66 protein-coding genes (2 of these 66 running past the window's edge) are annotated in these 54286 nt (G+C 63.7%); 31 read left to right on the top strand and 35 right to left on the bottom strand.

Annotated features, from left to right (window positions below; genetic code table 11):
- Positions 1-466 carry the 5' end (the start) of a sensor domain-containing diguanylate cyclase gene (locus CH296_RS06785; RefSeq protein ID WP_256980356.1) on the bottom strand. The gene continues 635 nt to the left of window position 1, outside the view, so only the first 466 of its 1101 coding nucleotides appear in the window; it begins with the start codon at positions 464-466; its stop codon lies off the left edge, out of view.
- On the opposite strand from CH296_RS06785, the gene CH296_RS06780 reads away from it, so the two are divergent.
- The 3 genes from CH296_RS06780 (at position 435) to CH296_RS06770 (ending at position 2580) form a co-directional block, all read left to right on the top strand.
- Positions 435-869, top strand: a complete 435-nt coding sequence (locus tag CH296_RS06780) for a hypothetical protein (protein ID WP_094684348.1) — start codon at positions 435-437, stop codon at positions 867-869. The two genes, CH296_RS06785 and CH296_RS06780, sit on opposite strands and share 32 nt — an antisense overlap.
- 191 nt (positions 870-1060) lie before the next feature.
- Positions 1061-1387, top strand: coding sequence for a hypothetical protein (locus tag CH296_RS28550; protein ID WP_143546331.1), 327 nt, complete (start codon positions 1061-1063; stop codon positions 1385-1387).
- Between the two features lie 224 nt (positions 1388-1611).
- Positions 1612-2580: a diiron oxygenase gene (locus CH296_RS06770; protein WP_032396180.1), complete on the top strand. Its 969-nt coding sequence runs from the start codon at positions 1612-1614 to the stop codon at positions 2578-2580.
- On the opposite strand, the gene CH296_RS06765 is transcribed toward CH296_RS06770, so the two are convergent.
- From CH296_RS06765 to CH296_RS06750, 4 genes are read right to left on the bottom strand one after another with little or no spacing between them, the layout of a single operon-like run.
- Entirely contained in the window at positions 2553-3284 is a 732-nt protein-coding gene (locus CH296_RS06765; RefSeq protein ID WP_094645938.1) for a TetR/AcrR family transcriptional regulator, read from the bottom strand. The two genes, CH296_RS06770 and CH296_RS06765, sit on opposite strands and share 28 nt — an antisense overlap.
- Before the next feature lie 35 nt (positions 3285-3319).
- Complete coding sequence (locus tag CH296_RS06760; RefSeq protein WP_094684315.1) at positions 3320-3859, bottom strand: copper resistance CopC family protein; 540 nt, start codon at positions 3857-3859, stop codon at positions 3320-3322.
- Positions 3860-3886: 27 nt separating this feature from the next.
- Entirely contained in the window at positions 3887-4243 is a 357-nt protein-coding gene (locus tag CH296_RS06755; protein ID WP_032396178.1) for a metalloregulator ArsR/SmtB family transcription factor, read from the bottom strand.
- Positions 4244-4257: 14 nt separating this feature from the next.
- Complete coding sequence (locus CH296_RS06750) at positions 4258-5463, bottom strand: MFS transporter (RefSeq protein WP_094684347.1); 1206 nt, start codon at positions 5461-5463, stop codon at positions 4258-4260.
- A 119-nt stretch (positions 5464-5582) separates the two neighbouring features.
- Here CH296_RS06750 and CH296_RS06745 point away from each other — a divergent pair, with 119 nt between their 5' ends.
- The gene (locus tag CH296_RS06745; protein WP_143546330.1) at positions 5583-6809 is read left to right on the top strand and encodes a GGDEF domain-containing protein; all 1227 of its coding nucleotides are present in this window, start codon (positions 5583-5585) and stop codon (positions 6807-6809) included.
- A 69-nt stretch (positions 6810-6878) separates the two neighbouring features.
- Here CH296_RS06745 and CH296_RS06740 read toward each other — a convergent pair whose 3' ends face one another.
- The 6 genes from CH296_RS06740 to CH296_RS06715 form a co-directional block, all read right to left on the bottom strand.
- Positions 6879-7643, bottom strand: a complete 765-nt coding sequence (locus tag CH296_RS06740; protein ID WP_032396176.1) for a DeoR/GlpR family DNA-binding transcription regulator — start codon at positions 7641-7643, stop codon at positions 6879-6881.
- 9 nt (positions 7644-7652) lie between these two features.
- On the bottom strand, positions 7653-8666 hold the full coding sequence (gene pdxA, locus CH296_RS29480) for a 4-hydroxythreonine-4-phosphate dehydrogenase PdxA (protein ID WP_032396175.1): 1014 nt from the start codon (positions 8664-8666) through the stop codon (positions 7653-7655).
- Entirely contained in the window at positions 8663-9844 is a 1182-nt protein-coding gene (locus tag CH296_RS29475) for a four-carbon acid sugar kinase family protein (protein ID WP_094684313.1), read from the bottom strand. Before CH296_RS29475 ends, pdxA begins: the two co-directional genes overlap by 4 nt.
- Positions 9845-9918: 74 nt before the next feature.
- On the bottom strand, positions 9919-10611 hold the full coding sequence (locus tag CH296_RS06725; RefSeq protein ID WP_094684312.1) for an SDR family NAD(P)-dependent oxidoreductase: 693 nt from the start codon (positions 10609-10611) through the stop codon (positions 9919-9921).
- The gene (locus tag CH296_RS06720; RefSeq protein WP_094684311.1) at positions 10608-11819 is read right to left on the bottom strand and encodes an exo-alpha-sialidase; all 1212 of its coding nucleotides are present in this window, start codon (positions 11817-11819) and stop codon (positions 10608-10610) included. The genes CH296_RS06725 and CH296_RS06720 overlap by 4 nt, the downstream gene beginning before the upstream one ends.
- 20 nt (positions 11820-11839) lie before the next feature.
- Positions 11840-13417 (bottom strand): ABC transporter substrate-binding protein, encoded by a 1578-nt coding sequence (locus CH296_RS06715; protein ID WP_094684346.1) that lies wholly within the window; start codon positions 13415-13417, stop codon positions 11840-11842.
- Between the two features lie 328 nt (positions 13418-13745).
- Between CH296_RS06715 and CH296_RS06710 the strand changes: the two genes are divergently transcribed.
- The 6 genes from CH296_RS06710 to CH296_RS06685 are packed head-to-tail and all read left to right on the top strand — an operon-like array spanning position 13746 to position 19004.
- Positions 13746-14678: an ABC transporter permease gene (locus tag CH296_RS06710; RefSeq protein WP_032396405.1), complete on the top strand. Its 933-nt coding sequence runs from the start codon at positions 13746-13748 to the stop codon at positions 14676-14678.
- Entirely contained in the window at positions 14678-15616 is a 939-nt protein-coding gene (locus CH296_RS06705) for an ABC transporter permease (protein WP_094684310.1), read from the top strand. Before CH296_RS06710 ends, CH296_RS06705 begins: the two co-directional genes overlap by 1 nt.
- 3 nt (positions 15617-15619) lie before the next feature.
- A complete protein-coding gene (locus tag CH296_RS06700; protein ID WP_094684309.1) occupies positions 15620-16444 on the top strand; it encodes an ABC transporter ATP-binding protein in 825 nt (274 codons plus the stop codon).
- Positions 16441-17280, top strand: coding sequence for an ATP-binding cassette domain-containing protein (locus CH296_RS06695; protein WP_094684308.1), 840 nt, complete (start codon positions 16441-16443; stop codon positions 17278-17280). The genes CH296_RS06700 and CH296_RS06695 overlap by 4 nt, the downstream gene beginning before the upstream one ends.
- A complete protein-coding gene (locus CH296_RS06690; RefSeq protein WP_094684307.1) occupies positions 17277-18233 on the top strand; it encodes an aldo/keto reductase in 957 nt (318 codons plus the stop codon). Before CH296_RS06695 ends, CH296_RS06690 begins: the two co-directional genes overlap by 4 nt.
- A gap of 9 nt (positions 18234-18242) precedes the next feature.
- Positions 18243-19004, top strand: coding sequence for an HpcH/HpaI aldolase/citrate lyase family protein (locus CH296_RS06685; protein ID WP_032396170.1), 762 nt, complete (start codon positions 18243-18245; stop codon positions 19002-19004).
- 221 nt (positions 19005-19225) lie between these two features.
- Here CH296_RS06685 and CH296_RS06680 read toward each other — a convergent pair whose 3' ends face one another.
- From CH296_RS06680 to CH296_RS06660, 5 genes are all read right to left on the bottom strand, one after another.
- Positions 19226-19477 carry a hypothetical protein gene (locus CH296_RS06680; RefSeq protein WP_094684306.1) on the bottom strand — a complete coding sequence of 84 codons (252 nt, stop codon included), beginning with the start codon at positions 19475-19477 and terminating at the stop codon, positions 19226-19228.
- 363 nt (positions 19478-19840) lie between these two features.
- On the bottom strand, positions 19841-20722 hold the full coding sequence (locus tag CH296_RS06675) for an SMI1/KNR4 family protein (RefSeq protein ID WP_094684305.1): 882 nt from the start codon (positions 20720-20722) through the stop codon (positions 19841-19843).
- 32 nt (positions 20723-20754) lie between these two features.
- Positions 20755-21126 (bottom strand): PLD nuclease N-terminal domain-containing protein, encoded by a 372-nt coding sequence (locus CH296_RS06670; RefSeq protein WP_094684345.1) that lies wholly within the window; start codon positions 21124-21126, stop codon positions 20755-20757.
- Positions 21127-21239: 113 nt separating this feature from the next.
- A complete protein-coding gene (locus CH296_RS06665; protein ID WP_094684304.1) occupies positions 21240-21698 on the bottom strand; it encodes a hypothetical protein in 459 nt (152 codons plus the stop codon).
- Positions 21699-21901: 203 nt separating this feature from the next.
- Positions 21902-22819, bottom strand: coding sequence for an EamA family transporter (locus tag CH296_RS06660; RefSeq protein WP_094684303.1), 918 nt, complete (start codon positions 22817-22819; stop codon positions 21902-21904).
- Positions 22820-22924: 105 nt separating this feature from the next.
- On the opposite strand from CH296_RS06660, the gene CH296_RS06655 reads away from it, so the two are divergent.
- The 3 genes from CH296_RS06655 to CH296_RS06645 are packed head-to-tail and all read left to right on the top strand — an operon-like array spanning position 22925 to position 24360.
- Positions 22925-23425 (top strand): MarR family winged helix-turn-helix transcriptional regulator, encoded by a 501-nt coding sequence (locus CH296_RS06655; protein WP_094684302.1) that lies wholly within the window; start codon positions 22925-22927, stop codon positions 23423-23425.
- Between the two features lie 24 nt (positions 23426-23449).
- Positions 23450-24028: a cysteine hydrolase family protein gene (locus tag CH296_RS06650; protein WP_094684301.1), complete on the top strand. Its 579-nt coding sequence runs from the start codon at positions 23450-23452 to the stop codon at positions 24026-24028.
- Complete coding sequence (locus CH296_RS06645) at positions 24025-24360, top strand: hypothetical protein (RefSeq protein WP_094684300.1); 336 nt, start codon at positions 24025-24027, stop codon at positions 24358-24360. Before CH296_RS06650 ends, CH296_RS06645 begins: the two co-directional genes overlap by 4 nt.
- A gap of 19 nt (positions 24361-24379) precedes the next feature.
- Here CH296_RS06645 and CH296_RS06640 read toward each other — a convergent pair whose 3' ends face one another.
- On the bottom strand, positions 24380-25525 hold the full coding sequence (locus CH296_RS06640; protein ID WP_094684299.1) for a citrate/2-methylcitrate synthase: 1146 nt from the start codon (positions 25523-25525) through the stop codon (positions 24380-24382).
- A gap of 89 nt (positions 25526-25614) precedes the next feature.
- Between CH296_RS06640 and CH296_RS06635 the strand changes: the two genes are divergently transcribed.
- On the top strand, positions 25615-26823 hold the full coding sequence (locus CH296_RS06635) for a citrate synthase (protein ID WP_256980355.1): 1209 nt from the start codon (positions 25615-25617) through the stop codon (positions 26821-26823).
- On the opposite strand, the gene CH296_RS06630 is transcribed toward CH296_RS06635, so the two are convergent.
- The gene (locus CH296_RS06630) at positions 26817-27455 is read right to left on the bottom strand and encodes a TetR/AcrR family transcriptional regulator (RefSeq protein ID WP_094684297.1); all 639 of its coding nucleotides are present in this window, start codon (positions 27453-27455) and stop codon (positions 26817-26819) included. The two genes, CH296_RS06635 and CH296_RS06630, sit on opposite strands and share 7 nt — an antisense overlap.
- Positions 27456-27700: 245 nt before the next feature.
- On the opposite strand from CH296_RS06630, the gene CH296_RS06625 reads away from it, so the two are divergent.
- From CH296_RS06625 to CH296_RS06615, 3 genes are read left to right on the top strand one after another with little or no spacing between them, the layout of a single operon-like run.
- Entirely contained in the window at positions 27701-28825 is a 1125-nt protein-coding gene (locus CH296_RS06625; protein ID WP_032396157.1) for a DUF5938 domain-containing protein, read from the top strand.
- A gap of 11 nt (positions 28826-28836) precedes the next feature.
- Positions 28837-30393, top strand: coding sequence for a long-chain fatty acid--CoA ligase (locus CH296_RS06620; RefSeq protein ID WP_094684296.1), 1557 nt, complete (start codon positions 28837-28839; stop codon positions 30391-30393).
- Positions 30390-31145, top strand: coding sequence for an SDR family NAD(P)-dependent oxidoreductase (locus CH296_RS06615; RefSeq protein WP_094684295.1), 756 nt, complete (start codon positions 30390-30392; stop codon positions 31143-31145). Before CH296_RS06620 ends, CH296_RS06615 begins: the two co-directional genes overlap by 4 nt.
- A gap of 19 nt (positions 31146-31164) precedes the next feature.
- Here the strand turns inward: CH296_RS06615 and CH296_RS06610 are convergent, their stop codons facing one another.
- Both CH296_RS06610 and CH296_RS06605 read right to left on the bottom strand, forming a co-directional pair.
- Positions 31165-32097 (bottom strand): TIGR01777 family oxidoreductase, encoded by a 933-nt coding sequence (locus CH296_RS06610; protein WP_094684294.1) that lies wholly within the window; start codon positions 32095-32097, stop codon positions 31165-31167.
- Positions 32094-32765: a TetR/AcrR family transcriptional regulator gene (locus tag CH296_RS06605; protein ID WP_094645921.1), complete on the bottom strand. Its 672-nt coding sequence runs from the start codon at positions 32763-32765 to the stop codon at positions 32094-32096. Before CH296_RS06605 ends, CH296_RS06610 begins: the two co-directional genes overlap by 4 nt.
- A gap of 288 nt (positions 32766-33053) precedes the next feature.
- On the opposite strand from CH296_RS06605, the gene CH296_RS06600 reads away from it, so the two are divergent.
- Positions 33054-33332 carry an SRPBCC family protein gene (locus tag CH296_RS06600; RefSeq protein WP_306436972.1) on the top strand — a complete coding sequence of 93 codons (279 nt, stop codon included), beginning with the start codon at positions 33054-33056 and terminating at the stop codon, positions 33330-33332.
- Here the strand turns inward: CH296_RS06600 and CH296_RS06595 are convergent.
- Together CH296_RS06595 and CH296_RS06590 are read right to left on the bottom strand one after the other, a co-directional pair.
- Positions 33326-34234 (bottom strand): phosphotransferase family protein, encoded by a 909-nt coding sequence (locus tag CH296_RS06595; protein WP_218830242.1) that lies wholly within the window; start codon positions 34232-34234, stop codon positions 33326-33328. The genes CH296_RS06600 and CH296_RS06595 overlap by 7 nt on opposite strands.
- 63 nt (positions 34235-34297) lie before the next feature.
- A complete protein-coding gene (locus CH296_RS06590; protein ID WP_094684292.1) occupies positions 34298-34669 on the bottom strand; it encodes a MerR family transcriptional regulator in 372 nt (123 codons plus the stop codon).
- Positions 34670-34724: 55 nt separating this feature from the next.
- Here CH296_RS06590 and CH296_RS06585 point away from each other — a divergent pair, with 55 nt between their 5' ends.
- Genes CH296_RS06585 through CH296_RS06570 form a run of 4 tightly spaced genes read left to right on the top strand, consistent with a single transcriptional unit; the run spans position 34725 to position 37113 of the window.
- Positions 34725-35573: an alpha/beta fold hydrolase gene (locus CH296_RS06585; protein ID WP_094684291.1), complete on the top strand. Its 849-nt coding sequence runs from the start codon at positions 34725-34727 to the stop codon at positions 35571-35573.
- A gap of 5 nt (positions 35574-35578) precedes the next feature.
- The gene (locus tag CH296_RS06580; protein WP_306436971.1) at positions 35579-36307 is read left to right on the top strand and encodes a class I SAM-dependent methyltransferase; all 729 of its coding nucleotides are present in this window, start codon (positions 35579-35581) and stop codon (positions 36305-36307) included.
- Entirely contained in the window at positions 36304-36765 is a 462-nt protein-coding gene (locus CH296_RS06575; RefSeq protein WP_094684342.1) for a protein-tyrosine phosphatase family protein, read from the top strand. The genes CH296_RS06580 and CH296_RS06575 overlap by 4 nt, the downstream gene beginning before the upstream one ends.
- A gap of 45 nt (positions 36766-36810) precedes the next feature.
- Entirely contained in the window at positions 36811-37113 is a 303-nt protein-coding gene (locus tag CH296_RS06570) for a helix-turn-helix transcriptional regulator (protein WP_032396143.1), read from the top strand.
- Here the strand turns inward: CH296_RS06570 and CH296_RS06565 are convergent.
- Together CH296_RS06565 and CH296_RS06560 are read right to left on the bottom strand one after the other, a co-directional pair.
- Complete coding sequence (locus CH296_RS06565; protein WP_094684290.1) at positions 37071-37697, bottom strand: ClpP family protease; 627 nt, start codon at positions 37695-37697, stop codon at positions 37071-37073. The two genes, CH296_RS06570 and CH296_RS06565, sit on opposite strands and share 43 nt — an antisense overlap.
- Entirely contained in the window at positions 37694-38302 is a 609-nt protein-coding gene (locus tag CH296_RS06560; RefSeq protein WP_094684289.1) for a ClpP family protease, read from the bottom strand. The genes CH296_RS06565 and CH296_RS06560 overlap by 4 nt, the downstream gene beginning before the upstream one ends.
- A 99-nt stretch (positions 38303-38401) precedes the next feature.
- On the opposite strand from CH296_RS06560, the gene CH296_RS06555 reads away from it, so the two are divergent.
- Both CH296_RS06555 and CH296_RS06550 read left to right on the top strand, forming a co-directional pair.
- Positions 38402-38869: an SRPBCC family protein gene (locus CH296_RS06555; RefSeq protein ID WP_094684288.1), complete on the top strand. Its 468-nt coding sequence runs from the start codon at positions 38402-38404 to the stop codon at positions 38867-38869.
- A gap of 112 nt (positions 38870-38981) precedes the next feature.
- Positions 38982-39431, top strand: a complete 450-nt coding sequence (locus CH296_RS06550; protein ID WP_094684287.1) for a YdeI/OmpD-associated family protein — start codon at positions 38982-38984, stop codon at positions 39429-39431.
- 128 nt (positions 39432-39559) lie between these two features.
- On the opposite strand, the gene CH296_RS06545 is transcribed toward CH296_RS06550, so the two are convergent.
- Positions 39560-41023, bottom strand: a complete 1464-nt coding sequence (locus CH296_RS06545; RefSeq protein WP_094684286.1) for a PLP-dependent aminotransferase family protein — start codon at positions 41021-41023, stop codon at positions 39560-39562.
- Between the two features lie 61 nt (positions 41024-41084).
- Between CH296_RS06545 and CH296_RS29470 the strand changes: the two genes are divergently transcribed.
- Positions 41085-41210: a hypothetical protein gene (locus tag CH296_RS29470; protein ID WP_256980354.1), complete on the top strand. Its 126-nt coding sequence runs from the start codon at positions 41085-41087 to the stop codon at positions 41208-41210.
- Positions 41211-41385: 175 nt separating this feature from the next.
- Here the strand turns inward: CH296_RS29470 and CH296_RS06540 are convergent, their stop codons facing one another.
- From CH296_RS06540 to CH296_RS06520, 5 genes are read right to left on the bottom strand one after another with little or no spacing between them, the layout of a single operon-like run.
- Entirely contained in the window at positions 41386-42006 is a 621-nt protein-coding gene (locus tag CH296_RS06540; protein ID WP_045200423.1) for a TetR family transcriptional regulator, read from the bottom strand.
- 10 nt (positions 42007-42016) lie between these two features.
- The gene (locus CH296_RS06535; RefSeq protein ID WP_094684285.1) at positions 42017-43225 is read right to left on the bottom strand and encodes an NAD(P)/FAD-dependent oxidoreductase; all 1209 of its coding nucleotides are present in this window, start codon (positions 43223-43225) and stop codon (positions 42017-42019) included.
- Positions 43222-43395 carry a rubredoxin gene (locus CH296_RS06530; RefSeq protein ID WP_032396132.1) on the bottom strand — a complete coding sequence of 58 codons (174 nt, stop codon included), beginning with the start codon at positions 43393-43395 and terminating at the stop codon, positions 43222-43224. Before CH296_RS06530 ends, CH296_RS06535 begins: the two co-directional genes overlap by 4 nt.
- Entirely contained in the window at positions 43392-43556 is a 165-nt protein-coding gene (locus CH296_RS06525; RefSeq protein ID WP_032396131.1) for a rubredoxin, read from the bottom strand. Before CH296_RS06525 ends, CH296_RS06530 begins: the two co-directional genes overlap by 4 nt.
- Complete coding sequence (locus tag CH296_RS06520; protein WP_045200419.1) at positions 43556-44779, bottom strand: alkane 1-monooxygenase; 1224 nt, start codon at positions 44777-44779, stop codon at positions 43556-43558. The genes CH296_RS06525 and CH296_RS06520 overlap by 1 nt, the downstream gene beginning before the upstream one ends.
- A 456-nt stretch (positions 44780-45235) precedes the next feature.
- On the opposite strand from CH296_RS06520, the gene CH296_RS06515 reads away from it, so the two are divergent.
- From CH296_RS06515 to CH296_RS06495, 5 genes are all read left to right on the top strand, one after another.
- Positions 45236-47065: a DUF4012 domain-containing protein gene (locus CH296_RS06515; RefSeq protein ID WP_256980353.1), complete on the top strand. Its 1830-nt coding sequence runs from the start codon at positions 45236-45238 to the stop codon at positions 47063-47065.
- 34 nt (positions 47066-47099) lie between these two features.
- A complete protein-coding gene (locus tag CH296_RS06510; RefSeq protein WP_179275693.1) occupies positions 47100-47768 on the top strand; it encodes a GDSL-type esterase/lipase family protein in 669 nt (222 codons plus the stop codon).
- Positions 47769-47866: 98 nt separating this feature from the next.
- Positions 47867-48283 carry a hypothetical protein gene (locus tag CH296_RS06505; protein ID WP_032396129.1) on the top strand — a complete coding sequence of 139 codons (417 nt, stop codon included), beginning with the start codon at positions 47867-47869 and terminating at the stop codon, positions 48281-48283.
- A gap of 398 nt (positions 48284-48681) precedes the next feature.
- The gene (locus tag CH296_RS06500; protein ID WP_032396392.1) at positions 48682-48900 is read left to right on the top strand and encodes a hypothetical protein; all 219 of its coding nucleotides are present in this window, start codon (positions 48682-48684) and stop codon (positions 48898-48900) included.
- A 97-nt stretch (positions 48901-48997) separates the two neighbouring features.
- Entirely contained in the window at positions 48998-50107 is a 1110-nt protein-coding gene (locus tag CH296_RS06495) for a GGDEF domain-containing protein (protein ID WP_094684284.1), read from the top strand.
- 63 nt (positions 50108-50170) lie between these two features.
- On the opposite strand, the gene CH296_RS06490 is transcribed toward CH296_RS06495, so the two are convergent.
- A complete protein-coding gene (locus CH296_RS06490; protein WP_094684283.1) occupies positions 50171-50887 on the bottom strand; it encodes a hypothetical protein in 717 nt (238 codons plus the stop codon).
- A 49-nt stretch (positions 50888-50936) separates the two neighbouring features.
- Positions 50937-51446, bottom strand: a complete 510-nt coding sequence (praA, locus tag CH296_RS06485) for an alkane oxidation protein activator PraA (protein WP_032396127.1) — start codon at positions 51444-51446, stop codon at positions 50937-50939.
- Between the two features lie 443 nt (positions 51447-51889).
- Between praA and CH296_RS06480 the strand changes: the two genes are divergently transcribed.
- Complete coding sequence (locus CH296_RS06480) at positions 51890-53104, top strand: EAL domain-containing protein (RefSeq protein WP_094630238.1); 1215 nt, start codon at positions 51890-51892, stop codon at positions 53102-53104.
- Positions 53105-53247: 143 nt separating this feature from the next.
- Here the strand turns inward: CH296_RS06480 and CH296_RS06475 are convergent, their stop codons facing one another.
- The 3 genes from CH296_RS06475 to CH296_RS06465 form a co-directional block, all read right to left on the bottom strand.
- On the bottom strand, positions 53248-53466 hold the full coding sequence (locus CH296_RS06475; protein WP_045196967.1) for an ANTAR domain-containing protein: 219 nt from the start codon (positions 53464-53466) through the stop codon (positions 53248-53250).
- Between the two features lie 120 nt (positions 53467-53586).
- Positions 53587-53895, bottom strand: a complete 309-nt coding sequence (locus CH296_RS06470; protein WP_094630240.1) for a WhiB family transcriptional regulator — start codon at positions 53893-53895, stop codon at positions 53587-53589.
- 106 nt (positions 53896-54001) lie between these two features.
- Positions 54002-54286 carry the final stretch of a cation:proton antiporter gene (locus tag CH296_RS06465; protein ID WP_094657344.1) on the bottom strand. Its footprint extends 843 nt past the window's final position, so the window shows 285 of its 1128 coding nt (coding positions 844-1128); its start codon lies beyond the right edge, outside the window; it ends in the stop codon at positions 54002-54004.

Raw genomic sequence — 54286 nt, 5'->3', positions numbered from 1 at the left:
TCCCGGCGGCCATCAGATCCTCCACGCTGCCGTGGAGCGGGAGGTCGTCCGGGTGAGTGTGCACCGTCGCGGATCGACCGATCAGTTCCGAGGAGGACAAGCCGACGAGTTCGCAGTAGGCCGCATTGACGTCGACGAAGAGCCCATCGGCGTCGGAGAGAGCCTGCGCCACGGGGCTGGAGGCGAACATGCGCCGGTACCAGTGATCCTCCACGACGCAACGACCCGCTTTCTCCCCTTCCCGGATGGGGAGTGTAGTTGAGGTCTGCTCGAGCCCTGTGGCGCATTCGGCTGCCGGCAGCTCCGTCGGGCCGACTCGTGCGGGAACTGTCGCCGGTAAGCGGCAGATTGGCACGAATGTACGACTTTCGGGAACCGTGTGCGCCTGCGCGCCGTCCAAGGGGTTGGGGTGGCCGGCCGACGATGGGGTCTCGATGACGACGAACTGGCGAGAAGTGACGAGCATCGAGTGCCAACAGGATTTCGACGACCTGCTCGACGTCTGTATCGACATCGCCGCCGAACGGATCAGCGAGAACTGGGGACTGCACCCGGTGGCCGTCGTCAACGACCTCTCCGGCGGGCAGCGGGTGCTCGCGCCGCAGCAGCCACTGGGAGACGGGGAGTCGCACGCGGCGATGCACGAGCAACTCGTCCGCGATCTGCGCGCCGTCGCCGATGATCTGCGGTCGTACGCCGTCGTCTCCGACGCCACCGGCGAGGAGGCGTCGGGCACCTATCTCGAGGTCCTGCTCGAACACCGCGAATATGCGATGCGGATACTCGTCCCGTACCTGATGCCCGACGCCACGACCTTCGATCTGGGTCCGACGAAAGCTTCGGTGGGGCAACGACTTCTGTGGCCCTGATCGCTCTGCAAACGCGCGCGCGTTCGCCGAATGCGCGCGATATCGTGCCCGGATCGGTGGCGAATCCGAACGCGTCCGACAAGTGCGCGCGCGTGTGCGAAACCGGGGGCGTCGGCCTCCTCCAGGGGATTGGCACTCTCGCCCGCCGAGTGCCAAAATGGAGGCACATTCTCACTCGAAAGGAGTCCGCAGTGACCGTCACCTCTCCCCACTTCGATATACGTGATTCGGACGACGACATGCCACCGAAGTGGTGGAACCGGCGCATTCGTACCCGTGCGCAGGTGACCGAATATGCCGTCATGTTCGGTGCGATGTCGATCGTCTCGTTCTGGGCCGCCGGGCTCGGCATCGCAGCAGGATTGATTGCCGTCGCCTCTGCTCTGTGGGCCGATCGCAGCCCCGACCTCTCCGGCCCGCGCGCCGATCGCAGTGACACCGCGCTGGCCATCGGAACCGGAATTCTCGGCATCGTCATCGGCGTGGGCTTTGTCGCGATGGTGTTGCCGTATTGGTGATGGAGCGACTTCGTCGCATGTGAGCGGAACTTCGTAGCCCACTACGAATTACCGTTCACGACCGAATCGCCTGCCTCGAGGCCGGTCGACCGCACTGCGGCCGGCCGGTTTCGTCGTTTCGAAGAACATTTCTCATGTATCTGCGACGGAGCGTTGCACCAACCAGTTTTATGTGTGACGCTGTGTTGCGTACACATTGTTCGGACGCAGGCGGAAGGACCACCATGACTGCAGTCGACGACGCACGAACGCTCTACCGAGACAGGCTGCATGCACTGTCGACGGCATCGGTGCACCAGCACTTCGACGCCTTCCTCGACATCCCCTGGGACGAGCCCGAGTACGCGATCGTTCCCGACGATCCGCGCTGGGTGCTCCCGGACGCGGACCCGCTCGGCCACACCGACTGGTACAAGTCGCTTCCCCTGGACCGGCAGATTCACATCGGGATGTACCGCCAGGCCAGCATGGTCAAGGTCGGCCTGCAGTTCGAGCAGATCCTCATCAGCGGCCTCATGCAGTACGCCCTCACGCTGCCCAACGATTCACCCGAATTCCGGTACTCGACGCACGAGGCCACCGAAGAGTGCCACCACACGCAGATGTTCCAGGAACTGGTGAACCGCATCGGCATCGACGTGCCGGGTGGGCCCGCGTGGTTCCGCAAGATCGTGCCCGTGCTGACCCTCTTCGCGAGCCGATCCGCACCGTTCGGATTCTTCGTCGGAGTGCTGGCGGGAGAAGAGCCGATCGACCACATGCAGAAGGGCGTCCTGCGCGCCGGTAGCGTCGGACACCCCTTGGTCCAGCGGGTGATGCAGATTCACATCGCCGAGGAAGCACGACACATCGGCTTCGCCCATCAGTACCTCGAGCACAAGGCCCCGCGGCTCGGACGCTTCGAGAAGGCGTCGATCTCGATCCTCATGCCCGTCATCATGCGACTGCTGTGCGACGTGATCATGAAACCGAGCAAGCAGATGCGACGCGACCTCGCCATCCCCGACGAGGTTGTCGACGCCGTGTGGTGGAACAGCGAACCGTCACGAAAGGCATTGCGCGACACCTTCGGTGACGTCCGAATGCTGGCCGGCGAGCTCGGACTGATGAACCGTGTGTCCCGACGCGTCTGGCGCGCCCTCGGTATCGACGGACGCCCCTCGCGTTACCGCAGCGAGCCGTCGTTCGGCTGACTCTCGTCGAGGACGCTTTCGAGGGGCACCTGCGGGATCGCGATCCCGCGGGATGCCCCCAGGCCCTTGACCTGCAGCCAGATGGTGTCGGCCAGGAACGTCGCGAAATGATCGAGACCGGTGCGATGTTCGGTCTGCCCGCTCCAACTGCGCACCGCACCCATGCAGCCGGAGACGAGGCCCGCAACCCACGGCCGCACCAGCGACCAGTCGTCGGTGGTCAGGTCTGCGTGCACCAGTGACAGGAATGCCGCGACGCTCACTTCCAACTGCTCGGCCAGCAGAGCGTTGGTCTCCTCGAGGGGCGTGGGTGACTCGGCACTGACGTCCTGCTCGACGAATCGCGTCCACGCGGGATGCTCGGCCACCCAGCGCACATAGGTGCTCACCATGCGATGCACCGCGTCGCGAGGAGTGCCGGTCAATGCGAACGACGAGACCAAAGTGGCCGTCAACTCCGAGCAGATGGCGCGCTGAATGGCCGTGTCCAAGTCGGTTCGATCGCGAAAATGCCGGTACAGCCCGGTGCGGTGCACGCCGGCCTCGGCCGAAATCTGAGCGGTGGTGAGCCGCTCACCGGGTGCGATATCGCGCGCCAGAACCGTCATGGCCGCGTCGATGATGTGGCGTCGACGATCGGAGTTGTGCTGTTCCCAACGCCGCTTACGGCCATCGGACTCCGGGCGCTGGCCACCGTCACTCATGCTGCATGCTCTCACGTCCACATCGGGTGAGAACGTCAGTTGCTGCGTTTACGAAGCGCGAACAGCACGCCCGCCGCACCGACAGCGACGACGACCACCGCGACGATCCAGATCGGAAAACCGCTGCTGTCCTCGGGCTCTTCTGCGGCAGTCGGTGTCGTTTCGGTAGGGGCGGGGACTGCGGTGGCTGCGGTTGCCGCCGACGTCGGGGACGCCTGGGTCAGTTGGAACGGAATGCTGCCGGTGATCGGATGCCCGTCCGCGGAGACCACTCGGTAGCCGATGGTGTACTCGCCCGCCGCACCGAGCCCGTCGAGATCGACGGTCACCGTGCTGCCGTCGACGACGGGATCCGATGCCCCCCATTGGGTTCCATCGGCTCCGACGACGGTGACGGTGGCGAAGTTCGACTGCACGGACTGATTGAACGTCAGGGTCACCTCGTCCGGGGCGGCGTCGAGCTCGGAGTTCTCGGCAGGGTTGCTGGACTGCAGAGTTGCGTGCGCAGCTGCCGGGGCGATCGACAGTGCCGTCGCGGTGAGAATGGCGGCGGCAATCACGGCCAGGCGTTTCATCGGGTGCTTTCTTGTTGTGGTGCAGGGTTATTCGTGCGGGGGCTCGCCGGTGACCTTGTGGTCGGCGAAGTTGAGGCCCTCACGCACGAGCCGGGCGAGGTGACCGTCGGCCAGGCGGTAGATGACGTTGCGGCCGTCGCGTCGGGTCTCGACGAGTCCGGTGAATCGAAGCTTGGCCAGATGCTGGCTGACGGCGGTGCGGGAGGTTCCGGTGGCCGTGGTCAAGGCGCTGACGTCGGCAGGGCCGCGGTCGAGTAGCCAGAGGATGTGCAGTCGCGTGGGGTCCGAGAGCATCCGAAAGGTGTCGCTGGCCGTGGCCAGGCGTGCGGAGTCCGGTTCGACGGCATGGTCGAGACTGATGCGCGGTTCCTTCTTCGGTGGCATCGAACGTCGTCTCCCTACGCGGAGGCGACCACCGACACTCGGGAGCGACTCCACAGGCGTGCTGCGGACAGTGCCGCAAGTGTAGCCAAGCCCGTGAGCACCAGCGCCGCGGTGAACAGTCCGAACCGGGCCCCGACCCATCCCGCAATGGGATAGGTGAGCAGAAATGCCGCGTGCGACAACGAGAACTGCGCCGTGAAGATGGACGTTCGGGTGCTCTCGTCGGATTCACGACGCAGAATCCTCGCCGACGGGGTGTTGATCATCGACGTCCCGACGCCCAGCAGCACCCACGTCGCGGCCAGCGCAACCCAGGCGGTCGACCCTCCGTGCAGGGTCGCCACCAGTGTTGCTGCGGCAGTTCCCATCACGGCCGTCGCAGCCCCGGTGAGCATGAGCGTGTGATCGTTCGTAAATCCGAGGGCTCGTGGGATGCACAATGCTGCGACCATCGAGCCGGCGCCGTAGCAGCCGAGAGCGATGGCCAGCTGACTGCTCGATCCGCCGAACAGATCGCGGACGTAGAGAACGGAGTTGACCACCACGAGAGCCGTCGCTGCAGCGACCACCGTGTTCAACGCGAGCAGTCCCTGCAGTTCGGGATTTCTGACGAACGTCGCGATGCCCGAGGTCGATCGTCGGATCTCGGGTGCGAGGTGTCTCGGAAAGTCGGTACCGACCACCATCACCGCGGAGACGACGAACCCCACAGCCGTGCCGACGAACAGCGTGTGGAAGCCGATGACCGTCAACAATGCGGCGGCGATCAATGGGCTGACCAGTGATTCGAGGTCGTAGGCCAGTCGCGAGAGCGTCAACGCGCGGGTGTACTGCTGTGCGTCGGGCACCACGGACGGAATGACGGCCTGGAAGGTGGGAGTGAAGGTGGCCGACGCCGCCTGCAGAACGAAGATCAGCACGTAGACCTGCCACACCTGATCGACGAACGGCAATGCCAGTGCGGTGAGCGCCCTGACGGCGTCGGCGCTGACCAGCACGAGCTTGCGGGGGAGCGTGCCGGTCAGTGACGACACGATCGGAGCGACGAACACGTACGCGATCATCTTGATCGCGAGAGCGGTACCGAGCACGGCTCCCGCGGCACTGCCGGCAATGTCGTAGGCGAGCAGTCCCAGCGCCACCGTCAACAGTCCGGTGCCCAGCAACGCGACGACCTGCGCGGTGAAGAGGCGTCGAAAAGCGATGTTGGCGCGAAGCATGGGTTCAACGTACACACATGTGCGCACTTGCGCACTGATGGGATCGATGTTCGTGTTGCAGGCCGATCGCGATATATTTCGGTACCGTTCAACGGTCGGCGTCACAAGTGAGGTGGTTCATGACCGTTACGCGAAACGCATCGAACGAGGTGATGCGCCGTGCCGTCGATCGGTTGCCGTCGATGATCGGATACTGGGACAGCGCGCTCCGGAATGTGTTCGCCAACAGCGTGTATGCGGATTTCTTCGGAATCGAACCTCAGGACTTGGCCGGCAAGCACATCCGAGATTTGCTCGGTGAGACGCTGTACGAATTGAACCTGCCGTACATCACCGGTGTCCTCGCCGGTGAGCAGCAGCAGTTCGACCGGACCCTCATCGACGTCAACGGTGCTGTGCGCGTTACTCAGGCAACCTACGTGCCCGATATCGTCGACGGTGTCGTCGTCGGGTTCACCGCGTTGGTCGTCGACGTCAGCGCGCGCGCCGAGGTCGAGCGTGAGCGCGATCGCGCGATCCGGCTGTTCCAGAACGTGATGGAGAACGCCCCGATCGGCAAAGCGGTGATGACCCGCGACGGACGATGGCTCCAGGTGAACAGGGCCCTGTGCGAACTGCTCGGCTACACCGCAGAAGAATTGCGACAGAAAACCTTTCGCGACATCACCCATCCCGACGACATTCCCCTCGCCGACGAACACCTCAAAGGATTGGCCGAAGGGACGCTGACGAACGTGGCGTCGGAGAAGCGATACATCCGCAAGGACGGTGCCACGATCTGGGTGCAGCGCAACGTGACCGTGGTGCGCGACGACGAGTCCGGCGACGTGATCATCGCGCAGATCCAGGACATCACCGCACGCAAAGCTGCCGAGGCGTCACTCGAACGCCAGGTGCTGATCGACGACCTCACCTCACTGGCCAATCGCCGACGCCTGATGTCCGAGTTGCATGCGATGAAGGACTCCGCCGACGGTCGTCCGGTGGGAGTGCTCTTCGTCGACGTCGACGCATTCAAGTCCATCAACGACCGATTCGGACACGCGGTGGGGGATCGAGTACTCCAGGCAATCGGCCGTCGCATCCTGGACAACACCCGCTCCGATGACGTCGCCTGCCGTATCGGCGGAGACGAATTCGTCGTCCTCCTGCGCAGCGCCCGCTCACGCAACGGTGTCGAATGCCTCGCCGACCGAGTTCGCGGACTCCTCGCCGGCCCCTACGACATCGACGGCACCGACATCCCGGTCTCGGTGAGCGTCGGATGGAGCTGGGAGCCGGCCGCCGACCCGGACCAACTGCTACGAATGGCAGACGAGCGAATGTACTTGTCCAAGCGCGCCTGAGATCCGGATCGATCTGGGTTTCGGCCGGTCGGAGTGCAACAGAGTCGCATTGATTCGACTCCAAGGGTTCTAAGCGATGACGACCTCGACGCCCTTACTCTCGAAGGCGTCGATCTGGGCCCGAGATGCCTCGGAATCGGTGATGAGTGTGGTGCCCGGCGGGATGGGAGCCCAGGCGTGGAAGGGCTTCTGGCCGAGTTTGGCCGAGTGCGCCAGAATGTAGGTCTTCACTGCCCGCTCCATCATCAGTTCCTTGAGCTGGGTCTGCTCGTAACCCGCCTCGCAGATACCGAAATCGGCGGTCACCGCATCGGCTCCGAGGAACGCTCGGTCGAACGAGACTCGCCGCAGCGATGCCTCGGCCAGTGGACCGACGAACCCCTGACTCACGTGCCGCAAGGTTCCGCCGATGCACTCCACATGCACCTCGTCCGCGTCGACCAGTGCTTCGAGAGCGGTCAACCCCGCGGCGATGACGGTCAGATCGACCGCGGTGCGCAGAAACTCCGCCATCGCGCCGACCGTGGTGCCGGCGTCCAACAGAACCGTCTCACCGGGCTCGATGTACTCAGCCGCCTTGGCCGCGATGAGCCGCTTGGCGTCGTACCCCTCGAGGGATCGCTGTTTCACCGACGCCTCGTGGCGGCCGCCGATGGCGATGGCACCGCCGTAGGTGCGGGCCAGCAGTCCTTGCTTGGTGAGGTGGTCGAGATCGCGTCGGATGGTCGAGGCCGTCACCTTGAACAACGCCGACAACTCCTCGACGCTGGTCAGACCGCCCGACTTCGCCAGCCGCACGATCTCACCGCGTCGGGCCTCCGATACTCGCAACACCCACCCCTGTCAGCTCAGTAGCGCTGGGCTGGTGGCCAATTCGGCCGCCTGCCGCAGAGCTTCGATCATGCTACCGGCCTCGGCAATGCCCTTGCCGGCAATGTCGAATGCGGTGCCGTGATCGACGGACGTGCGAATCACCGGCAGGCCGACCGTGATGTTGACTCCCGCCTCGATCCCGAGCACCTTGACCGGTCCGTGCCCCTGGTCGTGGTACATGGCCACGATGAGGTCGTAGTCGCCACGACCGGCCAGGAAGAAGGCGGTGTCGGCGGGCAGGGGACCGACCGCGTCGATGCCCTCGGCCTTCAACTTCTCGACGGCCGGGACGATCTTGAGGTCCTCCTCGCCGTAGCCGAACAAGCCGTTCTCGCCCGCATGCGGATTGATCCCGCAGACACCGATTTTCGGTTGGGCGGTGCCGGAGCGAACCAACGCCTCGTGTCCGCGACGAATGGTGCGCTCGACCAGCCCCGGTTCGATCTTGGCCACCGCGTCGAGCAATCCGATGTGGGTGGTGACGTGAATGACCTTGAGCTTGGGCGTCGAGAGCATCATCGACACCTCCTCGGTGCCGGTCAGGTGCGCCAACAGTTCGGTGTGACCCGGGAAGATGTGCCCGGCAGCGTGCAGCGCCTCCTTGTTCAGCGGCGCGGTGCAGATCGCCTGAACCTCGCCGCGCACCGCGAGTTCGCTTGCGACACGGATGTAATGGAAGGCCGCATCACCCGCGGCTGCGGACAACTCGCCCCACTGGAGGTCCGCGGGGAGGAGATCGAGGTCGATGACGTTGATCCGACCCGGTGTGAACTCGGCGTCCTCGACACGCTGCACGGAGACGATCTCCACGTCGGTGCCGAGCACCTGCGCCGCCAGTCGTAGACGCGACGCGTCGCCGATCACTACGGGCCTGCACCGCTCGAGAGTGGCAGGGTCGATCATGGCGGGCACGATCACCTCGGGACCGATTCCGGCGCCGTCGCCCATGGTTACCGCGATGTAGGGCTGAAGTGTTGTGGTCATGCCAATGCCTCACTGTGAGAGAACGAGTGTGTGCTGTCGACGCCGCGCAGGTACGCGGTCATCGCGACGAGACTGTCCGGTCCGCCGAAGCTGCCGGGCCGTGTGGCGACGTATCCGCCTGCAGCCGTGCGGGACACGACTGCTCCGTGATGGATCTCGGCGATCGGATGAAGAGTGTTCACGCCCAGTGCGTCGAGAACGCGGCGAGCGGTTTCGCCGCCGGTGAGAACGAGTCCCACGGTTCGATCGCGGATGGCTCGGGCGACCAGATCGGCCAGCGCGGCCGAGATCTCGCTCGACCGAGCGGGATCGACCGGACCGGCCACCGTCAGGAGGGCAGTGCCGGCGTCGACGGCGTTGCGCACCGGAGTGGGATCGGTGCCGGCCAATAGGTGGTCGACGTGAATCCGGACGTGCGTCGCGCCGGAGCGCTCCAGTTCCGATACCTGCTGTACCGCAACGGCTTCTGCAGTTCCGACCACGACGAGAGTGGGGACGGGGTTGATCGGCGCAGCACCGGGAGTGCGTGGCTGCAGTGTTCTGGCCACCGCCGCGGCGAGCGCCGAGGTGCCCACCAGGCGGATGCCCGGTACCTGCGCCGACAGCCCAACGATGTCGTCGAGGTCTGCGTCCGAACGCACGTCGAACACTGCCACAGCACCGGAATCGACTGCAGCACCGAGCCCGTCGATTCCGTCTGCGAGTGCGACGGGCCTCGTGGGGACGTGCCCGAACAGGTCGGCTATCGAGGCAGGGGCATCGACCGTCTCGAGCGCCCACCGACCGCTCTCGTTCAGGGGCACCCCGTCGATGTACGGAACTCCGTGCTCGACGGTTCGGCCGAGGGCAGGAAGCCCGGCGGCGAAGACGACCGGTCCGGTGGCGAGGAGGCTCTCCACTTCGGCAGCGATGTTGCCCCGCAACATCGAATCGATCTTCTTGATCACCCGAACATGAGTCGGAAGAGTGCGCACCGAGGTCAGGACTCGGTCGGCGGCCTCGGCACCGGACATGACTCGGGTGCCGAGATCGACCACTCGGACGTCGCTCTCGCCGTGAACGTCGCCGATGTCGATACCGAGGGAGACGTCACGATCAAGAAACACTGCCGCAGTTTCGGCTGCTCCCGACAGGTCGTCGGCCAGTATCAGGATGTGGGGGCGCTGCGCGTTGCTCATCGTGCCTCACCCCTTCGCATCTGCGCTATGTGCGCATATGACGGTAACATTATTGCGTGTTTCGCGCACTGTTGTCATAAAGATGTTCCGCCGCACTGGACGATGGTCTGGCCGGTGATGCTGCGCGCGTGCGGTGACAGCAGGAAGGCGACGGTCTCGGCAATCTCGTCGGGATCGATGAGGTGACCCAGAGGTGGAGTGATCGGCGGAGTGGCGACCCGCCCCGGATCGCGGAGCATCGGAGTGTCGGTGGGTCCGGGGGCGACGACGTTGACGGTGATGCCGCGGCTCACCAACTCCATCGCCCACGACCGAGCCATGCCGACCAACGCGGATTTCGTGGCGACATACTGACTCTTTCCGGCCACCCCGGTCATGGTTCTGCTTCCGATCAGCACCACCCGGCCACCGTCGTGCAGACGGGCGGCCAATCCATCGACCAGAACCTCGGCGGCGGCGACGTGTACCCGCCACATCTGCTCACTGTGCGCAGGATCGAGATCCCCGAGCCGGCCCGACCGCTGCACGCCCGCGGCGTGGACGATCGAATACGGATCCGGCAAGTCGTCGATCAGATCGGAGACGGCCCGGGTGTCCGCGAGATCGACACCGATCCAGCGGTTCGGTCCGCCGTCCTCGAAGCCCTGCGCGGGACGGGTCCGACTCAGCCCGGTGACGTGCCACCCACGGCCGGACAGCGTCCGAGCGATCGATGCCCCGATCCCGCTGCTGACTCCGGTGACGATGACCTCTTGCGTCGAACTCATACGCTGCCGGCCCGGTCCGATTCGAGCTGAACGTACTTGATCGCCTGACGAAAGTAGGTGTACGCGATGTGAAGCCGACCATCGGAGTCCTCCACGATGGACGGGTACGAGAACTCGCGGTTGGAGCCGTCACGAGAATTGTTGGTGAGGCAGTAACCGTCGCCGACATCGAGATCTCGACGGACAGGCCACGTCACCCCGCCGTCGGACGAGATGGCCAGAGTCATCGGCGCTCTCGGAGCTCCCCAGAACGCGGCGCGAGCATCACCGTCGTCGAGGGGAGACTCGGCCTCCTCGGTGCCGTCGGCCAAACCGTCGTCGTCGATCTCGTCGTACAGCGAGACGCGTCGTGCGGTGGCATCGAGCGCAGACGCATGGTTGTAGACCAGTGCCAGCGTCCCGTCTGCCCGGGAGACAACCTGAACCGACGAGTTGTTGTTCGGCAGTTCCGTGGGAACCGGGGCGCTCCATGAGTCGCCGTCGTCGGTGGAGACGCTGCGGTAGATGTGATCCGCCCACCGGCTCCGATACAGCGCGACGAGCGAACCATCCTTCTGCACAACGATGTTCATGTGAACGCAGCCGACACTGTCCGGAACGACCGCCTCACGCCACGTCGTGCCGTCGTCGTCCGAGACCATGGCACCGCTGTAGTCCCGATCGCCGACCCATTTGCGCCCGTCGATCTTGACGCAGTGGAACACCGGCAGCAGTAGCCGTCCCGACTCGAGCCGAATCACGGGTTGGCGAACGAAGATTCCGCCGGCGTCGGTCTCGGGAAGCAACACGTGCGCCTCGCCCCAGCTCAGGCCGCCGTCGGGGGAGATGCGACGCAGTACCCGTGCGGTGTCCTGGTTGCCGGCGTGCTGCGAGGTCCACAGTAACCACACCTCACCCGAATCACGCACGAACAGAACAGGATTCTGCTCCGACCGCGTCGGATCGTCGGACAGTTGAACGGGGGTGCTCCACTGACGCTCTCCGGCCTCGAGCCGGGAGAACCACACGCTGATGTCCGGAACACCCTCCTGCGTGCCGGCGAACCAGACGCACGCCAGCGCGCCGTCGGGCAGGATCGCCAGGTTGGCGGCGTGATTCTGCACCTGAGGTGCCGGAAGGAACGCGTCGGACCGTCCGGGCTCGGAGGTCTCGCGCACAGCGCCGTCGGCGAGGAGATCGCCCGGGGTGAGGAAGCTGGTGTTGCTCATGTTCTACCTTCTGTTCTCGCTCAGGAGTTGAGCGTGACCGCAGCCATGTCGTAGGAGTTGGTGGGACGCAGAGCAATTCCATCGATGCGATTGCGACGGGCGATGACGGTCTTGGGGACGAAGGACCACAGGCAGGGCCAGGTGTCCCAGATCTGACGCTGGGCCTGGGCGAGTGTCTCGTTGCGAGTGGTGTCGTCGGCATCCTCCGAGGCCTTGGCGATGAGGGCGGTGATCTCGGGAAAGATGTACCCGTGGTAGGTGTCTCGGGTCTCTTCCTTGGCGGCGGTACCTGCGTACATGCCCTGCATGATCGTCACGGCCAGCCCGGTGGGACTGGGGTAGCCGTTGCCCAGGATGTCCCAGTCGCCCGCCTTGCCCTGACGCCACGTCGAGATGTCACCGCCCGGCTCGAACTGTTGCAACGTCGCACGAACACCCACGGCGGAGAGCATTTGCAGAACCGACTCCATGATGTCGGTGTCGGCGGCGAATTCGCCCGTCTCCCAGATGATCTTGACTTCGAGATCACGGACGCCGAGAGCGTCGAGCTCCTGCCTGGCTCGCTGCGGATCGTAGACGTACTCGCCCGTCTCGATGGCCCCGGTCAGGATGCCCGGTACGACGCCGCGTGACGGGGTCGCCGCCCCCTGCATCACCTGGTCGATCAGTGCGTTGCCGTTGATCGCGTAGCTCAGTGCTTTTCGGACGCGAGCATCGGCCAGGGGATGGCCTGCCGGTTTACGGAAGTTGTAGAACAGCTGGTTGAGCCGAACGCCGTCGGTGCGCTCGACGGTGACCCCGGCCAGACCCGCGAGCTGATCGGCCGCGTCCGGAGTGATGGCATCGATGACGTCGACCTCGCCGCTGCGCAGGGAGACGACACGGTTGGACTCGTCGGGAACGAACCGGACGCTGACCGACTCGACCGATGCCGCGGTGCCCCAATAGTTCGGGTTTCGCGCGAGCGAGTAGTTGCCGGTGCCGCGATCGGCCTGGGTCACCACGAACGGGCCTGTGCCCACGCCGTCCTGCAGATCCTCGGGAACGTTGTTCTCCGCGGGCGTGATCAGGATGTTCGACATCAGGTAGTCGAGCACCGGAATGGGCCGTTCGGTGTCGAGGGTGAACGTCGAGTCGTCGATCTTGCCGACCGTGGGCCACTCGGGAAAGAACGTCCCGACGAACGAGCCCGTGACCTGGCTGTACATGCGCAGGGCGGTGTCGACGTCCTCGACTCGGACGGGCCTGCCGTCGGAGTAGGTGATGCCCGGACGTAGATGGACCAGCCACTGCGTCGGCGCGACGAGTTCGAAGCTGTCGGCCAGAACGAGCTGGACCTTCAGCGACGGAGTGATGGTGGTCAGCGCCTCGCGGACGGAGCGTTGCACGGTCAGAGCCGCGTCGAACTGGAGGAGCTTGTTGTCCAGGCTCACCATCGATCGATTCATCGCGAGGCTGACGGTGTTCGGCCCGGGCTTGCCGGTGGGCGTCGCGCATGCCGACATCGCGCCGCCGAGGGTCAGACCCGCGCCGAGGATCAAACTCGAACGGAACAGCGTTCGCCGTGAAAAACGCTGGTTGACAAAGCTTTCGGTCATCATTGACCTCTCGTGACTGACACATCGAAATGTGGATGTCGGTTCGGGTCTCGAAGACCGCCGTCGACGAAAGTGATCGTGGACACAGGGCGACTGTACTACGAAATGCTTGAAGTGCGCAGAAAAATATTGAAGGTTGCGCAAACCGCGCATTAGTGCAATTGTGAGCTGAGTTACAACGAGGCAGTGTTATCGAAAGGTCGACGATGACCCAGGCAATACCAGTAGCGCAGGTGGGGCGATGACCCAGCTCACCGCAAGTCCACCCAGCGTGCCCGCGGCCACGTCCGCCACGAACTCCGTGCTGCCCGCGTTCCTCACCGCGCCGATGGCTCGGTACGTGGTGCGTCGACTCGGGCAGAGCGTGCTCACCATCTTCCTGACGCTCACCACGGTGTTCGTGTTGATCCGAATGGCCCCCGGCGACCCGGCCTACTCCATGGCGGGGCCACTGGCCACCACCGAGGATCTGGCGCAGATCCGCACCAACCTGGGCCTCGACCAGTCGATCTTCACCCAGTACGCGCTGTACCTGAAAGGCCTGTTCACCCTCGACCTCGGTACCTCGTACTCCTTCCAGGCACCCGCGCTCGACGTCGTCCTGCAGCGCATTCCGTACACGATCACCCTGGCCTTCGCGGCCATCCTGCTGACCACCGTGGTGTCCATTCCGCTGGGCATCTGGATGGCCCGTCGCGCCGACACCCGCCGCGAACTGGGCGCGAACGTCGTCACCATCGCCGGCCAGTCGATGCCGGACTTCTGGACCGGCTTGATGCTGCTCACCTTCTTCGCCGTACTGGTTCCGGTACTCCCCGCAGCCGGTTTCACCAGTTGGTCGTCCTTGATCCTGCCCGCAGTCACCGTCGCCATCCTGCAGATCGCACTGATCTCCCGAATGGTGCGACGCGAGATGGTCAGCGCGTACGCCTCGCCCTACGTCACCGTCGCCCGCTCCCGCGGCGTCACCGAGCGAGAGATCACCTGGCGCTACGCCCTGCGCAACTCCTCGATTCCGGTGGTGACCGCCCTCGGCACGCGCTTCGCGTCCATGCTCAACGGCGTCGTCGTGGTCGAAGTGGTCTTCGCCTGGCCCGGTGTCGGCTCGTTGGTGGTGCGCGCCCTCGAAACCCGCGACTACCCGTTGATCCAAGCAACGGTTCTGGTCACCGCAGTGCTCGCCGTCCTCGTGCAGTTGGCCGTCGACCTCTGTTATCCACTCCTCGATCCCCGCGTTCGTCTCGGGAAGGCAGCAAGCTGATGACAGTCGTCGACAAGCCCTCGGACACAGCACGTCCCAGCGCCGTCACCACCAAGGATTTCGCCTCGGCCGGTGCCACGCGCAGGAGACGAGACAGCCGCGTCAAGATCTGGATCGGCAGCGTGTGCGCGATGGCAGTCATCCTCCCGGTGGCCTTCGCTCGCGTCCTACCGCTGGCCTCACCCGACGCGACCGACCTCGCCCAACGGCGACTCGCACCGTTGACCGACGGCCACCTCTTCGGAACCGATCAGCTCGGTCGCGACCTGCTGGCGCGAGTGCTCTACGGCGGGCAGGTCTCGCTCACCGTCGGAATCCTCGCGGTCCTCGTCTCCGGCTTGATCGGGCTCACCCTCGGATCGCTCGCCGGCTTCTTCGGCGGCTGGGTCGACGCCGTCGTCTCCCGTCTCCTCGAAGCGCAGCTGTCCCTGCCGCTGTTGATGATGTTGCTCCTCGTCGTGGCATTGTTCGGCCCGTCCATCCCGGTCATCACCTTCGTGATCGCCATCGCGCAGTGGCCCGAGATCGCCCGTCTGACACGATCACTCGTCCTCGTCGAACGCGAGAAGCCGTACATCGCAGCCGCACGAGTGCTCGGACTCGGACGCATCGCGATCCTGCTCCGCCACGTGGTCCCCAACATCATCAAGCAGGCATCGCTGGTCGTCCTGCTGCTCCTCGCCCAGGCCGTACTGCTCGAGAGTGCACTGAGCTACCTCGGTGCCGGACCGCAACGCCCGTTCGCCACCTGGGGACGAATCATCTCCGACGGCCAGGACTACATCACCACCTCGTGGTGGCTCGTCACCCTCCCCGGACTGGTCATCGTGCTGCTCGTCGTCGGAGTCAACCTGCTCGGCGACGGCCTTCGAGATCGACCCGCCGGATCGAGCCTGCTGCGGATGTTCTCTCGCTCGAACAAGAAAGGGCGTGCTTGAGAGATGGGCAATCTACTGAAGGTCGACGAACTGCAGATCGAGTTGGTCACCGACAAGGGCCTCATCCGGGCCGTCGACGGCGTCTCGTTCTGCATCGAGGCCGGTGAGACCGTCACCATCATCGGCGAATCCGGATCGGGCAAGTCCACGACTGCCATGGGCATCCTGGGCCTGCTGCCCACCGATCTCGCCGTGCTCTCCGGATCCGTGACCTTCAAGGACACGGAGATACTCGGAAAAGACAAGGAGCTGTGCGGTATTCGAGGCAAGCACATTGCACTCATACCTCAGGATCCGATGACGGCACTGAGCCCGGTACACACCATCGGTAGCCAGTTGCGCGAAGCCGTCCGGCACAGCGGCGTCGCCGGCCGCACTGCGCAGACCACGCGATGCATCGAACTGCTCGAGCAGGTCCGCATTCCCGACCCCGCCGGCCAGCTGAACAAGTACCCACACCAACTCTCCGGCGGCATGCTCCAACGCGTCCTGATCGCCGGCGCTCTCGCGGCCGGTCCCGAACTGATCGTCGCAGACGAGCCGACCAGCGCTCTCGACGTCACCGTGCAGGCCAGCATCCTCGACCTCCTGCTGGAACTGCAGGAACGCACCGGAATCGGACTGCTCGTGATCACCCACGACCTCGGCGTCGCACGCTTGATGTCCGATCGCATCTACGTGATGAAGAGCGGCGTGTTCGTCGAGAACGGCGGAGCCGAGGAACTCGTCAATGCTCCGCAGAATCCGTACACCAAGAATCTGCTCGACGCGATCCCACAACTGGGACCGTGGAACGAAACAGCCGAGAAGGTCGAGGCCACGGTATGAGCGCACCACTTCTGTCGGTCGAGAACCTCGTCGTCGAATACCCGGTTGCCACCGGCACATTCCGTGCCGTCGACACGGTGAGCTTCTCGGTGGACAAGGGCAGCACCATCGCCATCGTCGGTGAATCCGGATGCGGCAAATCCACCATCGCGAAATCCATCGTGCGACTGCTCACCCCCACGTCGGGACGTATCGTCGTCGACGGCACCGACATCGCGCACCTGTCCGAGAAAGCACTGCGGCCCTTTCGCTCTCGGGTGCAGATGGTGTTCCAGGATCCGTACGGATCGCTCGACCCGCACCTGACGGCCGTCGATATCGTCGGTGAACCGCTGCGGCTCAAAGATGTTCGCAGCAAATCCGAGCGAGCGAAGAAGGCCGCCGAACTCATCGACCGAGTCGGATTGCCGACAACTGCCCTCGGGCGTCGGCCGGCAGAATTCTCCGGTGGTCAACGCCAACGGATCGGAATCGCCCGTGCGCTCGCGTCGGGTCCGGAAATCCTGGTGTGCGACGAGGCCACGAGCGCACTGGACGTTTCGGTCCAAGCGCAGGTGCTCGAGTTGCTGCGTGAGATCCAACAGCAGACCGGTTTGACCTACGTCTTCATCTCGCACAATCTCGGGGTCGTCCGCGAGATCAGCGAGACGGTCATCGTGATGTCCAAGGGTCGCGTCGTCGAAGGCGGCGATACCGAGGAGGTTCTCGCGCGACCCAAGGAGCCGTACACCCGAGCGCTGCGCGCAGCGGCTCTCGACCCCGCAGCCATGACAGGAATCAAACCGCGACATGTCGTGTCACGGCTCACGAAAACACCGGCAGGAGTTCCCGCATGACCTCGCTCGATATCTCACCCCTCGTCCTCGGGACCATGACGTTCGGTGACACCGTCGACGAATCCGGTGCCGCCAAGATGCTCGACGCAGCGCTGGACGCCGGGGTCACTCACATCGATACCGCCAACGGCTACGCGGGCGGAGAATCCGAACGGATCTTGGCCACCTTGCTCGCCACGCGCCGCGACCGGGTGACCCTGGCGACCAAAGCCGGTATGCCCCATCCCGACGCCGGAGACAACAGTCCACTGTCTCCGAAAGGCCTGCGGCTCAGTGTCGATGCCAGCCTCGCGCGGTTGAACACCGATTACGTCGACCTGTTCTACCTGCACCAGCCCGATCGTGCGACGCCTCTGGTCGAGACTCTCACCGCGGTGGCGGAGCTGGTGTCGGAAGGCAAGATCAGGGCACTCGGCGTCTCGAACTTCGCGGCGTGGCAGATCGGTGACGTCAACCGAGTGGCCGACGAGGTCGGTGCTCCCCGGCCGATCGTCGCGCAGCAGCTCTACAACCTGCTCGCCCGCCGGATCGAGGAGGAATACGTCGAGTTCGCGGCCGTCACAGGGTTGACCACCATGGTCTACAACCCGCTCGGCGGCGGACTGCTCACCGGAAAGCATTCTGCGGCAAACGAACCCACCGATGGCCGGTTCGGCGACTCGCGCCTGGCTGCGATGTATCGCGAACGGTACTGGAACACAGCAATATTCGACGCCATCACGCAGCTCGGTATCGTTGCCGACGATGCGGGGATACCGCTCACCGAGCTGGCACTACGATGGTTGGTATCCAAGCCCGCGACCGGACCGGTGCTCCTGGGCGGATCCAAGGTCGAGCACCTCGAATCGAACATCGCAGCCCTCGGACGCGGGCCGCTCGACGTGGATGTCGTCGCTGCGTGCGACGAGGTCGGCGCAGCGCTCCGTGGCCCGATGCCGAACTACAACCGCTGAAGGATTTTGATGTCTGCACAGGAATTCGCTGCCCGCGTACGCAATCGCGAGCGCATCCTCGGGTATTGGTCGGTCATCGACAGCCCCGTCTCCACCGAATGGCTCGCACACGTGGGCTGGGACTACATTGCCCTCGACCTCCAACACGGTCTGATCGGCTACTCCGGCATGCTCGCCGGGATCACGGCAATCGACGCCGCGCACGGGCCCGCCGCCCTCGTCCGCGTCGAAGCCAACAACGCCACCGTCATCGGCCGCGCACTCGACGCCGGTGCCGCCGGAGTCATCGTGCCGCTCGTCGACACCGCCGCCGACGCAGCCGCTGCAGTATCCGCGGCGACATACCCGCCGTCGGGCATCCGCTCCTACGGACCGATGCGCTCACAACTACGCATCGGACCCGATCCCGCCGCGGCCAACCGCGATACCGTCGTGCTGGCCATGATCGAAACCCCACAAGGTTTGGCCAATGTCGAGGAAATCTGCGCCGTACCAGGACTCGACGGCGTCTACGTAGGACCCTCGGATCTGCGATTGGCCGTCGGCGGATCCTCGCCCACCGACCCCTCCGTCGACGCAGAATTCGACGCAGCCCTGGTGCGAGTGCAGAAAGCCGCAGCCGCAGCAGGAATCACAGCGGGAATCCACACAGCCTCGGGAAGCATTGCTGCACAGCGACTGTCCGAGGGATTCACCCTCGCCACAGTGGCATCCGACCTGACACACCTCAAAGCCGTGTCGGCCGAGCACCTAACGGCGGCGCAGGGGTAGACAGGTTCACTCGACTCGGGGTCGCGGCTGGCTCGGGGTGGGCGGCGCGCGGCCTGCAGATGTGGCAAATGCGCGCGCGTTTGTCACGTGCGCGCGGAATTGTCATCTGGTCGGGCACTGTTTTGCGAGCGTTTGGCGAATGCGCGCGCGTTTGCGGGGGAGCAGGCCTGGTAGCCCCGTACCGGATCGATCTCGTGAGACCATCCGAATCGTGCTGGACGCTAGGTCCGCTGACAGTCGACTCGATACGCGACGTAGAGGTACAGCAACCCAGTTACGCCACCGGCAAAGCATCCGACGGCGATGTCGAGTGCAATCGAGCCGAGGCTCACCACCAGTTGCGCGAGGAGAAAGCCGATCACCACCGCAGGAACCAGCGCAAGCGCGTTGATGTAGTCACCACGGGTTGCGCCGTTCTTCTTGCTCAGCGGGCCAGTCATCACGTACTCGCGAAACGTTCGCTGCTTCGACACGTCGGTCCTTCTGTGGTGCAGTAGTTACCCAAACATTATACCGATCGGTCGAATTTGCCCGATTCGAGTGCTCATGAGGTGTCGCAGTGCGTGCGGCCGTCGTCTTCGTGGTTCTGGGCATTGCGTACACATGGCGCCGTTCGGACACGATGCCGATCCAGGGTCGGCGTTGTCCATTCGACGACGGCTCCTCCGCAAACGCGCGCGCGTTTGCCAGCGGCGCGGGGAATAGTGAGCGAATCGGGGGAATTTCGAGAAATTCCTGCAAACGCGCGCGCGTTTGCCGGCAACGAGCGCTCGGCTCAACGCAGGGACCGTTAGACGGGCCGATAGCGTCGATGACTGTGTTGAACCGAAACCGATTTACTGCCAATGCAATTGATCGTCGACGACGGTGGGTGTCCGACCGTCGAAAGCTGTGCCGGTCTCGAGACTGTCGGCCAACTCGGTCAACATCGCGGTCAGTGATGGCCACTTGGGGCCTGCGCTGTCAGCGTCGACCTTCTCGAACTCGGTGACGCACCCATTGCGAGGGCCCCATCGAGCGTCGACAAACAGCAGATACCCGTCTGCTCCCGCGAACGGAATGAAGTGAGGTAAGTAGGTTCCGACGTATTCTCCGGCGGGTGAATCGGTTCGAGGTTCGGCACCCATTTCGGCGTCGATCTCGCTCCAGATATCGAGTTCGAGTTGACGCTCGCTGACGGTACGGGCGAGGTCGAACAGTTCATGGGCGGGAAAGATCGACACCCAGTTGTCGCGAGGGAATCCGTTGACCAGGCCGAAGAACGACGTCAACTCCTCCGGCCAGATGCCGCCGGTTGCGCGCATCGCTTCATTGATCTGTTCCTCTGTGGCACCGGTGATCGACACCGACGGGAGATTGTCTCCGAGCCACCGGGTAATTCGAGCCCATTGTTCGGCAACCGATGTCGACGGAGTGAGAAATGTGGTCTGCGGTGGAGCGGGATTCGCGACTCCAGCGTCGTATTCGGTCTGTTGTTTTATCCGACGCCGAAGGTCGTCTTCGCGCGCGGTGTCGCTGCCGTCGTCCGTCGATACCCCGTCACCGTCACCGATTCGGTAGATCCGTGCCGGGCCGAGCGGAGTGCCGTCGTCCGCGTGGGTCAATTTGCGCCCGGTCTGGATCGCCAGTGTGACGGCCGCATCCCAATCCGGTGCGTCGCCCGTTCGTATGGTGCTGCTGATGGTCTCTGCACTGCGGGCCGACACGAACCACTTCATCTGAGCTTCCACCTTCGATTCGGCAACACTGATCAGAATCCGAGATCTCGCTTGCGGCGCTCGCGCTCGAGTCGACGTTGCTCCTCCGCGCGGGCTCGGCACTGCCGAAGAAATTCCGCATCGGCATCGGGATTCTGCGCGGCCTGACGACCGGGGCGCGTCTCGTACTCCGGAAACGCAGAATTGCTGACGCGACGGTAACCGCCGCCGGAACCTCCCCAAACTCCGCCACCGATCGGGCGTCCCGCGAACAACCATGCCAACGAGCCGGCCAACGGGAGAAACACAACCAACAGCAGCCACACGATCTTCGGGAGGAATCGCACTCCGCCGTCGTCGGCCGTGATCACGTCGATCAAGCAGAACACCCACAGCAACATCACCAGCAGACCGAGATACGGCATGTGATCCTCCATGTTCAAGACCGTTCGGTCTGTTGTATCGAGGATCGTAGCGGGATTGCTGTGAAATCAACAGATGGCACAGAATGGACCGGGCGATTCCAAGGTAGGAACAGTCAGTGACCTTGGGAGTAGATGAACAGTGACGACTGCCGCGAGTTCCTGGTGAGCAGGACGGTCACGGGGTCGGACGTCCCCTGAGGAGAACGCGAGGTGGACAGCATCTCGGCCTCACAGGTCACGCCCAGGGCAGTCCAGGTGCTGGTGGATGCAGCAGAGCACGTGACCGGTTGCAGTGGCGGATAGGAAGGGTTAGCTGCCGATAGTGCAACGTCGTCCTGTTTGCCCGACGCGTCGAATCGCGCCCACCACGCGGGTTGGCCGACGAACTCCGCGTGGGTGAAGGCCTGAACGAACTCGAAGTCACTAGGAACGTCGAAAGCTATGTCTCGCAATCCCTTCGACACTGCTTCCTGGTCCATGGATTTGCGTTCGCCTGGCTCGAACGACGTGCACGACGCGGTGAGAACGGCGAGGACCACCAGCGTGGGAAGTGTTGTCCACGAATTCTTCATGTCACCGAACCCGTGTGAGAGACATAGGCCACGACGAAGCCATGTTCCAGGTTCTGCCCGCGAGATCGGGGCGATCGGTCGGAACCGACACAGCAGGAGTCACGACACCATCGTGCACGATCGCTGCATGAAAAGGGTGCAGCCAGCCGCGCTCGGCGCGGTCGCCTGCACCCGATTCGACCCGGAATGCATGCTGTCAACGGTCACCGCGAATTTCTGGGCACGAACTGGCCGGCGGTGGAAGCGAAGAGTGCGATTCCGAAACCCGCGCATTGTAATCCTGTCATGTTCTGCCCCAACACGATCCATCCGAGTACGGCAGCGGTGAGCGGACTGAGGATGCCGAGCAGAGAGACGTTTGCGGAGGGCAGAGTGCGGGCACCGCGGAACCAGAGCGCGTACGCCATCGCACCGCCGATGACCGCGAGCCACGCGTAGCCGAGTACAGCCTCGGCATCGATGGCCCATGGTCCGTCGTCGACGATCGGAATCAGCGGAAGGATCACCATGCCGCCGACAAGTAGTTGCCACGCAGTGGAATTGAGTGGATTGCTGTTCGGCGGTACTCCCCAGCGTTTGGTGAGGACGACGCCGGTTGCCATGCTGGCGGTGCCGATCGCTGCGGCGGCGAGGCCTATCGCGTCGAGCCGAACAGTGCTGGACATGGTTGTCAGCGCTACCCCGACTACGGCGACGAGCGCCCATCCGACCTGAACAGGACGGGTGCGCCCCCACCCGAACGCCGTGGACATCGCGATGATGATCAGAGGTTGCGCAGAACCGACGACGGCTGCAGCGCCTCCCGGAAGTCGATAGGCCGCCACGAACAGCATAGGAAAGAACAATCCGATGTTCAGCACCCCGAGGACAGCAGTTTTCAGTCGCCAACCGTGTCCGGGAATGCCCGGTGAGATGAGCAGGAGCAGCAGCCCTGCCGGAACCGCACGAAGGACGCTGGCGGTCATGGGCCGATCCGGAGGAAGAAGTTCGGACGTCACCAAATATGTTGTCCCCCAGACAATAGGGGCCAGTGCGGCTGCGGCAGTGATCCCCAGGGTCGAGGATGCGCCGCGCGGTCCCCGAGTGTGGGTCGAATCAGCACCGGCATGTAATGCCCGCATCGCATCTCCTGGCTCAGGAAACATGTTAACGTTGAACTATCACTGCGTTGAACGGTATGCGTATGCTTGCCGGACGTCAACTGTTCAGCGGTGAGGGGTCTGTAGGTGTCGAACGAGGCACAGGATGCAGTGGATCGGATTCTGCAACAGTGGAAGGTCGAGCGGCCCGACGTCGACGTCAGCCCCATGGCAGTCATCGGGCGCATCGGCCGAGCTGCATCCATTCTGGACAAGCGTATTCAGGCGACTTTGGCCGAGCATGGTTTGCAGCCGGGAGAATTCGATCTGGTCGCTACGCTTCGACGCGCCGGGGCCCCGCATCGCCTCACCGTCGGGCAGTTGCTCGACAGTGCCATGGTTACGTCCGGAGCCATCACGAACCGCTTGAATCGGCTCACCGACAAAGGGTTGATCGAACGCGAAATCGACCCGACCAACCGTCGAGTGGTCATCGTGCAATTGACGCCTGCTGGAATTTCGGCAGTGGACGCCGCGCTACCGGCACACGTGGCGAATGAGGAAGTGCTGCTGGCATCACTGACTCCTGACGAACGAAGCCAACTCGCTACCTTGCTGAAGCGAATGCTGCTCGACATTCAGCAGTAGCAACCCCGTCGTATCCTTGGCCGCATGGGCGAATCACAGATCGACTTCCGAAGGCCCGCTCTGATCGCCATCGATGTACAGGCGGGATTCGACGATGCCGAGTTCTGGGGTCCGCGAGATAACCCGTCGTGCGAAAGCAACATCGCTGCCCTACTTCGCTTGTGGCGGTCGAGGTCATGGCCGGTGGTGTTCGTCCGACACGACTCCGACAACCCTCTGTCTCCGTTGTCGCCGAGTAGTTCCGGGCACACGTTCAAAGACGTCATCGAAGGAAGTCCAGATCTGCTGATCAGCAAGCGGGTCAATTCGAGCTTCTACGGCACCCCGGATCTCGATGCCTGGCTACGGGCCGAGGGCATCGATCAGGTCGTCATTTGCGGGATCACGACAAATCACTGCTGCGAGACGACGGCTCGCATGGCCGGAAACCTCGGATACGACACATATTTCGTCATCGACGCCACGCATACTTTCGATCGAGTCGCGCTCGATGGAACCACTGTGCCTGCCGCGACCTTGTCTGCGATCACCGCGACAAACCTGCACGACGAATTCGCGACTGTCGTCACAACAGACGAGCTGCAACGGCACATCGATTCGTGAACATCGCACTTGCGCTCGTACTGATCATCGGACTGTGCGCGTTCGCCTACAGCGCTGCAATTGGCTTTCGAGGAAAGGCGCTGAACGTCGACTACTACGGACGCGGCGTACCGGACCGGGTGAAGACGACGCCGCACCTGCGTGCCCGAGCGAACAGGCTGTTCGTGGTCTGCGGCGTCGCTGCCGCCACTTCGATGCTGGGTCCGTTGATGTGGCTCTTCGCAGATTTTCAGCGCGAACGAACAACGTGGGAGTTACTCGGTTTGGCCGCCTATGCTTTCGTCGTAGTGATCGTCGGCAGTTACCCGTTCGCGAAAATCAAGAGCCTGTAACTGCTTCGCAGTGGTGTGATTATGTGCCCTGGGTGGCACTTGTCCGCACCACTGCCGAAGGCGCTGGGCCGTCGTAGCGGGCGATCGGCCGGATGATCTTGCTGTCGTGAGACTGTTCGACGATATTGGCGCACCACCCCACCATCCGGCTGCACGCGAAGGTCGGAGTGAACATGGAACGCGGAATTCCGCACAGCTCCATGACGACGCCGGCGTAGTACTCCACGTTCGCGTACAGCTTGCGATCCGGCTTCAGATCGGCCAGCGCAGCCGCGATGACCTTCTCGACCTGCACGGCCTTGTCGATCAGGTCGCCGCCCAACTCCTGAGCCGTATCGCGAAGCATCACCGATCGGGGATCGTCGGTTCGATACACCGGATGACCGAAGCCCATGATGCGCTCGCCTGCAGTAATTTTCGCTCGCGCCCAGGCATCCGCTGAATCGATGTCGGCAATCTCGTCCAGCCCGTCGAGGGCGCGATCCGGGGCACCTCCATGCAATGGGCCAGCGAATGCACCGATCGCGGCGCACACTGCGGACGCGATGTCCGACCCCGTCGACGCCACGACTCGCGCAGTGAAGGTCGACGCGTTGAATCCGTGATCGATCGTGGCGGTGAGGTATCGGTCGATCGCTCGGGCGTGGTCGTTCTCGGGCACCTGCCCGGTGATCATGAACAACCAGTTCTGCGCCGTCGTCAGATCATCGCGTGGCTCGATGGGATTCTGGCCGGTCCGAATCCTGTGTACCGCAGCCAGAATGGTCGGCGTCATCGCGCACAGCCGCAGTGATGTCGTTCGCTTGTCCGATTCCGACGACTCGTACAGCGGCACAGCACCGGCCATTCCCGACAACACCGTCCGCAACGCGAAGAGTGGTTGCTCGGGACCCGACAATGCCACCGTCTTCACGGCTGCGGCGACGTCCGTCGGCAGCACGCGCAGTGGTGCCACCGTACGCAGGAACTCGGCGCGTTCGGAGTCGCTCGGCAACCGGCCCTCGACCATGAGGAACCATGCATCCTCGAACGTCAGGTGTAGCGCGATGTCGATCGCCGAGTACTGGCGGTAATGATAGAAACCCTCGTCGCCTCGTACATCTCCGATCGATGTGGTGGTGACGACGACGTTGTGGAGCCCCCGTGGGGCGTCGAGAACGGTCATGGCTGCACTCCTTTGCGCTGGTCAACCCCTACGATCCGCGCTAATGTTGATTCTTGTCAATGTTGATCGAGTCAATACGGAAGGCGGCCATGACGCACGCCGACGGTCGGAACATGCTCACCACCGCGCAGGCCGCCGCACGGTTGGGCGTCAAGCCGGAAACGGTGTACGCCTACGTCAGCCGAGGTCTGTTGACCAGCACTCGGCTTCCCGGAGTGCGGGGGAGCGTGTTCGACGTAGACGAGGTCGAAGCCCTCGCAGGACGTGACACGGCTCGGCGCACCGACATCGGTGCCGTGGAACGAATTCGGACTCGGATCACCCTGATCGACGACGGCCATCTCTACTACCGGGGTCGTGACGCGGTCGAGCTCAGCTCACGCAGTTTCGAATCGGTCGCACATTTCGTATGGACGGGCGAGCTGGTCGACGGGACGCATTTCGGTGCCGATCCCGTTGTGGTGCAACGATGCCGAGATGCGATCGAGCTGATGGCACCGAACTGCCGGTCCATCGATCGGATCCGCATCGCCGTCGACATCGCCTCCACCTATCGACCGATGCGATTCGACACCGGTGCCGCATCCGTTGTCCGCGAGGCAGGGCAGCTGCTGGGGACGGTGGCAGCGGCCCTCGGTCGTGGTTCCTCGGAGAACTCGGTTGCCGAATCGGTATGGGAGGCAACCAAGTCCGACGTCTCCGATCCGAACGGTCTGGTGGTGCTGCAGGCTGCGCTGGTCCTGATGGCCGATCACGGTCTGGCTGCGTCGACGCTCGGAGTTCGGGTTGCTGCGAGCACCCGAGCCAATCTGTACTCGACAGTATCGGCGGGACTCGGTTGCATCGACGGCCCACTGCACGGGTCGGCCGCCGACCCCGTGTATCGGTTCCTGACGACGGCGATCGACGATCCGATAGGAGCTCTCGCAACGCAACTGAGATCGGGGCAACGGGTGCCCGGCTTCGGGCACGTCATCTACAGCGACCGAGACCCGCGCGCCGAGGAACTACTGCGACTGCTCAGGGACACCACTCACGGTGCAGACCCGGTGGTGGTCGGTGCTGCGGACATCATCATCGAGGAGGTGAGCAACAGGTTCGATACCTTTCCGAACTCGGACTTCGCTCTGGCCACATTCACCCTCGCCTACGGGCTCAGCATGGACACGCCGGAGATGCTGTTCGCATTCGCGCGAATCGTCGGGTGGACGGCACACGCCCTCGAGGAATACGACGAAGCGCCCCTGCGCTTTCGGGTTCCCGGCATCTACACAGGAACACGGCCGGGAACCTACTGAGGCGTCGGGCAGTCCAGTAACGCGAACGCAGCACGGAGCTGTCTGTGGGCGGCGGTGATCTCGGCTGTGTTGCCGGCCAGGTGGTGCAGTAGAGCGCGTTGAAAGATTCCGTCGAGAAGGATGTAGGCCGACGCCTTGTCGAGAGAGGGCGAAGTGCCCCGAAGTTCGCAATAGCGAGCCACCACCCGCCAGATCATGTCCTCGCGACGCTCCTCGATCTCGAGTACGTCGTTGCGGAACGAACCGTCGAACAGGGCCTGATTGCGAAGGTCGTACCAGAGCCGGTGAATGCCGGCGTCCGCAGCCAGAGTGGCGAAGTACTTCGCTTCGAAGTCCGCGTACAGGCCGGTGGCGTCGACCGCGTTGGCAACCACCTCGTCGTAACGAGTGACACAAATGGCCTCGTACTGGCGAACGGCGTGCGTGATCAAGTCGAGTTTGTCGGTGAAGTAGTAGTGCAGCACGCCGTGTGAGTACTCGGAATTCTGCGCGATCTCCCGCAGTGACGTGCGCGCATAACCCAATTCGGCCAGTGTGTGCAGCGTCGCTTCGGCCAGCTCGGTCCGCTTGGACTCGAACTTGTTGCGGGCGCGCTCCTCGATTCGCGCGCGCGGATCAGCGGTCTGGGTCATGGTCCGTGTCCTTTCCGCGCGAGGTCGTCACCTCAGTGTATGCCCGACGGCCGATGGAGAAACTTCGGCGTCGAGCAATTCCTGGGCAGGTGTCAAGAAAAAGCTTGACGTCTGTACAAATTCTATCCTAATGTGATCCACGGCACACGTCAGAAGGGCGGATGTTCCCCACGTCCCCTCCGGTGCCCGAAGTCTCAACCATCTCGGTCCGCCGTGCGGACGGGCCGACCACGAGAGGACTTTTCATGCCAACCGACAAGCGCGTCGTCGTCTACGGAGCGTCCGGATACACCGGCCGACTGATCTGTGAATACCTGCGCGAGTACAACATCCCGTTCCTGGCCGCCGGACGCGACGAAGGCCGAGTCAAGGGCATCATCGACGTGGTTCCCGGAATCGAGACCGTCGAACACGACGTCGTGGAGGTCGAGCACACCGCAGCGGCTCTCGCCGAAGCATTCCGGGGTGCCGAGATCGTCCTCAACACGGTCGGACCGTTCTCGCGATACGGGCACGAAGTTGCCCAGGCCTGCATCGAGATCGGTGCGCACTACACCGACACCACCGGTGAGCAGGACTGGATGATCGACGCCGAGGCCAAGTACGGCACCGAGTTCGCATCCCGAAACCTGGTACTCACACCGGGTTTGGCGCAGATGTACAGCATCGGTGAGATCGCAGCGAACATCTGCCTCGAGACGCCGGGGTTGGACACACTCGACATCGAGGTCTTCTGGAAGGGACACCCGACGGTCGCGTCGACGAACACGATCCTCACCAACGCCGCGTTCTCCAAGGCTTACTACCTGGAGCAGAACGAGTACGTCGAATGGCCGGACGACGGCGTCATGCAGGTCGTTGTGCCCGGTCAACACGACCTGGGCCTGGCTCTTCCCTGGGGTGGGACATCCCATCCGGTGTGGTTCAAGAACGATCCGCGCGTAGCGAACGCCCGGGCCCTGGGCGGCGTGATCAACAAGCCGCTGATGCTGGCAGTGCCCCAGATCATCTCTGCCGCACTGGCTCAGATGGAAGGCAAATCCGACGCAGAGAAGTACCAGATCATCGACACGGTGTCGTCGTCGGTGCGCAGCGAGACGCCCCCACGGGAGAACCCGCGCATCAACACCTCACTCGACTCGGTCTACGCGTCGGGACCACTCGGTCGCGTGCATACCGTGATCCACGGCAACTGCAACTACAAGCAGACAGCTCTGCTCAACGCATACGCAGCGGCGCATCTGCTGCAGGGACCGCCGAAGAAGGTCGGATTCGCCTCCAGCTGCCAGGCATTCGGACATCGGGAACTGCTCGGCGTGCTTCGCGCGTTCGGGCTGGTGCTCGAACCCATCGTCACCGCACACAGCTGAGGACAGGGCCGATGCGGCTGTCCGACTATCTCGACAAGGGTGTGTCACTGGGCCGAGACGCGCCGTGTCTCACCATCGGAGACACCACCCGAACCTACGGCCAGGTGTACGACGACACGGTGACGATCGCCGCGGCTCTGCAGCACAACGGGATCGAGGCAGGTGACCGGGTCGCGGTGCTCTCCGTCAACGACCCACTTGCGCTGACCTGCGTCTTCGCCATCTCGCGAGCGGGGGCAGTGTGGTGCCCGATCAATCCACGTAACGAAGCCGACGAGAACCGGCAACTGTTCGACCTGTTCGGTTGCCGATTCCTGTTCTTCCAGAAAGCCTTCGCGGAGCTCGTCGGACGCATTCGTGATCAGCTACCTCGGCTGGAATGGCTCGTCTGTCTGGACGGCGACGTACCGGGAGCAGTGTCGTACGAACGTTGGCTCGCCGAACACGGCTCCGATGCGGTTGCCGACAGACGACCGGCAGACGGGTTGTGCATGATCGCCGGCACCGGCGGGACGACGGGAAAGCCCAAGGGGGTGAGGCTGACCGAGGAGAACATGATGACCTCCACGGCCACCGCACTCATGAGCTATCCCTTCGGGGACCGGCCTCGGTACCTGGCTCTCGCGCCGCTGACCCACTCGGCGGGTGTACTGACGTTTCCCATCCTCAGTCTCGGTGGACACGTCGTTGTGATGGGTGCCCCCGACGTCGGAAAGTTTCTGTCCCTCATAGAGAAACACGGGATCACTCACGCGTTTCTGCCGCCGACAGTGATCTACGGTGTTCTCGATCATCCGGATCTCGACATCACGGATCTGTCCTCGCTGCGCTGCCTCTGGTACGGGGCCGCGCCGATGTCACCGACTCGACTGGAAGAGGCCCTCACCCGCATCGGGCCGGTTCTCGGACAGCTCTTCGGTCAGACCGAGGCACCGAACATGATCGCAACACTCGCTCCGGCCGATCACTTCCGCAGCGACGGATCGATCGCCACCGAACGACTGAGTTCTGCAGGCAAGCCGACGCCCCTGACGACGGTGGCGATCATGAACGACGACGGTGGACTGGTCGAACGCGGCGAGCGTGGTGAGATCGTCGTCCGCGGTCCGCTCGTGATGCAGGGGTACCACGAGAATCCCGACGCCACAGCCGAAGTCGGTGCCCACGGGTGGCACCACACCGGTGACATCGGGTACCTCGACGACGACGGCTACCTGTACGTCGTCGACCGCGCGAAGGACATGATCATCACCGGCGGGTTCAACGTCTACTCGGCCGAGGTGGAACAGGCCCTGCTGTCGCATCCGTCGGTGAAGGAATGTGCCGTCGTCGGACTGCCCGACGACAAGTGGGGCGAACGCATCACCGCGGCAGTCCTGTTGCGACCCGGCCGTGACGCATCCGACGAGGATCTGATCACCCACGTGAAGGCACGAATCGGAAGCATCAAGGCACCCAAACAGATTCAGATCTGGACCGACCTTCCCCGCTCGAAGGTGGGGAAGATCCTCAAGACCGAAGTACGCAGCACCATGTCTCATTCATCATCGAAGGGAAACACACCATGACCGAGTTCGAGGGCAAGCGAGTATTCGTGACCGGATCCGGAGCCGGCATCGGAAAAGCCATCTCCCAGATGTTCATCGAGCGCGGTGCACGCGTCGTCGTCAGCGACATCGACGAAGGCGCAGCAGCGAAGACGGCCGAGGAGATCGGGGCCGCCGGAATCGCGAACTGCGATGTATCCGACGAGAGCCAGGTGCAGAGTGCGGTGGCACAGGCCGTGGAGATTCTCGGTGGACTCGACATAGTCGTCAACAATGCGGGAATCGAAGTGTCGTCGCCGCTGCTCCAGCAGTCGACGGAGAGCTTCGACAAGATCTACTCCGTCAACGTCAGGGGCACCTTCCTGGCGATGAAGGCCGCGATCGGTGCACTGGTCGAGTCGAAGGGCAATATCGTCAACATCGCTTCGCTCGCCGGAGTGGGCGGAACCGCGTTGCTCGGGTCCTATTGCGCCACAAAGGCTGCGGTCATTCAGCTCACCCGCGTCGCCGCCATCGAGATGCGCGCATCGGGAGTGCGGGTGAACGCCGTGTGCCCGGGATTCGCCGATACTGCAATGGTCGATCGATTGGTCCCGGATTTCGAAGCCGCAACCCAGATCCCGTTCGGTGACCTCGTCGCCGCCAAGCAGGGACGACTGGGCACTCCCGAGGACATCGCGGAAGTGACGCTGTTCCTCGCCTCCGACCGGGCGTCGTGGATCACCGGGAGCCACTACATCCTGGACGGAGGCTTGTCGGCGTCGCTCGTCTAGATTCGAGGGTTCCCCGTCGTCATCCCAGGGCGACGGGGAGCAACCCTCGAGGCGTCTCGGATGCGATGTCGGCGAGAGCATGGTTCAGTGTTGCGTGCTCGAATTCGAAGCCACTGTCCGTCAGTACTTTGGGGTCGACCCACCGGCTCTTCAAGACCAACTCGGCTTCCGTGCGAATTACTCGTGCCCCGAATTGAAGCAGCCATGCCGGTGTCGGTAGACCGTGACTGCGGCCCAGTGCATTCCGGACCTGCCGCATCAGCTCCTCGTTGGTCACCGGGAACGGGGTAGCAACGTTGACCGGGCCGGAGATGCCAGTGTTGTCGTAGAGGTGATCGAGGACGCGCGCCACATCGGCGACGTGCACCCAACTGAACATCTGGCCGCCGTCACCCATCGTGCCGCCGAGCCCCACCCTGGCCAGGTCGATGATCGGATTGATCGCTCCGCCGCCTGCACCCAGCACGATCGACATCCGAAGCGCCACTCTGCGAATGGCCACATCGGCATCGAACAGCTCCCGCTCCCACGCGCGGGCGACCTCGACGGAGAATCCCGACCCGATGTCGCCGGATCGTTCGTCCATCGGCCTGTCGCGCGAATCGCGATAGATGGTGCCGGTGCTCGCATTGACCCACAGATCTGGTGCGTTGGGCACGTCCGCCAGGGCGCGGCCGAGTCGAGCCGTCGTCTGGACGCGCGAGGACATGATCGCGTCCGCGTTGGTCTTGTTGTAGCGACAGCTCACCGAGCGGCCTGCGAGATTGACGACCAGATCGGAACCGTCGAGCACATCGACGAGGCTGCGATGGTCGGACCACGTTGCGTCGCTGGATGTTCCGCGGCCCACGGTCCTGACGCGAATGCCATGATCTTCGTAGTATCGACGCAAGTAGCCGCCGATGTAGCCGGAGGCACCGCACAGGACGACGGTGGACGGTGAATCACTCATTGTTCGAGCCCTTCTGGGGACGTCATGCGTTTCAACAGCCCGGCCACGTCGGTGACCAGCCCCCGCGCCACCGGGAGTCGAGCGAGGCGTACGGCTTTGGCAACCACTGGTACGAGCCCGTCGACCAATGTGCGGGTGCGTGCCTGGTTGTCCGAGGAATCGGTGACCCAGTGAAGGGTGACACCCATGTAGATCATCCAGAGCAGCTGTGGAAGCACGTCTTTCAGAGACGTCGGAACCTTCTGCTTCGACGTTTCCAAGGTGGTTCGCATGAGGTCGATGGCCATGGACCTGGCGTCGGACGATTCCTCCGAGAACGGGCTGGAACTGGACCGCGTGGGCAACGCCAACTGCAGGAAGGATCCACCGAAGGCGTGATACGGCTCCATGACGTCCAAGCCGGAATGCAGAACGGCAGCAAGGTTTTCGGACAGCGAACCGCCGTCGACGAGAACGTCGAGGGCGCGCTCGCGGTGGTCGCGCTGAATCACGATGTACAACTCGTTGACCAGCTCGTCCTTGCCGGCGAAGTAGTAGTACGCATTCCCGAGAGAGACGCCCGCTTCGTCGGCGATGCGACGCATGGTGGTCGCTTGAAACCCTTCGTCGCGAAAGAGACGTAGTGCTACCTCGACCACCTTGTCGCGAGTCTCGGACGTGCGAGCCATCGATTCACCTCATTTCTGAACGTGTTCAAAATTTGACCGTAGTCCTAACTTTGAACATGTTCAAGACCCACGGTAACCAGGTTCGTACACCCGCGACGTCGAAACAGGTCTGATTTTCGCCGAAACGCCGCGGCCCGTCGTCGTAGGGTCGCTGCTATGAACCGAGAACCTGTGGTGGCAAGCCGGCATGTGAGCCGAGTGATAGGGCGTACACGCGACGAGGTGTACGAGTTCGCGGCGAATCCCGCGAATTTACCCACATGGGCGACAGGACTGGCGAACACTCCAGTGACCATCGACGGCGATCGACTGATCGCCGAATCGCCGATGGGGCAGGTGACAGTACGCTTCGTGCCGCACAACGACCTCGGCGTCCTCGACCATGACGTCACGTTGCCGTCGGGGACCGTGGTGAACAATCCCGTTCGAGTACTGAGTCATCCGAACGGCGCGGAAATATTGTTCACGGTGCGTCAAATCGAACTCAGCGACGAAGAATTCGAGCACGATCTCGCAACGGTCGCCGAGGACCTGAAGCGACTCGCGCAGGTGTTGGAAGATCAGTGACCACGCGCGTCCATCAGCATCGAGATGTACGCGTCCAATCGATCTTCCACGAGGCGAGGCGTCAAGTCGACGCGGCCCGCTTCGCGCCACGGGGCGGACCACAACTGCACCTCTTCTGAGCAGGCCAATGCGTCGCGCACGCGCCAATACTGGCGCGCTCGTGTGTTTTCGGAGAGTACGCCACCGGACTCTTCGTAGGCAGAGGCAAACCGCGCTCCCCACTGCGGTCCGTGCAGCAGAGCGAGATTGGTCGAGCAGTGCGCCACGTCGAGGTCCGTCGGCCCCCACGATGCCCCCGCCCAGTCGACGACCCCGGTGATTCGAGGCGTGGCGTCCTGCGATGCGTCGAACAGAACATTGCCGGGTTGGAAGTCGCGATGCAGAACTCGTCCGTCGTACGTCGGTACAGGCCCGCGTAGTACGTCGATCGCGGCGGCCCATACTTCCGCGTCGGCTCGGGCGGGCACCACGACGGTGTCTGCAGTGGTCATCGTCTGGTACTCGCGGGGTCTGGGTTCGGCCTTCACCGCATGAATCTCGACGAGTTGCCGAGCGAGGAGCGGAACCCGCTCGGCCACGCCCGCCTCGGAGAGAACCGTCGATCCCGGCAGATGGGTCATGAGGAGCGACGGGTACTCACAATGAGCAGCAGTGGCATCGACTGCCAATAGTTCGGGAGCCTGCACGACCGACCCCGAAAGCATTGTCAGAGCCGCGTTTTCTCGCTCCAACGAGTCCTGTGCGTGCTGCAAACTGGCTGGTTCTGTATAGGTGCGCAACACGAGGTTCCGGCTGAATCCAGCGGTGGTCCAGATGGTCAGCTTTCGCATCTCTGCGGTGATACCGCCGGACATTGGCTCGACATCGATGATTCGTTCGCCGGCGTCGAGAGTTCGATTCACCCACGCACGAGCGAGCGGACCTACAGTCGATAATGATTCGGTTCCGCTCACGGTGACACCATCTCACTTCGAGACGGTCGAGTAGTCGCTGCACTGCGTGCATCGGGTGAGCAGATCGTGTGTGCACGAGACGACGTGCTCGAGGAAGCGCTCGGCATGATCGAGTTGGGCTTGTTGCCGTCGTATTCGCGTCAGATGTTCTTCGATGACCGACGTTCGTTCGGGCTCGCCTCGGTGAAGTATCAGGCGAATGTCGGCCAAGCTGATGCCTACGCCTTGACAGGCTCGCAACACCTGCAGTCGTCGTACATGCTCCTCGCTGTAGTCGCGGTGGCCCGACGGTAGGCGCTCGGGCACAACGACTTCGACGTCGTCCCAATGTCTCAGGACATGGGTGGGAACGTCGAGCTGCCGCGCAACCTCTCCGATCTTCACCCGCCGATATTCTCACGTTGACTTCAGGTCGACCTGAAGTTTTAAGGTCATCGCCATGAGGCCCGAACGATACGATCTACCGGAGCCCACCTTCGTGTCCGTGGGCGGCGATCGGGTCGCAACCTACGAGCTGACCCCCGAGTCGGACGCACCATCCATTGACGTCGTGTTCTGCCATGGAACTCCCTGGTCGGCGCAGGTTTGGGCGCAGGCCGCTCGCCACCTCGGCGTCGGTCATCGGGTCTACCTGTGGGACATGCCCGGATACGGCCGCTCCGCGCAGGGACCTCAGGTGCGGACCGACCTGGCCACGCAGATGTCGCGGCTCGCGATGTTGTTCGACCACTGGAAGTTGGAGCAGCCCTTTGTCGTCGCGCACGATATCGGCGGTGCTGTCGCTCTGGGAGCCCACCTGATACACGGATGCGACTACGGCAGTTTGTTCTTGTGGGACGTGGTGACCCTGGACCCGTGGGGGTCCGAATTCTTCCGGCTCGTGGCGGACAACAGTGAGGTCTTCGCTGCGTTGCCGGCGTCCCTGCACACTGCGTTGGTCTCCGAATACATTGCCGGAGCAGCGCATCATCGGCTGGACCCAAACATCGTCGCGATGTTGACCGAACCCTGGATATCCGACAAGGGACAGCCTGCCTTCTACCGACAGATCGCCGAACTGCGGCCCGAGGACACGCGACCGATCGTCGACGCGCTTCCCCGAGTCCGCTGCGACACCTCCATCGGATGGGGCCGACAGGACCCCTGGATTCCCGTCGAACAGGCATATCGATTGCGACAGTTGGTGCCGGGTAGATCGCCTGTGATCACCCTCCCGGGTGTGGGGCATCTGAGTCCGCTCGAAGCTCCAGCACTCGTCCAACAGGCCCTGGACGCGTGGTTGCGTTGACCTGAGTGGGCGATGCCGTATCGCCGCGCCTGACGGATACTGAACTCGTGGTGCTGAGACGAAGAGGAACGTCCCTTATCGGAGGCAGAGGGGCCCAGTGGGTTCGCGAGCTGAACGAGCGACACCCATGGAGTCACAACGACTACTTTCACAGCTGGATTCTGGCGAATCTGCCGGACCGGCGTATCCGAGCAGTCGACATGGGCTGTGGGCGAGGCGGTCTCGTGCGTGCATTGGCCCCACACTTCGATCAGGTCACCGGGGTGGACTCCGATTCGGAGATGCGCCGAATCGCAGAGGTCACCTCTGCCGATCTGAACAATGTGTCGATCACTGATCGCCAACTCGACTCCTGGGCAGACGATTCGATCGATCTCGTGACCATGGTCGCCGTCCTGCATCACCTCGACATGGACGACGCGTTGCGTCATGTCGAGCGAATTGTCGCCCCGCACGGTCGCGTGCTCGTCGTCGGGCTTGCGCCGCCGCGAAGCGCACGAGATCTGCTGTGGGATTCGGTCTCCATCGTCACCAATCCGCTCATCGGATTTCTGCACCGCCCGTGGCCCAGCCCGGTTACGGCACCGCCGGCACCGTTCCCGGTCAAGGACCCCGTGGTGAGTTTCGACGAGATCGAGGACATGGTCGACAAGTGGCTACCGGGTGCGATGATGCGACACCGCATAGGTTTTCGACACACAATCGAGTGGACGAAGCCGGGTTCACGCGGATGACTTTCGACCCTGAGCGCCGGATGTGGGACGCACACAGCCCGGGCGTGCTGCAGTTGCCGTCGGGCAGCGTGGTTCGTGGACGCGCCTTGCGTGACCCGATGCCTGACGGACCTTCACCGGATTTCGGGGTCTACTTGCAGGGCAAGGATCCCGGCGGGTTCGACTGGGACAGTCGCTGGGTTCGTTGGCCCGACTTCTGGCTCCCGTCCGACTCGAAAGAACTCAAGGCCGTGCTTCGAGAAGTGCTGCGACGCTGCGCAACCGAGAGAGTCGAGATTGCATGCACCGGCGGTGTCGGACGAACTGGCACTGCATTGGCGTGTCTCGTCGCGCTCGACGGTCTGCCCGGCGACACGGCCATCGACTACGTTCGGCGACGGTACTCGCCTCGGGCCATGGAAACGCCCTGGCAGAAGCGCTTTGCGAAGACGTTCGTGAAACCGGGTTCTCTGCTCTGAGCAGAATCGCCGACCCGTCGTGGAATCGAGGCCTAGGCTCCGATCATGGGCGAGGTGATACGAATCGATGAGCGTCGAGCAGCACGCGCAGTGGAACCGTTGTGGCGCGAAGTAGTCGGTCGAAGGCTACGCGAGCGCAGACACGCTCGCGGTGACACTCTGGCCGATACCGCTGCCCGGGCAGGCATTGCGCCGCAGTACTTGTCGGAGCTCGAACGCGGCCGCAAGGATCCGTCGAGCGAGATTCTTGCGGCCGTCGTCGGTGCACTGGGCACGTCCATGGCGGAGATCTCAGGCCTGGCGCATCACGACCTGTCCCGAGGCGACGCGACGTTGATGGCGGCCTGACGACCCTCCAGTACCTGGTCGACGACGCCGTAGTCACGCGCAGCCGGTGCCGTCAACACCAGATCACGGTCGGTGTCGTGGCGAAGCCTGTCGACGTCGCGTCCCGTGTGCTTCGCGAGAATCGCTTCCATCTCCGCCCGTACTCGAACCACCTCGTCGGCAGCCAGAATCAGATCGGGGATGGTCCCTCGGCCCTGCGCCGCAGGCTGATGCAGCACCACCCGGCTGTGAGTCAGCGCCGAGCGTCGCCCCGGTGCTCCCGCCGCGAGCAGTACCGCCCCTGCCGCCACCGCTTGGCCCACACATGTTGTGGCAACGGGTGATCCGATGAATTGCATCGTGTCGTAGACCGCGAGCATGGCAGCAGTGTCACCGCCCTCGCAGTTGATGTACATCGAGATTTCCTGGTCGGGGGAGTCGGCCTCCAAGTGGAGCAGCTGTGCGATCATCGCATTCGCCACACCGGCGTCTATTCCGGTACCGAGATAGACGATGCGCTCACTGAGCAGGTGCGAATAGACGTCGACGACGCGTTCGCCGCGCGAATCTCGCGTGATGACATTGGGAATCGTGTATGTGCTCATCGTGCCAACTCCATTCCGAACGACACCCGTCGCGCAGGCATGACCTGATCGAACGAGTCGACGATTGCGTCGACGAACCCGTACTCGCGGGCAGCCTCGGCGGTGAACCAGCGATCGTGCAGAGAGTCGTCGAAAATCTGCTCGCGTGTCTGCCCGGTGTCGTCGGCGATGAGGCCGAGAACCGTATCTCGGGTATGCCGTAGATCGTTGGCCTGCACCTCGACTTCGACGGCCGACCCACCGATGCCGGCGGACCCCTGGTGCATCAGTATTCGAGAATGCGGCAGGGCATACCGCTTACCGCGCGTGCCTGACGACAGTAAGAACTGACCAGCGCTGCAGGCCAATCCGAGTGCCAGCGTCGACACGTCGCAGGGTACGAGGTGCATCACGTCGCGGATGGCGAGCATCGCGGGAACCGACCCTCCCGGTGAGTGAATCCACAGGGCGATGTCGGCGGAGGGATTCTCGGCCGCCAACGTCAGCAGGTGAGTGGTGAGGACGGTGCCGTTGTCGTCGTCGAGGGCACCGTCGAGCACGAGAACCCGATGGCGGAGAAGTTGATTGCGGAGTTCGGGCGAGAACATTCGAGGTGATTCGCTCATGATTCGAGTCTGCGTCCGAATCCGGTTGCACTCCAGTGCTTCTGCTGTGGGCAGCGACTCTGCTCACAGCTTCGTTGTACGTGGAGGGACAATGGTGAGATGACTGCACTCGAGTTCTCCGATTCCGTCGTCGTCGCTGCGTCGGTCGACGACGTGTACGCCGTCGTCTCCGACATCACCCGAACAGGCGAATGGAGCCCGATCTGCCAGGAATGCTGGTGGAACGAGGCCGACGGCGGTGGCGTCGGATCGACCTTCACCGGCCGCAACGTGGTGCCGGGACGCACGTGGGAGACCGTGTCGACAGTGGCTGCAGCCGAACCCGGTCGTGAGTTCGCGTGGGTGGTGGGTGACAACTTCGTCCGCTGGGGCTACACCCTCGAATCGGTGGACGGTGGCACACGCCTGACCGAGAACTGGAACTTCCTGCCCGGCGGCATCGCCCACTTCCACCGCAAGTTCGGCGACGACGCGCAGCAGGAAATCGACACTCGTAGCCAGGCGGCACTCGACGGTATCCCGCGCACCCTGGCGGCAATCAAGCGAATCGTGGAAGCCGGGGCTTGATTACTGTCGGCCAGGTGCGCTGACTGTCCACTATTCGAGGCCTGTGACGGAATCCCGCCTTTCGACGCGAATTGTGGACACTGAGCGCACCCGTGACCGATAGCCTGTCCGCATGGCAGCAACGGTTCTGCGGGTGTCCACGGTCCTCGAATCACGAGGCCCGGCAGCGGCCATTGTGCTCACGGACGAACAGGTTGCGTCCCTCGGTTCCACCAAAACTCCGCCGGTTCGGTTCACGATCGGTGGTCAGACGGTGCGTGGTCGCATCGGCCGGATGGGCGGCGAGAATCTGCTCGGGCTCAACAAGAGTGTTCGCGCCACACTCGGCGTGGAGGCCGGCGACACCGTCGACGTGACCATCGAGTTGGACGACCAGCCGCAGGTGATCGAGGTGCCGCCGGCACTGGCGGCAGCCTTGGACGCGGACCCCGCTGTGCGAGCAGCGTTCGATGCGCTGGCACCGTCGACGCGCAAAGAGCACGCCCGATCCGTCGCCGACGCAAAACGCGACGACACTCGCGAGCGGCGTGTCACGGCAATCGTCCAGTCCCTCCGGCCCTGAGTGCTGCCGGCCCGGCGACGTCGCAAACGCGCGCGCATTCGTCAGATGCGCGCGATTCCGCTAGCGAACAGGTGACCAAATCGCGCGCGTTTCGCAAACGCGCGCGCGTTTGCGATCGACGTCGGGGCTCACACCACCGCAGCAGGCGTGCTCGACGCCACGGCCGGCGCCGGGGTGTCCTGTGACGACAGGCGAGCGAGAATCTCTACAGCCGAGGTGATTTCGGGCAATGACCGCGTGAAAGGAATGCGTTGACGATCGTCGAAGGCGTAGCCCGTTCCGAAGCGCAGTCCGGGTGCCAGCAACAGGCCGTGAGCATGAGCTTCCGCGACCAGCGCACTGGATCGGATGCCGTCGGGTAGGGAACACCACAGGGCCAATCCGCCGTCGGGAATTCGAAAGTGCCAATCCGGCAACTGGTCACGCATCACTGCGACGGTGTGGTCACGAGCAACTCTCGATGCCTCCGCGCGCACCCGACGAACCTCGTCGTACTTGCCCATCAACTCGACCGCAGCCAGCTGATCGATGACGGACACCGAAAGTTGTCGTCGCGCATAGGTTGCGGCGATTCTCGTCAGCAGACCTGCTTCGGCTCGAACCCAGCCGACTCGCAGCCCTCCCCACACCGTCTTGCTCGTCGACCCGATCGTCACCGTCGCAACATCCGGAGTTGCGGCTCCGAACGGTTCGATGTCGGGCGACCCGTCGAGAGACAGATCAGCTGCGACCTCGTCGACGATCGTCAGCACCGCGTGGCGGTGCATGGTGGCAGACAGTTGTCGGCGCGTTCGGAGGGGCAGCCGCGCGCCGGACGGATTGGAGAAGTCGGGCATGAAATACGCTAGCGTCGGAGCGCTCTGTCGAGTGGCTCGATCTGCCGATGTCACGAATTCATCGGTGTCGTCCGGGTCGATGGGAACCGGGATGCAGCGCCCGCCCAGTGAATGAACGAGTTCGACGACACCCGGGTACGTCGGGTGCTCCACCAGCACCCGGGCACCGGGCTCGGTGAACGTGGCCAACACCGCGTGGATGGCGTCGGTGGCACCGGAGGTGACGAGAACGTTGTCGGCCGTGGTCGGTACTCCACGCGCTCGGTAGTACGCGGCAATGGCTTCGCGGAGCTCGAACAAACCGGACGGAGCGTAGCCACCCAGGGAGAAACGGTCTCGAATCTTCTCTGCCGCAACGCCGTACGCATCGGACAACAGAGGCGAGGCCGAGGGGGACGCGTTGACGAACTCCAAATTGGCAGTCTCCCGGTCGCCGGCCAGCGATCCCCAGGACGGTAGCGAACCCGTCGGGGAAACATAGGTACCCGAGCCTCGCTGGGCGCTGATCCAGCCGCTCTCCCGAAGATGACGATAGGCCGACGCAACCGTCACCCGACTGACGTCCAAACTGATCGACAGCGCGCGCTCGGCTGGCAGCCGCGTCTGAGCCGACACCTCACCGCTCTCGATGAGGCGACGCAACTCGTCGGCGATCTCGAGGTAGAGGGGGCCACCGGATCGGTTGCGCAACGTCGATGGGTCGATCCGTGCGGCCAATTCCGGGGCCGAGATCGCGGTCGCGTCGTACGAGTCCATGCATGCCACTCTTGCACACTGGACTGCACATTTTCGGCCGAAAGCAGTCCATTGTTGGTTCATGATCGCAATTGGAGCTGTATTGGTCCTGTCCATGGTGGGCGCAGGGTGGACTGTGGTCGCACTGCGCGAGGGTGGAAGAAGCGCGCCCGCCGGGCCGCCGCGTAGTCGAATCGACGTCGACTGAGTCGGCTGCGCCTCGACAAACGCGCGCGCATTCGTCAGACGCGTGCGGTCTTGCCACCAATCCGGGCCTGTTTCGCGCGCACCTGGCGAACGCGCGCGCGTTTGCGAAATCCGGGGGGGGGAGCGGGATCAGGGGGCGGCGGGACTTGGGGCTGGGGAGAGCCGTGGAGGTCGGGTCAGCGCCCGGCGGTGATGGAATCGACGTACGGAGTCAGCAGTAGTGCAAAATCATCTGCTGCGGAGGCGATATCGGGTGGCGGCTCGGGGATGTAGCTCAATGCCAGACGCACGATTGCCCGACTGATGACGTCTGCCTGACGCGGGCTCGCGCCCACCCACCCGCGTTGGAACGTCTCGGCCAGACGGTCTCCCGCACGCTCGATGAGTACGGCACTGTCGGTGGTGATCAGCCGGAGCAGATCTTCGGGTGCGTCGCCACCGTGCAGCGATCGCACCAGGGGATCGAGCGCACTCAACTGGAAGAACGACGAGAAGCCTTGGCGCAGAGCAGCCGATGCGTCGTTCTCGTGTTGATACAGCGCCGTTTCGCACATCGCGACGAAGAGGTCGGTCAATCTGATGGCGTACCCCTGCGCGACGCCGCGTCGTGAACCGAACTCGTTGTAGAGGCTCTGTCTGCTCAGCCCTGCTGCCTTGGCGATGTGGCTCATCGTGACGTTGCGCCAGTTGCGCTCGTTCAACAACTCACGCAACGCATCGAGCGCGGTATCGCGCGCAAGACTGGACGCGGCTTCACGGTATCGACCGGGGGTCGACGTCTGTTCGGCTGCGGGCATGAACACGACTCTATCGAACGACCGCATGTGGTCGATCCAGCCAATCCTCTCCGAGGAGATCCCGATCGATGGGATCTCCGCTGGCGATGAAGGATCTGATCTGCCTGATGTCCTTCGGGAACCCCACGCCGATGGCCCCGACGAGCCGGCCGTCACGCAGCGCGCATGCGGTGAAGCGGCGGTCGGCAACAGAGCCGCGAGCCACCACGTACTCGTCGGTCGCACCGGTCCACCCGGCGAACTGAAGGTTGACGCCGTGTTGGGTGGACCAGCCCCACGGGACGTCGAGACTGCCGGGATCCACGCCGATCATCGAGCGGGCAGCCCGGGTGGCCTGATCCAGTGCGCCGTTCCAGTGCTCACTCCGATACGTCCCACCGAGGATCGTGTTGGGTACCTCTGCCACGTCGCCCGCAGCGTAGATGTTCGGTGTCGAGGTCCGCATCCCCGCGTCGACCAGAATCCCCGATCCGATCTCGAGGCCCATGTCTGCTCCGAGTTCGACGTTGGGCACCGAGCCTACGGAGACCAGCACGGTGCCGGCGGACCACGAACGACCGTCCGCTGCGGTCACGAGAAGTGTTCCGTCACGTTGCTCGGCGAGGTCGGTGACGGCGACGTCGGTGTGGAACGCGATTCCGTTGTCTGCGTGCAGGGCGACGTACATCTGCGAGATCGCGGCCGGAGCGATCCGGTTGAGCGGTGCCGATGCGGCCTCGAGCACCGTCACCTCGGCTCCCAGGGACCGAGCAGCCGCGGCCGCCTCGCATCCGATCAGTCCGCCGCCGATCACCAACAGTGATCGGGTGCGCAGAATGTCGGCGTGCAAGGGCTCGACATCGGCGACACCTCGGAGGGTGAACACGTGGCCCGGAAGATCGAGTTGCCGGGCCCGAGAGCCGGTTGCCAGGAGCAGCGCGTCGTACGGAACCGGGTCGCCGTCGTCGAGCAGCACAGTCGAATCGGTGAGGCCGACAGCCGTGACACCCGAGCGCACGTCGACACCGTCGATCGCCGAGCCGAGCTGCACTTGCTCGATCGACTTGCTTCCGGTCAGCAACTCCTTGGACACCGTCGGTCGGCGGTACGGCGCAGCCCGTTCACTCCCGACCATCGTGATGGACCCGGTGAAACCCTCGGCGCGTAGGGCTTTGGCCGCGGTGTACCCGGTTGCACCCGAACCGATGATCGCGATCGCGTGCGGAACGGACGCACTCACCCGCGCTCGACCTCGACCATCTCGAAATCGACCTTGGCAGCGCCACAATCGGGGCACGACCAGTCGTCGGGAATGTCGTCCCAGCGAGTGCCGGGTTCGATCCCGTCCTCGGGCCACCCCAGTTCCTCGTCGTACTCGAATCCACACTGAACGCAGCGGTAGAGCTTCATGCCTTACTCCTGAAGTCGATTTTCTCGCGGACACCGCAATCGGGGCAGGGCCAGTCGTCGGGTACGTCGGACCATGCTGTGCCGGCCGGAAAGCCCTCGCGCGGAGCGCCGTTGGTCTCGTCGTAGACGAACTCGCACACCGGGCACTCGAAGGCGGCCATCACTTGGCTCCGTGCGCGGCGAGGATCTTCTCCCGCTTGGACGGCTGGATGTTGACCTTCGTGATGTCGCCGTCGTAGTGGTCGAGAACGCGGTGGTCCATCACCTTGCGCCACACGGGCGGGAAGTACGCCAGCGAGATCATGCTCGCGTATCCGCTCGGCAGGTTCGGTGCCCCGTCCATGCTGCGCAGAGTCTGGTAGCGGCGGGTGGGGTTGGCATGGTGATCACTGTGTCGCTGAAGGTGATACAAAAAGATGTTGGTCACGATGTGATCGGAGTTCCAGCTGTGCTCGGGGGTGCATCGCTCGTAGCGGCCGTTCTCCTTCTTCTGCCGCTGCAGGCCGTAGTGCTCGAGGTAGTTGACCGTTTCCAGCAACGAAAAGCCGTAGATCGCCTGAATCACCAGGAACGGCAGCACGATCGGACCGAACACCGCGACGAGCACCGCGTAGAGAACAACGGACATCAGCCACGCGTTCAGTACATCGTTCCGAATGCTCCACGTGCTCTTGCCCAATCGCTCCATGCGCGTCTTCTCGAGCTCCCAGGACGACTTCAGGCTGCCCCAGACGCTACGAGGGAGGAAGGCCCAGAAGCTCTCACCGAACTTCGAGCTCGCCGGATCCTCGGGAGTGGCGACGCGAACATGGTGGCCGCGGTTGTGTTCGATGTAGAAGTGGCCGTAGAACGTCTGTGCCAGCGTGATTTTCGACAGCCAGCGCTCCAGACTGTCCTTCTTGTGGCCGAGCTCGTGCGCAGTGTTGATACCGACGCCGCCCATCACACCGATGCTGATGGCCAGACCGATCTTCGAGGCCAGTCCCAGTCCACCGTCGATTCCGAGCCAGGACAGGTTGTCGGCCGACCAGAGGTAGCAGGCGAACACCAAGCTCGCCAACTGGAACGGAATGTAGGCGTACGTGCAGTAGCGGTAGTACTTGTCTTCTTCGAGCGCCTTCATCACCTCGTCGGGTGGGTTGTCGCCGTCGGGACCGAAGAACCGGTCGAGGATCGGGAGCAACCCGTAGACGAGCAGCGCGCCGATCCACCACCAGACCGGGGACACGGCGTTCCAGCCGAGCTGGTTGAAGGCCCAGACCAAGCCGGTGGCCACGAACACCGCTGTGGGCGGGATCAACCCCATCAGCCAGAGGTAACGCTTTCGGTCGTGCCATTCGGCAACCGGCGTCTGCGCCTGGTTGTCGACATTCGATGCGGTCATCGTCACTCCTCGTGTAAGGCCGATCACTATGGATTGGACAATACACCGAATTTGTCATTCCGGTAGACAAATTTCGAGATTTGTACAAATGTTCCGGCTCTGTGGCCGCGACCATAGAGCCACCGTTCGGACAGATTCAGCTGCTACCTTCCGATTCGTTGTGGCCGGTAACAAACGGTCGCAGCGCACGCAGGTCCGTCTGTATCCCGTCGGGGGTACTTCACAACAGGAGTAGCTATGGACGCATTCATCGCCAAGATCATCGTCGACGTCATCCTCGGGCTCATCGGCAGCGGAAGCGCCGAGAGCGGCAGCACCGCAGTGAGCGCAATTCTGGGTTCCTGACCTCGAACGGCTGCGCCGGTGCGATATCGGCGCAGCCGACCCGAGCGTCGTGTCGCGGTGGGAGGACGTCGTTTGTAGTCTTAGCCGCGACGAAAGGGCACCCATCCAGCCATGAGCTACGACAACGACTACCCGTACGGCGACCATCGCAGCTCTCGTAGTCGCCGCAGGCGTCGTCGTTCCAAGAAGAGGACCGGCCGACGCATCCTGCTCGGTTTCGGGGTCTTCGTCGTCGTTGCGCTCGGACTCGGTGCCTGGCTCGCCTACACGGCCAATACCGCTTATACGTACCTCGATCAGGCTCGGGGCTACGCTCAGGCAGCGAAAACTGCTCTGCTGGCAGGGGATACGCAGAAGGCCGAGACCTCCGTGGACGACGCGGTGCGCACCTCGACCCAGGCGAAGGACGCCACCGATTCGGTGATCTGGCAGGCGGCTGCCGCGATTCCGTACGTGGGTCAACCGCTGGACGTCGTCTCGCAGATCACGGACGTCGTCAACGGGCTGACCGTGGATGTGCTGACGCCGTCGGTCGAGGTGGGGACCACACTCGATCCGAGTCAGCTGCGCGGGCCCGACGGTGCCATCGACATCGCTGCTCTGCGCGCCGCCTCGCCCGCGCTGTCACAGGCCGCGGCCGCAGCGGACGTACTGAACTCGCAGTCCCAGGCCATCGCGGAACCGGAGTTCGTCGCTCAGGTCGGCGACGCTCGAACTCAGCTGCAGGATCAGACGCACGAACTGACGACCCTGTTGACCAACACCGACATCGCCGCCAAGGTGCTCCCCGCGATGCTCGGTGCCGACGGTCCACGCAACTACTTCATGGCCTTTCAGACTCTCTCGGAATCTCGTGGAACCGGTGGACTGATAGGCGGATTCGGCATCGTGCGTGCTGTCGACGGCAAAGTCGCGGTCGACTCGCTCGCCAGCAACGCCGAGCTCCGAATTCCGTACGACCCCATCGATCTCGGTCCGGACTTCTTCAACACCTACGAGAGTCGGTTCCAGCCCACGCAGAATTGGCAGAACAGCAACGTCAGCCCGCACTTCCCGTACGCCGGGCAGATCTGGCAGTCGATGTGGGAGCAGGAAACCGGCGAACGTGTGGACGGTGCCCTGGCCACCGACCCTGTTGCCCTCGGCTACATCCTCGATGTCGTCGGCCCCATCACGATGGGTGACGGCGAGGTGATCGACGGATCGAACGTCGTTCGGATCACGCAGTCCGACGCATACTTCCGCTTCGAGGACGACAACACCGCACGCAAGGCCTATCTCCAGGACATCGCCGCCCGAGTGGTCGCGAAGATGCAGGGCAACATCGGATCGCCCAGCGCGCTGCTCGAAGCACTCGGCAAGGCCACCAGTGAAGGCCACATCGCCGTGTGGAGCGCGGACCCGGCACTGCAAGCGATCCTGGGACCGACCAGGATCGGTCACGAAGTTCCCGACAGCCCCGACCCGTACGCCGCGGTGGTGGTGAACAACGGTGCAGGCGGCAAACTCGACTACTACCTGCAGCGCAAGGTCACCTACTCCGCACAGTCCTGCGACGGCCCGACGCGGACCACCCGCGTGGTCGCCGAGATCACCAACAACGCTGCGCTGCAGGACTACACCACCTACATCGCCGGCAGACAGAACGACTCCACCCGATACGACGGACCCCCGGGAACCAACCGATCGGTGGTCGCGCTGTACGCAACTCAGGGCGCGACCTTGACGAACGCCACCATCAACGGAACTCCTCTGTTTCTGCTGACCGCTGCCGAGCGCGGCCACCCCGTGTTCTACGTGCCGGTCGTCATCGAGCCGGGGCAGACCAAGACCATCGAGTACAACCTCGTCGAACCGACCGTCGCCGGAGAGGCGCAGGCACCGGTTCAGCCGCAATCGGTCCCGGCACCCACCGAAGTGGACTTCCCCGACTGCAACTGATTCCCCGCGTCACCCCTAGGGCAGAATCCCCGGCGTGCGAAGAACTCGACTGTGGATCGCCGGCGCACTCGGGTTGGCGCTCGCCGCCGCGCTCGTGGCGGGACCACTGAGGAAGCCGGCGCTGACGATCCACAACGCGCACTGCTTCGGGTGGAGCGTCAACGACACCGGACCACGGTTGGTGACGCTGGGAGACTCGATGGCCCAGGGCAATTCACGTGTCGACTGGGGAATTCACGGCAACACGTCGTGGTATTCGTACCTCGTGTGCGGAGACGATGCTCCCGCCGCCGATGGTGCCAACTTGGGAATCAACGGCGCGACCACGACGCAGATCCTCGCCCGAACCGACGAAGCGCTGGCCGCGAACCCGGACATCCTCGTCGTCAACGGCGGCACCAACGACCTCGCCCGATCGGTACCGCTGCCCATGATCATCGAGAACCTACGCGCCATCCTGGACCGGGCACACGACATCGACACGGTTGTGATCGCCACGGTGCCGTCGTCGCGGAAGGTCAGCGCAGACGACCTGAACGACGACATTCGCGCACTGGCCGCCGAGCGCGGCATACCCGTCGCAGAATTCGCGCCACTGCTCGACCGACCCGGAGCCACGTTCGACGGCGTCCACCCCACTGCGAGGACGGCTGCCCGGATGGCAGCGGAGGTAGCCGCGGTGGTCGGAGTTCGGGCGACGTAACAGTCGTCGTGCCGGATGTCGGATGAGCTGCTAAATTCGCCCGATATGCACCGAATGTCGGGGAGGTATTCGGTGGAATCGCAGAAAGCTGGCAGTGGATGATCACACGTCGTCAAGACGCGTGCATCGAAATCTCGTCGACGATGGCCGTTGCGGATCTCGCCCGAACGGTCGTCGACACCGCCGAACGTGGCTTCGGCCGATGGGGTATCGAGTATCTGGGACCGGACGGCACCCGCCTCTGGTTCGGAGTGCACCGTCTCGGGTTGGGGAGAAAACGCGAAACGGTGATGCGGTTCATCGTCACCGTCGACGCCGATTTCGATGGTGCACAAGCCCGTTCGCAGATCGAGCAATTCGTCTGCAACCCGGCATCGGGCACATTCGTGCCCATCGGCCCGCGACAACTGCGGGGGTACCCGACCTATCTCGCGTATCTGCGCGCGATACGGACCGCGGTACTCGATGCGGATCCGGGCGCGCACGTGACGATGGTGCCCGAAGTACGGACCTGACCGTTCGTGAAGCGGCGACCGACGCGGAATGCCGCGAAATCCAGTCGACGATGAACGCCGAGGTGCGTGATCAGAGGCGGCCCTGTTGGATCGCAACGACGACCAGAGCGATCATCGCAATCGTGAGGATTGCTAAGAGCGCCATATGAATTGGATCGGTCGAACCCGGCGGTCGAACCTCGTTCGGACCCCTTTTCTGGAGCATGTCACAGACTGTAGGTCACATTCTCGGATTGTGCACAGGATGACTGGTACAAAGCGAGGTCCGGTCGCAATTGGTTCGCACATGTGTTCGATAAAGAGTAGAGTCGAGATCGGCGGAGCCGGGAGGGAAGCCCGGCTCCGCCGCCCGAATGTGGACGGTCCGTAGAAGGCCCAGTGAAGTGGACGGTGATCCGATGGACGACGTACTGCGCAAGGTCGAGGAACTGAAGGCATTGGTCGTCGAGCTCGAGGCCCTGGATCGACAACGCGTCGGGCTGGGGGATCGACTGGTGGATCTGGAGCACTTCTTTCGCCGAGCCGGATGCCCCGAACTGTCTCAGCAGGCCCTCGATGCGTTCGTGGTGACCTACGCAGGTCGCGTGTTCGAATTGGCCGACGGCATGCGCGGATAAGGCCGTGTGAGCAAGTTCCCGACTTCTCGGACCGGGTGGTTTCGTCTGTGGTTGACTTGTTCATCCTCGTCGGGACACTAGGAAAGCTGCTCGATCTGTGAACAGTCTTCGCCAATGGTGGTCGCTTCCGGTCGACTACGGGTGGAACGTTGCGTACGCACGGTCCCAACAAGCACTGCACGTCACCAGAATTCTCATCGGAATCTTCTGCTGGTTCTACGCGGCCGCTGCGGCGATCGCCCTGACCATCCCGGGTCTCGGAGACAGCGGTGCTGCGCGATGGGCACTGTGGTTCACCGTCGCGACGACGCTGCCCCTCGGGTTGGCCTGGCTGATCGGAGGCTGGCCGTCCTGGCCGATGTCGGTCACCTTCGTGCTCTACGCCGACATCGTGCTCGCCGCAGTTCTTCTGACCGTCGACAAGCCGTCCGAGATGTTGCCGATGGCTGCGCTGTTCACCGTGATGGGCAGCTACGTCGTTGGCTTTCACGGCCCCAAGCTGTTCACCGCTCACCATCTCTTCGCGTTTGTCACCGTCGCCGCGCTCTACACCTCGGCCATGGTGAACGACCCCGAACGTCGCTTGCAGACCAATCTCTATCTCGTGATGCTGATCCTGGTGATGTTCTCGGCACCGCTGATCTGCCATTCCTTCCTGATGCTGCTGCGCCGCGATGCCACCGGCGCGTTCTACGACCCGCTCACCGGAATGCAGAACCGACGGGGCTTCGACGCGGCGATCGGCAACCTCGACCTTCGTTCCGGTGCGGATGCGGAACTGGCCGCCGTGGTGATCGACATCGACAACTTCAAAGCAGTGAACGATCGATTCGGTCACAAGCACGGAGACGCCGTCATTCGTCTGGCCGCGAGCCGAATCCTCGAACTCTTCCCGACACCGGCAGTGACGGTGCGACTCGGCGGCGAAGAATTCGCGATCGTGTGCCTCGCCGAAGTCGACACGGTGATCGACAGATCCGAGGAATTGCGCAGCCGTTTGAGCGAGTCGACCGACCGTTCCCCGCTCACGGCGTCGATAGGCGTCGCGCATGCGGTTGTCGACGCGCGGGGTGTCGCGGAGGACGTCGATGTGTTGCTCAGCCGGGCCGATCGAGCCATGTACCGGGCCAAACGGATCGGCGGCAACCGCGTCGCGGTGTACGACGACGGGGAGCCGTCCGTCCATCCGGTCGACGAACGGCACTGAACGACGGCGTCGACCGCGTTCCGCGACGGAACCGGTCGACGCCGCCGATCGAGGTGTGAACCGCTACGCCACCTCTGCCGCAATCGCGGACCGGGTGCCGACATCGAAGACCGGATCGGTCAGATGCACGTCGAGAGTGTTGCCGGGACCGGCGATGATCGCATTCAGCACCGACGTGAACGCGCCACAGTTCTGGAACTGCGGAATCGTGTACGTCCCCTTGACGTGTGCATCGGCCTGGTTGTTCTGGATCAGGTCGATGGCATCGAGCGAACCGGACAGGTTGGCGGTGGTCTCGGCGGTGACGCAGTTGCTACCCGCCGGGATCAGGTCGACTGCAGCCGATCCGGCCGACCCGGTGTCGATGCCCAACGGCTTCACCGAATCGATGCGAATCTTGAAGCTCTGCGCGACGTCGAGATCCAACGTCGGTTCCTCGTCCGGTCCGCCGCGGACGATGGTGCCGGACACCGGGGTCGCGTCGACGATCGAGATCGTGAAGTTCGCCAGCGTCGCGGGACCGAGTTTCAGATCGGCCGATGCCTGCGGCAATTCGAGCGACCCGGTCACCGTGCCACCGACCAGATCGACGTCCGTGGCGAGATCGGTGGTGGGAAACACCACCGGTTGGCCGGTCTTGGCGATGACCGTCGTCGTATCTGCCTGAAACGTGATGGGAAGGGTGTCGGCGGCATTGGCCGGGGCGGTGACGAGCGTGCCCAGGGCGATGCTCGATGCCAATGCCGTCATGGTGACGACAGTCTTGTTGCGGATCTTCAAGTGTTCTCCTTCTCGGGAACGGTCGATGTGGAACGAGGTAGGACGGGAATCAGGACAGGGTGAAGGCCGGGTCGGGCTGGACCGACAGGCTGTTGACGGTGCAGTTGCCGGACATCGGCTGGTTCGTCGCGGTGAGCGTGTTCGTCATGTTGTCGAAGGACCCGGCCAACGTGGCGGGCCCACAGTTGTATCCGACCAGCGAGAAGGCCACGTTGGACACCTCCCCGGTGGTGGCGCTGGTGGGAGTGAGGGTCCAGGGCAGGTTCTTCAGCTGGGGCAGGCCACACAGTCGGTTGGAGCCGCTGATCTGGGCATCGGTGATCGTCGCCGACGAGCCGTCTGCGCTGGTGGTGCCGCTCAGGTTGATGGAGCAGCTCACCGGCAGACCGAACGACGCCGGGGTGCTCACGACGATCGTGCCGGGCGCCGTGAACGCGGTACCAGCAGGGGAAATGGTGGCGGCACCGGCGCTGGCGGCACCGACTGTCGCACCGGTGATGGCAAGAGCGGCGACTGCGGTGACGAGTGTGCGAGAGCGGGTCGGCGGGTTGAGCGTCATCGATCGATCCTCCAGTCCAAGACGGATCCGGACCCGGTCGTGGCATCCGGTGGCACCGTTGATTCGGCAGCCGGGAGGGACGTTAGGTTGACGAAACATATGTCGGAAATGGTTTGTTTCAACTCTGTGAGAAGTCACAATCCGGTCGGTATGTTTGTTGTACGCAGTAGTAACTGAATTCGGCAGCTACCCGGAAAGTTCAGCGCAACACCGGCATTCGTCCCATTTTCGCTCCTCGGCCGGGCCTGGCGTTCCTCCGACCTTCACCCCGTCTGGCGTTATCTTTCCGTTATACAAAGTTATCAAAACGAGACAGTCGTGACCGTCTCGGTGACATCTCCGTCGTCGAGCATGGTCGGAGCGAAAGAAAACACCACGACCAGGTTTGGAATTACAGTTCACCCCCGCGTGACGGGGGTCGTTTTTTCGTGTCAAACTGAGGTGTGACGTTCGCGCTGGCCGAAGCAGGATCTGCAGTCGATACGGACACGGGAGAGTTGACGGTGCAGCCGTATTTCGCCCCGGTCTGTCGGCTGGACAACGGTGCGCTCGCAGCCATCGAAGTGCAGCTGCGCGGCCCGGAGAACGGTCCCCTCGCATCGGCAGATGCGCTCAAGCGCGCAGCCAGGGCCATGGACGCCAAGCGCGAGCTCGACGCGCTCGCGTGGGGTGTGGCCCGGCTCAACCAATCGGTGCGACTGCCGATGCTCGTGTCCATGGACGTCGACTCGCTCGCTGCCCTGGATGCAGCCACCGAAGAACAGTTGCGCCGCGACATCGTGGTCGTCACCGAGGCTGCTCTCGTCGACAGCCCGGCGCGCACTCTCGCCGCAATCGACAAAGCTCGACGCGAAGGCAAAGTGGTGGCCGTCGACGACGTCGGGCGCCGGCCGCAGTCGATGACCCTTCTCCCTCTCATCGAGCCGGACGTGATCATCCTCGCCGAATCGATGGTCTCCCGCCGCCCGGATCTGTCGACTGCGCGTACCGCTCACGCCGTCTCGGCTCAGGTCGAACGAACCGGAGCCGTGGTCGTGGCGAGCGGGGTCGACAGTGCGCTGCATCGGACCCGCGCACTCGGACTCGGTGCCACCTACGGGGTGGGAGAGCTGTATCCGGCCGCGCAATCGACGGAAGAGCTACCTTCCGACGCGGCCGAGGTCATGCCTCCGTTCCCGACCTGGAGCACGCCGACCGTCGCCGCCGAATCGCCGTACGCCATTGCCTCCGCAGGCAAGACGGCAACGCGCAGCACCAAGCGACTGCTGGTGGCTATGAGCACTTCGCTCGAGATGCAGGCCGCGGCTGCTGGGCCGGAGACATTGGTACTCGGTACTTTTCAGCGCGCCGAACACTTCACCCCGACCACCCGCAGCCGCTGGGTGTCGATGACCGAGCAGATCTCCTACGCCGGCGTCTACGGCGTAGGCATGGGATACGTGCAAGAGGGCGGCATCGTGCATGCGCCCCTCGACCCGATGGATCCGCTCGTCGAGGAGTGGAACGTCGTGGTTCTCGGCCCGCACTTCTGCGGTGTGCTGGCAGCAATCGACCTACATCGCGGTGAGGTGGACGCCGACCGTCAGTTCGATTACGTGATGTCCTACGACCGCGCGACCGTAGTTCGTTGTGCCCGAGCAATTCTGGCGCGCTTCTGAGCACTTCTGCCGAGCTCCCGACCGGCTATGTTTCGGGTGGCCGCGTCAGGGCATACGGCACACAAGCGATTGTGTAGTCCGGACTACTCCATCGCCTAGGCCTCGCACGTTGAAAACACAGCGTGCGAGGCCATCTTCTTTCTTCACCGGGCTGTGGCCCACCGAATATGGTCGAGTGCCACTTCGCGCAGCTTGCGATTGGAGCGCTGAGACTGCTCGATGAGCATGTCGAACGCAGCCTCCGGGCCGATGCGATGCATGGCCATCAGGATGCCCTTGGCCTGTTCGATGGGTGCGCGCTTGTCGAGAGCCTTCTGCACATCACTCGGCTCGCCGACGTGAGAAGACTCCCCTGCATCCATGCGCACTATTGTCACCCGAGTTGGAACGCCGCAGGTCAGACACTGGATGACGCGCCGAAAACGCGTCGAAGAGAGTTGTCGCCGTGACCTTGTTCGTAGCGTTCCGTTACCGCGCCGTGATCAGGCTGCAGGGTTGGAAAGTGGCCGCCCGATGAGGAATTCGAGCGTCCGGTACGCGTCGGTACGCCGACCGTTGCTCGCGTTGTCGTGATACGCGGCACCGGCGACGACCACTCCCACCGGAATGCGACCCGACTCGATGTCGCGAGCCGTCTGCTCGGCGCACTCACGCAGCACCGGGCAGTCAGCGCACAGACGCCACGCCCGCTCTGCTCGCTTACGTCCGTGGCGGGGAAGTTGCTGCGAGTCGTATGCATCCATGTCGTCGATGCACGCACCCTTGAGGCGCCAGACCTGGTCATCCGTCATCGTCGTGATCCGTTTCGCGTCGTGCCGATCGTTCCACGACCTCTGTTCCCCGTCCTGATCAACTCGAAACACCCAAATGCCTTGCGCCGCCGCAGGCCCGCCGGGGTCAGGCCGGACGACGAGCGGCGACCCGCGATGCGGCGGCCGCCGCCGCGATGGTCATCAGTGCACCGAGCACGATGGCAGGGCCCTCCCCGGGAGCCAGCACGCCGCTCTGCGTGCCGAGTGTCACGGCCGAGACCGGAACTCCCATCTGGGCTGCCGCGAGTATCCCGAGCCCGGCGGGCTGGCCCGTCAGACGCATCGCACCGTGCGCGGCGATGGCTCCCAATCCCAACACGAGCCCCAGCGCGATCATGTTCGGGTGACTGCCGAGGGCGCGCAGATCGAG

The organism is Rhodococcus sp. 14-2496-1d (genome assembly GCF_002259365.1).
In the GTDB taxonomy this organism is placed as follows: Bacteria; Actinomycetota; Actinomycetes; order Mycobacteriales; family Mycobacteriaceae; genus Rhodococcoides.
Note: the sequence above shows the minus strand (reverse complement) of the source record. Positions and strands in the feature narration are given on the sequence as shown.

Bases quoted from the DNA above. Each gene is read 5' to 3' on its own strand.
- CH296_RS06630 (WP_094684297.1), bottom strand. From the start codon at position 27,455: ATGACCCAGACCGCTGATCCGCGCGCGCGAATCGAGGAGCGCGCCCGC.
- CH296_RS06665 (WP_094684304.1), bottom strand. From the start codon at position 21,698: ATGAAGAATTCGTGGACAACACTTCCCACGCTGGTGGTCCTCGCCGTT.
- CH296_RS06500 (WP_032396392.1), top strand. From the start codon at position 48,682: ATGGACGACGTACTGCGCAAGGTCGAGGAACTGAAGGCATTGGTCGTC.
- CH296_RS06605 (WP_094645921.1), bottom strand. From the start codon at position 32,765: ATGGCTCGCACGTCCGAGACTCGCGACAAGGTGGTCGAGGTAGCACTA.
- CH296_RS06470 (WP_094630240.1), bottom strand. From the start codon at position 53,895: ATGACGGATGACCAGGTCTGGCGCCTCAAGGGTGCGTGCATCGACGAC.
- CH296_RS06635 (WP_256980355.1), top strand. From the start codon at position 25,615: ATGACGCACGCCGACGGTCGGAACATGCTCACCACCGCGCAGGCCGCC.
- CH296_RS06700 (WP_094684309.1), top strand. From the start codon at position 15,620: ATGGGCAATCTACTGAAGGTCGACGAACTGCAGATCGAGTTGGTCACC.
- CH296_RS06585 (WP_094684291.1), top strand. From the start codon at position 34,725: ATGAGGCCCGAACGATACGATCTACCGGAGCCCACCTTCGTGTCCGTG.
- CH296_RS06625 (WP_032396157.1), top strand. From the start codon at position 27,701: ATGCCAACCGACAAGCGCGTCGTCGTCTACGGAGCGTCCGGATACACC.
- CH296_RS06520 (WP_045200419.1), bottom strand. From the start codon at position 44,779: ATGACCGCATCGAATGTCGACAACCAGGCGCAGACGCCGGTTGCCGAA.
- CH296_RS06670 (WP_094684345.1), bottom strand. From the start codon at position 21,126: ATGCCGTATCTCGGTCTGCTGGTGATGTTGCTGTGGGTGTTCTGCTTG.
- CH296_RS06550 (WP_094684287.1), top strand. From the start codon at position 38,982: ATGGCAGCAACGGTTCTGCGGGTGTCCACGGTCCTCGAATCACGAGGC.
- CH296_RS06615 (WP_094684295.1), top strand. From the start codon at position 30,390: ATGACCGAGTTCGAGGGCAAGCGAGTATTCGTGACCGGATCCGGAGCC.
- CH296_RS06650 (WP_094684301.1), top strand. From the start codon at position 23,450: ATGGGCGAATCACAGATCGACTTCCGAAGGCCCGCTCTGATCGCCATC.
- CH296_RS06560 (WP_094684289.1), bottom strand. From the start codon at position 38,302: ATGAGCGAATCACCTCGAATGTTCTCGCCCGAACTCCGCAATCAACTT.
- CH296_RS06780 (WP_094684348.1), top strand. From the start codon at position 435: ATGACGACGAACTGGCGAGAAGTGACGAGCATCGAGTGCCAACAGGAT.
- CH296_RS06530 (WP_032396132.1), bottom strand. From the start codon at position 43,395: ATGAAGCTCTACCGCTGCGTTCAGTGTGGATTCGAGTACGACGAGGAA.
- CH296_RS06640 (WP_094684299.1), bottom strand. From the start codon at position 25,525: ATGACCGTTCTCGACGCCCCACGGGGGCTCCACAACGTCGTCGTCACC.
- CH296_RS06545 (WP_094684286.1), bottom strand. From the start codon at position 41,023: ATGGACTCGTACGACGCGACCGCGATCTCGGCCCCGGAATTGGCCGCA.
- CH296_RS06570 (WP_032396143.1), top strand. From the start codon at position 36,811: ATGGGCGAGGTGATACGAATCGATGAGCGTCGAGCAGCACGCGCAGTG.
- CH296_RS06770 (WP_032396180.1), top strand. From the start codon at position 1,612: ATGACTGCAGTCGACGACGCACGAACGCTCTACCGAGACAGGCTGCAT.
- CH296_RS06715 (WP_094684346.1), bottom strand. From the start codon at position 13,417: ATGACCGAAAGCTTTGTCAACCAGCGTTTTTCACGGCGAACGCTGTTC.
- pdxA (WP_032396175.1), bottom strand. From the start codon at position 8,666: ATGACCACAACACTTCAGCCCTACATCGCGGTAACCATGGGCGACGGC.
- CH296_RS29475 (WP_094684313.1), bottom strand. From the start codon at position 9,844: ATGAGCAACGCGCAGCGCCCCCACATCCTGATACTGGCCGACGACCTG.
- CH296_RS06505 (WP_032396129.1), top strand. From the start codon at position 47,867: ATGATCACACGTCGTCAAGACGCGTGCATCGAAATCTCGTCGACGATG.
- CH296_RS06620 (WP_094684296.1), top strand. From the start codon at position 28,837: ATGCGGCTGTCCGACTATCTCGACAAGGGTGTGTCACTGGGCCGAGAC.
- praA (WP_032396127.1), bottom strand. From the start codon at position 51,446: ATGACGCTCAACCCGCCGACCCGCTCTCGCACACTCGTCACCGCAGTC.
- CH296_RS06745 (WP_143546330.1), top strand. From the start codon at position 5,583: ATGACCGTTACGCGAAACGCATCGAACGAGGTGATGCGCCGTGCCGTC.
- CH296_RS06755 (WP_032396178.1), bottom strand. From the start codon at position 4,243: ATGCCACCGAAGAAGGAACCGCGCATCAGTCTCGACCATGCCGTCGAA.
- CH296_RS29470 (WP_256980354.1), top strand. From the start codon at position 41,085: ATGATCGCAATTGGAGCTGTATTGGTCCTGTCCATGGTGGGCGCAGGG.
- CH296_RS06725 (WP_094684312.1), bottom strand. From the start codon at position 10,611: ATGAGTTCGACGCAAGAGGTCATCGTCACCGGAGTCAGCAGCGGGATC.
- CH296_RS06515 (WP_256980353.1), top strand. From the start codon at position 45,236: ATGAGCTACGACAACGACTACCCGTACGGCGACCATCGCAGCTCTCGT.
- CH296_RS06565 (WP_094684290.1), bottom strand. From the start codon at position 37,697: ATGAGCACATACACGATTCCCAATGTCATCACGCGAGATTCGCGCGGC.
- CH296_RS06750 (WP_094684347.1), bottom strand. From the start codon at position 5,463: ATGCTTCGCGCCAACATCGCTTTTCGACGCCTCTTCACCGCGCAGGTC.
- CH296_RS06690 (WP_094684307.1), top strand. From the start codon at position 17,277: ATGACCTCGCTCGATATCTCACCCCTCGTCCTCGGGACCATGACGTTC.
- CH296_RS06575 (WP_094684342.1), top strand. From the start codon at position 36,304: ATGACTTTCGACCCTGAGCGCCGGATGTGGGACGCACACAGCCCGGGC.
- CH296_RS06675 (WP_094684305.1), bottom strand. From the start codon at position 20,722: ATGAAGTGGTTCGTGTCGGCCCGCAGTGCAGAGACCATCAGCAGCACC.
- CH296_RS06525 (WP_032396131.1), bottom strand. From the start codon at position 43,556: ATGGCCGCCTTCGAGTGCCCGGTGTGCGAGTTCGTCTACGACGAGACC.
- CH296_RS06695 (WP_094684308.1), top strand. From the start codon at position 16,441: ATGAGCGCACCACTTCTGTCGGTCGAGAACCTCGTCGTCGAATACCCG.
- CH296_RS06555 (WP_094684288.1), top strand. From the start codon at position 38,402: ATGACTGCACTCGAGTTCTCCGATTCCGTCGTCGTCGCTGCGTCGGTC.
- CH296_RS06760 (WP_094684315.1), bottom strand. From the start codon at position 3,859: ATGAAACGCCTGGCCGTGATTGCCGCCGCCATTCTCACCGCGACGGCA.
- CH296_RS06765 (WP_094645938.1), bottom strand. From the start codon at position 3,284: ATGAGTGACGGTGGCCAGCGCCCGGAGTCCGATGGCCGTAAGCGGCGT.
- CH296_RS06685 (WP_032396170.1), top strand. From the start codon at position 18,243: ATGTCTGCACAGGAATTCGCTGCCCGCGTACGCAATCGCGAGCGCATC.
- CH296_RS06705 (WP_094684310.1), top strand. From the start codon at position 14,678: ATGACAGTCGTCGACAAGCCCTCGGACACAGCACGTCCCAGCGCCGTC.
- CH296_RS06710 (WP_032396405.1), top strand. From the start codon at position 13,746: ATGGCTCGGTACGTGGTGCGTCGACTCGGGCAGAGCGTGCTCACCATC.
- CH296_RS06660 (WP_094684303.1), bottom strand. From the start codon at position 22,819: ATGCGGGCATTACATGCCGGTGCTGATTCGACCCACACTCGGGGACCG.
- CH296_RS06540 (WP_045200423.1), bottom strand. From the start codon at position 42,006: ATGCCCGCAGCCGAACAGACGTCGACCCCCGGTCGATACCGTGAAGCC.
- CH296_RS06610 (WP_094684294.1), bottom strand. From the start codon at position 32,097: ATGAGTGATTCACCGTCCACCGTCGTCCTGTGCGGTGCCTCCGGCTAC.
- CH296_RS06475 (WP_045196967.1), bottom strand. From the start codon at position 53,466: ATGGATGCAGGGGAGTCTTCTCACGTCGGCGAGCCGAGTGATGTGCAG.
- CH296_RS06720 (WP_094684311.1), bottom strand. From the start codon at position 11,819: ATGAGCAACACCAGCTTCCTCACCCCGGGCGATCTCCTCGCCGACGGC.